This window comes from Hymenobacter sp. AT01-02 (assembly GCF_000961955.2).
In the GTDB taxonomy this organism is placed as follows: domain Bacteria; phylum Bacteroidota; class Bacteroidia; order Cytophagales; family Hymenobacteraceae; genus Hymenobacter; species Hymenobacter mucosus.
Genome location: NZ_JZIR02000055.1, coordinates 1 through 43,480 on the forward strand (window position 1 = coordinate 1; position 43,480 = coordinate 43,480).

Here is a 43,480-nt window from a genome sequence, read left to right on the forward strand (position 1 = left end):
TACTAGTAAGAAAGGCCTGCTTAGCTTTTGAGGTTTGAGTACTTATTACGCCGCCACCTCTGCCGCCGAGCCTGTGGAAGCTATTGGTTGCTTAGGCGCCACGTCAAACAGGAACTCGTTGAGGCGGGCACGTAAGTCAGCCGAAGCTAGGTTGCGGAATACTTCGCCGCCACGCACCAACGACACCTGCCCGGTTTCTTCACTCACTACCAGCACCACGGCATCCGTCACCTCGGTGAGGCCAATGGCGGCGCGGTGACGCAAACCCATGGAGGCGGGCACATCGGGGTTTTCACTCACGGGCAGAATGCAGCGCGCCGCTTGAATGCGCCCCTGCGTAATGATGACGGCGCCGTCGTGCAAGGGGCTGGTTTTGTTAAAGATGCTCATCAGCAGGCGTTTGCTGACGGTGGCATCAATCAGGTCGCCGGAATCGGCGAAGAACTTTAGGTCGGAAGCCAGACTGAAGGCAATAAGGGCACCCGTGTTTTTACCAGAGAGGCTCTTGGCAGCTTCTACGAAGGGCGTTATGTTCATTCGCTCACTACCCGTCTCGCGTCGCCAAGGAAACACCCGTACCCGGTCAAGGGCCGTGGCCTTCCCAATGGTGAGCAGAAACCGCCTGATTTCCTGCTGAAATAGAATGATGCCAGCCAGTACACCTACGCTCATAAACTGACCCAAAATATTGGTCAGTAGCTCCATTCCGGTGGCTTTCACTACCAGATACAGCAGGTAGATGGACATGAAGCCCAGGAAAATCTTCAGCGCTACGCTTCCCGTTAGCAGCTTATAGAGCTGATAGAACAGCACCGTGACCAGAAGCACGTCCACGACGTCTACCCAGCCGATGCGCAGAAAGCCGATGGCGAAGGAACCTAGCACAGAGCAGAGGGAAAGGTGTTAGATACGAGTTGAATGGTTTGCATGGCCTCAGCTACATCGTGTACGCGTAGCAACCGGGCGCCGTTGAGCAGGGCTATCGTATTGACACTGATGGTACCGGCTAGGGCTGCTTCCGGTCCCAAGCCCAGCGGCTTGTACACCATACTCTTGCGCGAAAGGCCAGCTAGTATTGGCAAACCCAGTACTTGCAGTTCCCGCATCCGGCGCAGCAGCTCGTGGCCCTGGCGTGGCGTTTTGGCAAATCCAAAACCAGGATCAAGCACCACGTCGGTTACGCCGTGGCGGCGTAGCTCGGCCAGCTTGTCGCGGAAGTAGCGCACCAACTCCAGTACTAGGTCTTCCTCGTAGTAGGTGTGCTGGGTCATGGTTTGGGGCGTGCCGCGCATGTGCATCAGAATGTAGGGCACTTGCAGGCGGCCAGCAGTAGCTAGCATGGCCTCGTCGAGCTGCCCCCCGCTGATATCGTTGAGGATGTCGGCCCCCGTTGCTACGGCTTCGGCGGCTACCTCAGCCCGGAAGGTGTCCACGGAAATAAATGCTTCGGGAAAGGCCTTGTGCACAGCGGCCACGGCAGGTAGTAGGCGCCGCATTTCCTCGGCGGGGGAAATGTCCTCGGCTCCCGGGCGGGATGAGTAGCCCCCCAGGTCGAGTACGGCTGCGCCGGCTTGCAACATCTGCTCGGCCCGGCGCAGCAGGTCATCTTCAGCCTTCACGCGGCTGTCGGCAAAGAACGAATCAGGCGTAAGATTCAGAATGCCCATCACCTGCGGCCGGCGCAGATCTAGCACGCGCCCACCGGGGCAACGCAGGGTCTGCCGCGGCGAAAAACACGTATCTTGCGGGGCCTGGAGCATGGTTCTGGGCAGTTAGGAGTTAGCCTACAAAGCGCCGCTGTAGCAGTTCGCCGACGAGGGTAACGCATGGCGGTTGCCACCACTGGCTGATGATTTCGCCTCGGCTGCGGTTCGCAGAATGGGTGGAGTGAAGTACAACAAAATAGGCTGAAAAACTTGGAGAATCAAACCCAGCACGAATACGACCAAGTAATTGGGCAATGTCGCCAGCTGTTTCTGGCCAAAACGCATGACTACGGCACCGCGTGGCGAATCCTGCGTCTACCATCCGTAACGGATCAGCTTTACATCAAGGCGCAGCGCATTCGCAGCATCCAGGAAAAAGGCACGCAGCTAGTGGCCGATGGGGTAGAGGAGGAGTTTGTCGCCATTATCAACTACTGCGTTATTGCCCTCATGCAACTGCGCCTACCCGCCGATGCCCCCTTCGACCTGGAACCCGCCGCGGTGGCTACTGCCTACGATGACCAGGTAGATGAAAACCGCCGCTTGCTGTTCGCCAAAAACCATGACTATGGCGAGGCGTGGCGCCAGATGCGCATTGAGAGCATTACCGATATTATTCTGATGAAGCTGCACCGTACCAAGCAAATTGAGGACCTTGGTGGCCTCACGCAGGTATCAGAAGGCGTGGAGGCCAACTACCGCGACATGCTCAACTATGCTGTGTTTGTGCTCATCAAAATGAAGTATGCTACTCCGGCCGCCTAGCCGATACGCATAGACTAGAAAATGCGTGGTAACTAGCGCACGGTGGCCGGCTTTTCTACGTAACAAGACCGTTGTGCACCAATAGATGCCTCGTGTGGTTAGAGCCTTCGTACGCTCCGGCTGATCATTACCTTTAGAACTTCTGCCAGCCCTGGGCCCAGACTCCAAGATTCTACGATTGCAACATGAAACAAATCACCCGTATTTGCTGGCTACTGCTGGGCATTGTGTTCATCTTCTCGGGCCTCGTAAAGCTAAACGACCCCATTGGCACGGCCCTCAAGCTGGAAGAGTATTTTGAGGTATTCAGCAAAGCTTTTGGCTCGTTCTTTCAGGTATTTATCCCCCACGCCCGCACGCTCAGCATCTTCCTCAGCTCCCTGGAAGTAGTACTGGGGGTAGCGGTGCTGCTACGCTGGATGCTGCGCCAAACCCTGTGGGTGCTGCTGGCACTGCTGGTGTTCTTTGGGTTCCTTACATTCTACTCCGCCGCTTTCAACAAGGTAACGGACTGCGGCTGCTTCGGCGACTTTATTAAGCTAACCCCCTGGACGTCCTTCGCCAAGGATATGTTCTTGCTACTGCTGTGGGCAGTAGTGTTTTTCAACTTGCGCTACCTGCGCCGCGTATTTGCTAAGGGTACCCTGGGCGTCATGTACATCACCATTGCCTCGGCCGTGGCCATTGGTATTGGGGTGCGGGCCTTGGGCCACTTGCCCTACTTCGATTTCTTGCCTTATAAGGAAGGCAATGACATCGGCCAGTTGATGAAGCCCCAAGAAGCCGCCCGCTACGAGTATGTAATGGAGCGCAACGGCGAAAGCAAAACCTTTACGGAATATCCCACCGACTCGACCTGGAAATACAAAAGCATGAATGTGCTTAACCCAGAAAAGTCGAAGCCTCTGATTACCGACTTTTCAGTGTTTGATGCGGATGGCAAAGACTACACAGGAGAGGTACTAAAGGGCAATAAGCTGGTGCTAGTAGTGCAGGACGTGCAAAGCGCCGACCGGGACCGGTACAAGGACATCAACAGCCTTTTGGAAGCGGCCAGCAAGTCGCGCAAGCGTATTGAATCCCTCGTGATTACGAGCAGCAGCCCCGGGGCTTTCGACGCTTACCGCCACGACGTGAACCTGGGGGCTCCCTTCTATTTCGCCGACGCTACCGTGCTTAAGTCGATGATTCGCTCTAACCCAGGCCTTATTCTGCTGCAAAACGGAGTAGTGAAAGGGAAGTACCACTACCACGACATCCCCGCAATAGGCGACCTGGAAGCAAAGCTGTAAGCAGTTGCGTCGATGATAGACTTGTGAGTTGCCAAGTAGTACTGATAATTTGCAGGTGCGCACTCAGCAACTCGTAACTGGCAATTCGTAGCATGATTGGATTTATTCTGAGCCGTTTGGGGCAAGGGGTGTTGGTACTGGTGGGCGTGGCCCTTACGGTATTCTTCCTGTTTAATGTGCTGCCCGGCGACCCAGTAGCCCTACTAGCGGGCCAGCGCTCCGATGCCGAAACGCGGGCCGCCATTGCCGCCGACCTCGGCCTAGACCAGCCGCTACCCCTGCAACTGGTAGGCTACCTGAACGACGTATCGCCCCTGGGGCTACATGCCCGCGACTCGGCGGGCGTTGCCAAGTACGGGGGCGTAGCGTTGGTGCCGTTTGGTCAGCGGGCCTTAGTACTGAAAGTGCCTTACCTACGCCGCTCCTTCCAAACCAACAAGGACGTGCTTAGCACATTGCTGGACCACTTCACAGGCACGCTATGGCTAGCCGTAGCGGCTATGATGCTGGCCGCAGTTGTGGGCATCAGCTTGGGTGTGGTGGCGGCTCTTAAGCCGCATTCGTGGCTAGACCGGCTGCTAGTGTCTACCTCCGTGCTAGGAATTTCGGTGCCCTCTTTTGTAGCGGCCATTCTCATTGCCATATCCTTTGGCTTCTACTGGAGCCACTGGACTGGGCTCAACCTCACGGGCCAACTCTACGAAACCGACCCCTTTACGGGACGGCACCTAGTGCTGCGCAACTTGGTGCTACCTGCGTTTGCCCTCGGAATTCGGCCCCTGGCGGTTATCGTGCAGCTCACGCGTTCGTCCATGCTCGATGTGCTTAGCCAGGACTACATCCGTACGGCCCGCGCCAAGGGGCTGTCCAGCTACCGCGTAATTATAGGGCATGCCTTGAAGAATGCGCTGAATCCGGTAATTACTGCGGTGTCGGGCTGGCTGGCTTCGCTCATGGCCGGCGCGTTCTTTATCGAGTACATTTTCAACTGGAAGGGGTTGGGAACCGTCACGCTGCGGGCCGTCGAAAACCTTGATTTCCCAGTAGTAATGGGTGCTACTATTTTCATAGCGGCCATCTTTGTGCTCGTCAATATTGTGGTAGATGTACTCTACGCCCTGCTTGACCCCCGCGTGAAGCTGGGTTAATCCGCACTTACTAGGTGGTTCATCCCCGTTGAAGACTACTTGGTTTCTGTTCTACCAACCGGGCATGTTAGGCCCGTGCTTGGTCTAGTCCCATTGCTTGCACACCACACCTCCTTTCCTTATTTGCTATGCGTCTTTATCTCATTGGCATGCCCGCAGCAGGCAAAACCACACTGGGCCGGGCCCTGGCTACAGCCTACAGGGTGCCTTTTCGGGACCTAGACGAGGAGATAGTGCAACGGGAGCAGCGCAGTGTGTCGGAGATTTTTGCCCAAGATGGGGAAGACTACTTCCGTCAGCGTGAGGGCGACGTACTACGCGACCTTGTAGAAACAATGCCCGAGATGGTACTGGCTACCGGTGGGGGTACTCCGTGCTATCACCACAATCTGGAGGTGCTGCTTGAAACGGGCCTGACGCTCTACCTGGCCGTGCCGGTGTCTGTGCTAGTACAGCGGGTGTTAGCCGCGGCAGCTAGTCGTCCTTTGTTGTCGGCTTTGCCTACTGCACAAGCGCTAGAAAGCCGTTTGCACGAAACCTTACGGGCACGCCAACAGTTCTACGACCGCGCACCCTTGCGCTGTGCTGCTCCCGTTTGTTCGGTAGAGGCAGTGCGGCAGTTAGTCGAGCGTTACACTACTGCTGTCTAGTACAGACGAGCTATTGGCTCGTCGTTTGGTCAGTGCTGCTTATTTTTGCGACTTCATCATTCCTGTATCGGCATGAAATCAACTTCCGAAGCTTCAGCGCCCGAAGTAAAGACCACTCCAGTGAAAACCCCGGATGCTATCCGCCCTAAGCACAAAGGGTCGGCCCAGCTGTTCGAAAATCCATTGTTGGAGCGTCTTTCGCATACGCACATTGCGCTGCCCGTATCTATTTTCCTGATTACGGCAGTTATCAGCCTGTACTATGGGCTCACGCGAGGCTTTATTTCTGGCATCTCGGCCTTTGGCTTGTTCCTGTTGGGCTGGTTTATGTTCACCTTTGCGGAGTATCTAGTGCACCGGTACGTGTATCACATTCCTGCTACCACCCCTGGGCGGGCTAAGTTTCAGTACACCATGCACGGCGTGCACCACGAGTATCCTAAAGACGAAACTCGCTTGGCGATGCCGCCCATCATCACGGTGTTCGTAGCGTCGTTGCTGTTCTTCATCTTCCGCTTCACCTTCGGTAGCTACGCCTTTGGCATTCTAGCGGGCTTCGTGTTTGGCTATGCGCTGTACTTATTTGTGCACTACGCCATTCACGTGTACGCTCCCCCGAAGAACTTCCTAAAAGTGTGGTGGACGCACCACGCCCAGCACCACTACCGCCAAGATGAAATTGCTTTCGGTGTATCCAGCACTCTGTGGGACCACATAATTGGCACCATGCCTACCAAGCAACCAAGAAACTAAGCGGTATATTCTCTAATAACAAAAACGCTTCCTCAAGGAGAGGAAGCCGTTTTTGTTTGGCTGATTACCGACCGCAACAAGAAACCTAAAGGCCGCTTCCTGCACAGGACAGGAAGCGGCCTTCGAATAGGTAACCCATGTAGACTTAGCGGCGGCGGAGACGGTTCACGATAAACCACAATAGCAGCACAATCAGAAATACACCAATAAGCCCGGTCCAAGCACCAGCTTTGAAGATGGTTCCGATAGCGTCGCAGCTGCTAAGAGAGAACGTAAGCAGCACCATAAAGGCTGCAATGAAGGGAAAACGCAGGGTATTCATAACGAGGAGAGGAGAGTGAGAAAAGTGCCTCGCAGTAGTGGAAGCAACTTCTAATGCATACTAGCCTATTCTTAAAAAGGTTAGTGTCGATTCTCCTGGAAACGCCAGAAATCTTGTCTTGCCTCAGCACTGTGCATAGGCAAAATTGCTTCCTCTGATGCGTAAGCCGACTAAAAGTCGAGACCATAGCATAGGAGCCTTCCTAAGCCTACTTGGCCATTAGCCTCGGCATGTGGCTTGCACAAGAGCGCGCTTAGTGGTAAGCAGCGCACTAGAACGACTGTGGCCGCGCTTAAGCTTACTACGCTATAGTAACAAACAGAAACCGCAGCCTTATGAGGCTGCGGTTTCTGTTTGGCTTAAGCAAGGTGTGCTAAATGCGGTTTAAGAACTTTCCTGGTTCAAACAGGTCACAATACCCTAAAAAGAAAGCCCGGTAGCAGACTGAGTAAGTCTATCACCGGGCTTTACTGTTGGCGCTCCCTCCTGGGCTCGAACCAGGGACCCTCTGATTAACAGTCAGATGCTCTAACCGGCTGAGCTAAGGAAGCGGTTATGGCGGCGTCTATTTTGCCGTTGCTGGTGCAATATTAGAGCAAAGTATTCGAACGTCCAAACATGTCTTTTGAAAAAAATGAGGAAAAATAATTAGTTAGTGATTGTCAGTAGGTTGCCGGACAGCGACGTTCTATACTGACGTAGTGGACGAATGGCTGGACCACTTATTAACTGACCCTGCAGGGTAAACTGAGACTTGCAGCACGGGTCGTAGAGATATACTTGGGGCTCAATTTTTACGCGGGCGCATGTGTCGAGGGGCTGGTACGGGCAATTTCGCTCGAAGGCGAGGTAGTTGCCGCCACTTTGCCGCACAACAATCAGCCCACGCACCCCACCCGGATAATAAATAGCGCCATTATCGAAGCGCAAGTTGCTATTCTGCTGGTTGGAGAGGTCGAGTACCGTGTTAAAAGCCGTCAGCGGTATCTGCGGCTCGGCAGCGTTGTTAGTAGAGTCGCAGGCGGCTAGCCCCAGGCCAGCCATTGCAACCCCTAGCACATGAACGACGGGAGATGGTAGCGTTGGCATACGTAAGTGATGAAGGGTGCAAGTAAAAGCCCTAGCTTGTGGAGGCCAGGGCTTTTACGCTGTAGTAAGCTAACCAGAAAGGAGGTAGGCTAGGTTCAACCTGTAGCGAAGGCCGTTTCGTTGAACCCAGAAAGACTATTGTACTCCCTCAAACTGCCGTAGGAAACGCGTATCGTTTTCCGTGAACAGGCGCAGGTCCTTGATTTGATACTTGAGCATAGTGATGCGCTCAATACCCATACCCCAGGCGTAGCCCGAATACCGTTCGGCATCAATACCAGATTGCTGGAGTACGGCGGGGTCTACCATGCCGCAACCACCAATTTCAACCCACCCGCTGCCTTTGCAGATATTACACCCCTTGCCTTTGCAGATCAGACAGGTAATATCAATTTCGGCGCTGGGCTCGGTGAAGGGGAAGAAGGAAGGACGGAACCGAATCTGAATGTCCTCGCCGAACATCTCCTGTACAAAGTAGTACACCGTTTGCTTCAAATCGGCGAAGCTTACGTTTTCGTCAATGTAGATACCTTCCACTTGGTGAAACATCATGTGGGCCCGCGCTGAAATGGCCTCGTTGCGGTACACACGGCCGGGCATGATGCTGCGGATGGGTAGGGGCTGGCTTTCCATTACGCGTACTTGCACCGTACTGGTATGCGTGCGCAGCAAGTGGTTGGGGGCCGAGGAAACGGGTACCGCAGTAACTGGGTCCAACTCGGAGGTGGGCTGCTGGCTCCCAGCCTGTGGCGCACTTTTCACAAAGAAGGTATCCTGCATATCGCGCGCCGGATGATTCTCGGGAAAGTTGAGGGCGGTGAAGTTGTGCCAGTCATCCTCAATTTCGGGACCCTCAGCTACGTTGAAGCCAATGCGCGAGAAAATGCGCACCATTTCTTCCCGTACCAAGCTCAGGGGGTGGCGCGTGCCCAGCGCGTTGGGCACGGCCGGTAGGGTATAGTCGAAGGTAGGATTAGCCGGTGCATTAGCAGCAGCGGCTTCTACTTCCTGCTGCCGGGCCTCAAACTTGGTTAAGGCCGATTGCTTAAGCTGGTTGAGTTCCTGACCGACGGCCCGGCGCTGGTCCTGGGGTACGGTTTTGAGCTGATCGAACAGATCGGCCAACTGGCCTTTGCGGCCGGTAAAGGCGATGCGGAACTGGTCGAGTTGTTCCGGAGTAGTAACGTCGTACGCTTCGATTTCGGCCCGCAGCCGTGCGATGGTGTCCTGCATAATACTGCAAAGGTAGGGGGTTAGCGGTAGTTGGTCGCAGATAGCAAGCAGTTCATATATAAGTAGACTGAAGCAGAGTGTGCTGAAGTGAATTTTGGTACGGTTGCTGCCTAGCTACCATACAACCAGCAGCCAAGGCTAAACGTGGGGCGCCACCCGTTAGCCGGCCGGTGTGGGGCCCGCCGGGCGGGATGTTCTTCTGCTTCAACCTTCCTTCCAATGAAACGTTTTCTGCTTTCGGCTACTGTAGTAGTGGCCTTTTTCAGCTCTGCCCAAGTGCAAGCCCAAACCAAAAAGCTGCCCGCAAAAGCTGCCAACTCCAGTGTAGCTCCCAGTTCACGGCCCCCTGAGGCCGCGTGGCCGGCCGCTGATGAGTGGAGCACCCCCGTTACGGAAAGTAGTTGGGAAACGGCCGCTACCCCAGTAGCCGAAGCTGATTCCGACGACCCCATGATGCACTCCCCGGGAGTGCAGGTGGCGCCGGGCACCAGCTCTTCGCCCTACCGGGGTACTAGCACCGACTACCATGGGCGCCCAGTGGCTAAGGTGAAGTCAAAGCGCCCCCGCTCCGTGGCTGTAGAGTCAGACGACCCTATGATGCACTCGTCGGGGGTGATGCTGGCACCCGGATGAACACGGCCCCCTACCACGGCGTGAGCACCGACTATAACGGCCGCCCGCTACGCAAAGCCCCAGCCAGCAACTCTTCGGTTGCTACAGTGGCCGCGTCGGGTAGTGCTGAGGTGGCCGCAACTCAGTGGTAACCTAGCTTACATCAAGCTAATTTGCTTGCAGGGCCCGGTTGGCATAGCCACAACCGGGCCGTTGTCGTATGCCGCTGATAGGTAAGGTTCTACTCTTGTTCTTTCTTTCTGCCGCGTATGAAACTGACTGTACTTCCGCTGTTAATGGTGTGGTTGAGCCTAATGGAAATCAGCGCGCAAGCGCAACAAACCAGAAAAACAACCCGCAAGGCCCGCTCCGGGGCGTACGCACGCTACGACCGTAGCAACCGCCGGGATGAGGAGAACCTAAAGCTGGCGCCAGGCTTGCGGCTAAACATGCCCAGCCCTCCTACCACCGACTACATGGGCCGGCCCCTTAAAAAGAAAACTCCTAAACCGGCCTCCGCCACTACTACCCTGTCGGCGGGTACTGCACCCGCTAAACCAGCACCAGCCGTTAGGAAAAAGCGTCGGTAGCGCTACTCTTTCTTCCAGATGTAGAAGTAGCCGCCCCTTCGCGGCCGGTTGATTGAGGTTTTGGACAAAAAGAACAGATACTTTTTAGCGCGGAAAAGGAAGGCTTTTGGCGTGAGTAAAATTTACATAACCCTCATACGTTTATCTAGTAGCACCCTTGTTTAACCGATCAGAATGGAATCTTTGCTGGCCTTCTTGCTCGGTTAGGAACTTCTAAGAAATGGGCGCGTTAGGGGAAATTCCAAGAGATGCACTTTTGGGCCTGCGTGGGGTGGCGTACCTTGCGGCTTCTTTACTTCAAACTGCTATTCCGATGACTCGTTTTTTCTTTCCTGTGCTCTTAGTAGGTGGGGTGTTGCTGGCCGCACCGTCCCAGGCACAATCCAAAAAGTCCAACGACGGCTGGGGCTCTTCTGATGGTTGGGGCACGCCTGCTCCGGCCAAGAAAGCTGCACCCGCCAAGAAAACCACTACTAAAGCTGCTCCAAAAGCCGCAGTGGTAGAAGAAACTGAGCCAGCTCCTGCTCCTGCCGCTGCTACTGACGCGGCCGCTGCTGGTGGATGGGGAGGCGCCTCCGGTGCTGCTTCAGCGGCTCCTGCCGCCGAAATGCAGCCCATCGGAGCTAGCTTGGCTCCCGGCTTCACGGCTGCTCCTTCACGCCGCGTAACCACTGACTACCGTGGTCGGCCGCTGGCTCCCTACGTGCGTCGCTCGGTGCGCGCGGCTGATCCAGTTCCGCCAGCACCTGCTCCGGCTCCCATTGCCGTACCTGCTCCTGAGCCAGAACCAGCACCAGTAGCCACCACCCCGGCTGCTCCTAAAGCTGCTTCAGCTACGGCTGGTGCCAAGAATGCTGGTGCTGCCGCTACCAAGAAAACGGCTGCTCCCGTTAAGAAAGCGGCTGCTCCTGCCAAGAAGAAGGCAGACGACGGTTGGGGTGGTGGCTGGTAATAACCAGCATCCCCGGCTCTACTAACACAAACGCGAACGACAAGCTGTCGTTCGGGCGTTTGTGTTAGTAGAGCCGGGGCAGTGAGCAGGCCATTCGGCCTAGGTTAGACTTCTGCTTCTACCAGTTCAGGAGTTGATACTTCCTCGTTTGCTGCTTGGGCTCGGTAGTATAGGGTGCTGCAGTTGTCGGGGCGTAGGAACTCCTGGGCGGCAGCTTGCACCTGGGCGGGCGTTACAGCCTGCACCTTCTCGCTTTCCTGATTGACAAGGTTGGCGTCGCCCATAAGTTTGCTGTAAGCCAAATTCATGGCGCGGTTTAGCAATTCTATTTCGCTAAACACAATGCTCGCCTCGGCTTGATTTTTCACTTTTTCTAGCTCCTCTACGGAAACTAGTTCGTTGCGAAGCCCTGCAATTACTTCTTCCACGGCGGCATCTGCTTCTTCCAGCGTTACGCCAGCATTCAGCTTGCCACTCACTACCACCAAGCCGGGCTCCAACGACCCCATTACGGAGGCCGAGATAGAGTTGAAGAGCGGCCGCTCTTTCACCAGCTGCTGATAGATACGGCTAGATTTGCCCCGACCCAGTACGTCGCTGAGCAGGTCTACAGGATAGTAAGCCGCGCTTTCACGGCCAGGCATGTGGTATACCTTATAAAGCGCCGACAACGGAACGTTGGCCGTTACTTCTAGGAAGCGGGCTTCCGTTTGGCGAGGCTCCTGGGGTAAGTTACGCTCATAGCGAGTACCACCGGGAATGGGGCCAAACCACTTTTCGGCCAAACGTTGGGCCTCGGCCTTCGTTACGGCACCAGCCACTACCACAATAGCATTGGCCGGAGAATAATGCTTGCCAAAGAAGTTGCGCACTTGCTGCATGGTAGCATCCTCAATATGGCTTACTTCCTTGCCAATAGTAGCCCAGCTGTAAGGGTGCTGCTGATAAGCCAAGGGGCGAAGTTTCAGCCACACGTCGCCGTAGGGCTGGTTGAGGTAGTTCTGCTTGAACTCTTCTACCACCACTTTGCGCTGCACCTCCAGGCCGTTTTCTGAGAAAGCCAAGCTTAGCATCCGATCAGATTCCAGCCAGAAACCGGTTTCCAGGTTGGCAGCGGGTAGAGTGAGGTAGTAGTTGGTAATGTCGGGGGAGGTGAAGGCATTGTTCTCGCCGCCTACCATCTGCAACGGCTCGTCGTAACTGGGAATGTTAACGGAGCCGGAAAACATCAGGTGCTCAAACAAATGGGCAAAGCCCGTGTGCTGCGGGTCTTCATCGCGCGAGCCCACGTTATAAAGCACGTTGAGCACCGCCATGGGCGTGGTGTGGTCTTCGTGCACTATGCAGCGTAGGCCGTTAGCAAGGGTGAATTCTTCGAAATGAATCATAGGGGCAGGGAAAATCTACCAGAGCCAGTGGGATACTATCAAACTCGCAGCCGCAAGTAGAAGTTTCGGGTGGAGCTGCTAGGGCAAGTACGGAAGAAGCGCGACGGCGACCAAGCCACAAGGAGCAGCCTAGCCCCTGTATTCATTAGAGAGGGGTAGGCAGGAAGCAGGAACGGATAGCAACGCCAGCTAATTACCCCGAAGGCAGTAGTACCTAAAGTGCGGCCGCAGAACGAGGCAGTTAGGTAGGCTTACGAAGCTTTGATGCCTGTTTTATGCAGGTACTTAGTGCCCTCACCTCCTTGTAAGAGCGTAAGTAGTTGCCGCCTTGAGTAGCCAGTGCCATCTACTCCGCCGGGTTTAGGAGCGGCATACTACCAGAGGCAGGGAGTAGAGGACTAAGGGAGTAGAATGCAGGACGGGTAATGTGCCTGCGTATAGTGCAAAATACACAGAGTAATTTTCCTTCCCTTGTAAAGCCGTACTTTTGGCCCTACCCTCCAACTCTACCGCCTGCCGCCCATGCGCTTCGACCGGAAAGATTACTCCAATGAAACTCTCCTTTTCCTCTATCAGCACCTACTGAAACCGCGTCTGATTGAGGAGAAAATGCTGATTCTGCTGCGGCAAGGAAAGGTAAGCAAATGGTTTTCGGGTATTGGGCAGGAGGCTATTTCGGTGGGGAGCACGCTGGCCCTGGAGCCCGACGAGTACATCTTGCCGCTGCACCGCAACCTGGGCGTGTTCACTGGACGCAACATTCCGCTAGACCGCCTCTTTGCGCAGTGGCAGGGCAAAACCACGGGCTTCACCAAGGGCCGCGACCGGTCTTTCCACTTTGGCACCAACGAGCACCACATTGTGGGCATGATTAGCCACCTCGGACCCCAGCTAGCCGTAGCCGATGGCATTGCCCTAGCCGACAAGCTGGACGAGCGGCCTAAAGTAACCGTAACCTACAGCGGGGATGGCGGCGCCTCCGAAGGTGACTTTCACGAGGCGCTAAACGTAGCAGCGGTGTGGCAGCTACCCGTCATCTTTATTATTGAGAACAATGGCTACGGCCTGAGTACTCCTTCCAACGAGCAGTTTCGCTTCAAGCAATTCATTGACAAAGGTCCCGCCTACGGCATAGAAGCCGTGCAAGTAGACGGCAACAATGTGCTGGAAGTGTACGATACGGTGCGCCGTCTAGCCGAGGATTTACGCCAGAACCCCCGCCCCGTGCTGCTGGAGGCCCTGACCTTTCGGATGCGCGGCCACGAGGAAGCCAGCGGAACCAAGTACGTACCCCAGGAACTGTTTGACCAGTGGGCACAAAAGGACCCAGTGGAAACCTACGAGCGGTGGCTTTTGCAGGAAGGAGCCCTCGACGAGCCAGCTCGTCAGCGCTTCCGCGAAACCATCAAGCGTGAAATCGATGAGGCCCTGCGCATAGCCGATGCCGTACCCATGCCGACGGCCAGCGCCGCCCAGGAGCTAGCCGATATGTACCAACCCTTTGAGGCACCCAGCCAAGCACCCGCTGCCGACGCTGCTACTACTGAGAAGCGGTACGTTGATGCCATTTCCGATGGCCTACGTCAGAGCATGGAAAAGTACCCTGAGCTGGTGCTCATGGGCCAGGATATTGCCGAATACGGCGGGGTATTTAAAGTGACGGAAGGCTTTGTATCTCAGTTTGGGAAGGGTCGGGTGCGCAACACGCCTTTGTGCGAGTCGGCCATTGTGGGGGCTGGGCTGGGGCTTAGCATAAAGGGCAAAAAAGCCATGGTGGAAATGCAGTTTGCTGATTTCGTGACCTGTGGCTTTAATCAGATTGTCAACAACTTGGCCAAGAGCCACTACCGTTGGGGGCAGAACGCCGACGTAGTAGTACGCATGCCTACGGGCGCTGGCACCGCGGCCGGCCCGTTTCATTCCCAGAGCAACGAGGCCTGGTTTACGCACACCCCAGGGTTGAAAGTCGTATTCCCAAGTAACCCAGTAGATGCGAAGGGCTTGCTTTGTGCCGCCTTTGAGGACCCTAATCCGGTTATCTTCTTTGAGCATAAGCTCCTGTACCGCAGCATCACCGCCCCCGTGCCTGATGCCTACTATACCACGCCCATTGGGAAGGCGGCCCTCATGCGGGAAGGCGATGAGATGAGCATTGTTACCTACGGGGCTGGAGTGCACTGGGCTTCTCACCTCGCCGATGAACTAAACCTCTCGGCCGATATTTTGGACCTGCGCACTCTCTTGCCCTGGGATGAAGACGCTGTGCGCCGCACCGTAACTAAAACGGGGCGCCTCATTATTCTGCACGAAGACACGCTGGTAGGAGGCCTGGGTGGTGAAATTGCGGCCTGGGTTGCCGAGCATTGCTTTCAGCACCTCGATGCCCCCGTGCAACGGGTGGCCTCGCTGGATACAGCCGTACCCTTCGCTCCTCCGCTGGAAAAGGTATTCCTCCCCCAGCAGCGCCTCCGCGAAACTGTGGAGAAGCTTCGCAACTATTAGCGCCACCTGTGTTTCCGAGCGGCTTCCTGACCCCGTAGTGGAAAAGCAAATGCGCTTTATGTATCATTAATAGCACAAGGAAAAGCGGGCGTACTGAACCGTTGCCAATTGTGTACTTTGCCCATTGTATTCTTCTGTTGATCAGAAGCTCACCTTGATTTTTATGAATGCATCCGGAGCATTTCGCCGCCTGAGCCTGCTATTGCTGGCGGCGTTGCTGCTACTCAGTGCGCCGGCCTGTCACCGCTACCGGTTGCCTAGTCCCAAGGGGCCGCCCCAGCCGAAAGTGAAAAAAGCGGCGCCAACTTCTGACAACCAATCGGCCGACGGGCGTGATATGTCGGTGGATAAAGGCGAGGTGAAAACCCAAAAGAACAGCTACGACAAAAATGGCCTCTTGAAAAAGCCCAAATACGAGCGGCGGCGGTTGAAGCGGAAAGTAGGCCAGCGCAAATTCTTAGGCATCACGTTACCATTCTAACGTATACCTACGCAGAAGTCCTAAGGCTCCTGTTATCCCTTCTCTTTCATTGTGTTAGTAACCTGATATGCGCTACATATTACTGTCAGTAGCCCTGCTGTGGGGGCTGTGTTCACATGATGCCCACGCCCAACTAGAAGGCAAGACATCGGGTAAGCAGCGGCGCGAAAACCGCCGTGCCTTGCGCGATGCTGACCGCTACCCTGCTGAGTACAAAGAATCGCACTTGGCCGTAACGAAAGCGGAGCTAAAAGACGGAAATGGAGGCCGGCAAGCCGTAGTAAAACCCGCCGACGGCCGCGCCGATTACCAGTTCGACCGGACTGGTGAGCCCCGTGCTAGCGAACCATCCCGTGCAAATCTTCGTCTTCGCAGAAAGGAAAAACAACCCACCCCGTAACTTAACCCTTTCCAATATGACTCCCTGGCAACCACTTACCCAAGCTGAGCAACTCACCGAAATCGTTCGGGAGTCGCACGAGCAGCCAGTAATCATCTTCAAGCACAGCACTACCTGCTCCATCAGTGCGGCCGCTAAGGCCAAGGTAGAGCGCCAATGGGACGGTGCTGGCTTAGAAGGCACTAAAGTGTACTACCTCGATTTGCTGCGCTTCCGACCCATTTCTCAGGAAATAGCGGAAAAGTTTGGCGTCCGGCACGAGTCGCCTCAACTGCTTCTCATTCAAGATGGAGAGTGCCGCTATGATGCATCGCACATGGGCATCCGCCTCAGCGACGTGAAAAGCCTCGTTAGTTAAGCGCAAGACCAACGTCTTTCTAAAAAAGGAACGTGCCGAGCGTAGCTTTTATGTAGCTGCCCGGCACGTTCCTTTTTCCTTTTTACTAGTGTCCGGCTACACGTAGTCGAACTGAACCTCCTGCTGAATTTCAGGGTTCAAGCTAAGAGCTACTGGGCAGGTACGGGCGGCATTTTCCAAGATGGTGCGTTCTTTTTCGGAAAGAGAGGCTGGCATCTGGAAGCGCACGTCAATTTGCCGAATACGGCGTGGTTCGGCAGCCATATGCTTCGTTACATCGTACTGAACGCCAGTGAGGTCTAGCTCATGTCGGTCAGCTACAATCCCCATAATCGTCATCATGCACGCACCCAGGGCCGCGCTAACAAGGTCAGTGGGTGAGAAAGCTTCCCCTCGGCCGTGGTTGTCCACGGGGGCGTCGGTAAGGATGGTGTTGCCGGAGGCCACGTGGGTGGCTTCGGTGCGGAGGTGGCCGGCGTAGCGGGCGGTGGCAGTGCTCATCAGATAGAAAAATTAGGCAATACGATGCTGGTAAATTTACGTACTTTCGACAGTGTTGGCGGTTCCCAAGGCTGGGAGCGGCTACCGTTCCACCGTTTCTTTTCCTTGCGACCTGTGCGTATACAGTTAGTCTTGGGCGGCAGCGCGCTGCTGGCCCTCTTGGGAGCCAGCCCGGCCGTGCAGGCTCAACAAATGAGCAGTGCAGCTGCGGCGCCGAGCAATGAAGACGCCTCCTACCGCAAAGAGTTTACCTACGGCATCAACTTCAACACCCGCGGGGGGCTAATCGGGGGTATTTCGGTTCGCTCTACCCGCATGCTTAACCAAGACTGGGCCCGCTTTTGGAGCATTGAAGGAGTGGAGGTAAAGCACCCCAAGGAGCAGAAAGTCTCCAACAGCGTAGGGGGGCAGTATGTGCTCGGAAAAACCAATTACATGTATGTGCTGCGCCCTAGCGTGGGTGTGCAGCGAGTTATCTTCCGGAAAGCTCCCGATACGGGCGTGCAAGTAAACGCGCTGATAGGAGGTGGGCCATCCATTGCCCTGCTTATGCCTTACTATATTGCCTACGACTACACGGAGCGCAATTCGCAGGGGCAGCCCGTTGGCTCTATCACCGATGTTCGCAACGAGCAGTTCGACCCGCAGATACATTCCACGCAGCGCATCCTCGACCGTGCCCCGCTCTTTACTGGTGTTGGGGAAACCAAGCCACATGTTGGCGTACACGTACGGGGGGCGCTGGGCTTTGAGTACGGGCGCTACCGAGATGCTGTGGCTGGGGTAGAAACGGGCTTCCTCTTTGAAGCATACACGAAGCGCTTGCCCATTTTGCGCGCCAACCAGGTAGACGATAACAAACTGAATCGCTCATTCTACCCTTCCGTGTACCTAACTCTTTATTTAGGACACCGGAGCTAGGTTGAGGTCATTGGGAGAGATATCCTCGCATCACTCATTTTGCGCCCGCTTTCTGTTAGTTGTCAGAAAGTGGGCGCGGTGCTTTCCGGCGGACTTACCACCCGATGGGAACATTTTCGGCGCTACGGTGTCTCATTAACCGGTAGTCAATCCCCAATTACCAGCTACCTTTGTATTATGGATGACTTGTTGCTGACTCTGCCTATTATTCAGCCGGAAGCGGCGGCTCCGGCCAAGCCGCGCAAGCCCGATTGGCTGCGGGTGAAGCTGCCCGTGGGTCCAGCCTATGCCAACGTCCGCCGCTTGGTGGATGAGCATAAGCTGAACACGATCTGCGAGAGTGGCAACTGCCCGAATATGGGCGAATGCTGGGGCGCTGGCACCGCTACGTTCATGATTCTGGGCAACGTGTGCACCCGTTCCTGCTCTTTCTGTGCCGTGGCTACTGGCCGTCCCACCGAGTACGATACCGACGAGCCTCGCCGGGTAGCGGAAGCTATTCAACTCATGGGCGTGAAGCACGCAGTTATTACCTCCGTAAACCGCGACGAACTAAAAGACCGTGGCGCAAGCATCTGGTATGAAACGGTGGTGCAAACCAAACTGCTCAGCCCTACTACTACCATTGAAACCCTAATTCCGGACGTGAAGGCCAACTGGGCCGCGTTGGATACCATGATTGCGGGTGGCCAAGAGGTGGTATCGCACAACGTGGAAACGGTAGGTAGCCTTTACCGCCTTGTGCGCCCTCAAGCCAAGTACGACCGTAGTCTGGAGCAAATTCGGCGAACCAAAGAAGCTGGTAAGCGCACGAAATCGGGTATCATGCTTGGCCTGGGCGAAACCAAAGAGGAAATGTACCGGGCCATGGACGACCTAGTAGCTAATGGCCTCGATATTCTCACGCTGGGCCAGTACCTGCAACCAACGAAGCGGCACTTGGAAGTAGCCGAGTTTATTCACCCCGACCTATTTGCCCACTACCGTGAGGAAGGTTTGGCCCGGGGCCTGAAATACGTGGAAAGCGGCCCGCTGGTACGCAGTAGCTACCACGCCGAGCGTCACGTGAACGTCCCAATCTAAGGAGCCTTTATCCAACTTATACCACAAAAGGCCCAGCACCGCTCCGGTTGCTGGGCCTTTTGTGGTATAAGCTGGTACGCTAGTGATGGCGGCGCCTTTACAGTCCAATCCGTTTCAGGTAGGCATCGTTGTTCACGTACATGATGTAGGTTTTCTGGGTGCCCGCGGCCCGTTGTAGGTTGTAGTGCGCCGCCGCTAATAGCCGTTGGCTTTGCCGGCCCATGCGGTGGCTCCAGAACACTACAACGGTGTAGTCGGCGGAAGACTCCATGGCGCTAACCCGACTACCACCTACCGTGCGCAGGAAAGGAGCCAACTGCGCAAAGGACAGGAGGCTGTCGGGTAGCGTTTGTGAAACCGGAGGGAAGACATCGAGTGATTTGCGGTGATTCCACTCCAGGTTCGGGAAGCCATTGGCATTGCAGCTCACGTAATAAGACACGAGTTGGCCGGCTCGGTTGTAGTACAGCAACTGTAGGGGCTGGCCATGGTGAGTAGCCTCGCGCTGGCGTGCTGGGGGCTGTTTCTTAAGAAAGGTGAGGTAGCTAGTATCCAGTGCAAAGCTTTTGCCGGGAGCAGTGCCTACGCCATACGCCTGGGCGTACTGCCTCACTTGGGGGAAATCAATGGTCTGGGTTTGGCGCATTCCGTACAGTCCTTCGCCAACTGTAGCACAACCAACCATACTTAGGCTGCTCAGCAACAGAAGGAAGGTAGGGCGCATGTACTCCAAAAGATAGTTTGCTGCCATCGTCCGTCACCCATAAAAAAAGCCTCTTCCAAAGAAAGAGGCTTCTTACATACAAAAGGTTGTCTGCTTGGCTTATTGTTCTAGCGCCGGGCATTAGTGTCTTGAGGAGGATAGGTACCCAAGATGCTGTTCACAATGCGGTACACTTCCGGCTCGGAGATGGTTTGCTGATCTACCTGCGCCTGACCAAGACCACGCCACGCTAGCTCCTTACGGCGAGCATCAACGAAATCGATGATAACGGTGCCAGCTTTATAGTTCGTGATGTAGTTACGATTGTAAAGGCCACCGTAGCCATAGCCGTAGTAGGGGTAGCCAAAAGGACCATAGCCACCGTAGTTGGCTTGCTGCTTGTCCTCTACTTTGGCGGAATACGCCACGTACAGGTCGGGTGCTTTTTCCGAGAATGTGAGGCCCTTGGAGGCCATCTCACGCTCTACGGCCGTGCGGATTCGCTTGTCCAGAAACGATTGGTAGCCTTGGGCGGGGCCGCCTTCGGTGTCGGTTGGCTGTTGAGGATACCACGACCAGGTTTTGTACGCCCGGAAGTTAACAGAGTGGTCGAAGTCATTGGTAACGCCTACGCGCGAAGTGCCGGCGCAACCACTCAGACCCAAAAGAAGGCCAAAACTCATGGCGAGCATAGCTGCCGGGCGAGTCAGGAAACGGGTGATGCGGTTCATATGAAGCGAAAAAGACGATTGAGGAGAATAGAAGCTGGCCACGAGGCTACAGGCTTCTGAGATAGAAACACAACGGATATGGTCGTCGTTCCCGGATATAAGTACCTTACGAACAAATTTAAGTGCTAGTTTACAGGCTGCATTAGGGTCATAATCTTGAAATATCTCTATCTTCCCCGCTAACATTAGTCTCTCATTATTTCCTGCTAACATGATTAAACTAGTACTCGGTTTGGGCGGCCTCGCTCTATTAGCTTCCTGCACTGCTACCAGCGACGCCCGTGGCTCGCGCCCAGCCAAGGGCATTGTTGCACATAACACGGTGGTCGAATGCATGCTGTATGATGGCATGACGAAGGACTCCAAAAACTTCGGCACTATTTCCTCCGGCAACGAAGTGCAGGTGATGGATACCGTTGATGCTTACTTTGTGAAAGTACGGGCTACGGTGAACGGCAAAACGGAAAGTGGCTACATGTACCGTACGTGCTTCGCCCAGTAGTAAGCTGCCCGCCTTCCAACACGCATTGCTACCCTTCGTACATACTTAGCTTTTACAAAAAAGGCCCGTGCAATGCGCACGGGCCTTTTTTGTAAAAGCTACTAGAGTAGCTTCAGCTCTTGCTAGTAAGAAGGACCCTTGTCGGTTTCTACTAGTTTCTCTTCCGCATCGGTGTACTGTTCAATAGGCGTGCAAGAGCACACTAGGTTACGGTCACCGTAGGCGGAGTCGATACGCGATACGGCCGGCCAGAACTTGGCGGCGCGCACGTACTCCGTGGGGAATACGGCCTCTTCGCGGGTGTATGGGCGCGTCCACTCGCCTACAAGCACGGTAGCTGCTGTGTGAGGGGCATGCTTGAGCACGTTTTCCTTGGCATCGGCGCGGCCTTCCTCCACGGCGGCAATTTCCTTGCGGATGCACACCATGGCCTCAATAAAGCGGTCCAGCTCTTCCTTGCTTTCCGACTCGGTAGGCTCTACCATTAGGGTGCCTGCTACTGGGAATGACACTGTGGGCGCGTGGAAACCGTAGTCCATCAGGCGCTTGGCAATGTCCTCTACCTCAATGCCAGCTTTCTTGAACTGGCGGCAGTCCAGAATCATTTCGTGGGCGCAACGGCCATTGGCGCCGGTGTACAGCACTGGGTAGTGCTCTTCCAGGCACGCCTTAATGTAGTTGGCATTCAGGATGGCCGTGCGGGTAGCCTGCGTAAGGCCTTCTCCACCCATCATCGAAATGTAGGCGTAGCTGATGGGCAGAATGCTGGCCGAACCCCAAGGCGCAGACGTAACGGCCCCGTAAGTGCGGCCATCGGCGTCAATGAGTACGTGTCCAGGCAGGTAAGGAGCCAAATCGGCTACTACCCCAATGGGGCCTACACCAGGACCACCACCGCCGTGCGGAATGCAGAAGGTCTTATGCAGGTTCAGGTGGCATACGTCGGCCCCGATGGTAGCGGGCGAGGTCAGGCCCACTTGGGCGTTCATGTTGGCGCCGTCCATGTACACGCGGCCCCCATGCTGGTGAATGGTTTGGCAGATGTCGATGATGGTTTCTTCATACACACCGTGGGTGCTGGGGTAGGTCACCATCAGGCAGCTGAGCTTGTCGGCGTACTGAGCGGCTTTAGCCTTCAGGTCCTCCACGTCAATGTTACCTTCTTCCGTGCTCTTGACCACCACTACCTGCATACCCGCCATAACTGCCGACGCCGGGTTAGTGCCGTGGGCTGATGCCGGGATGAGAGCCACATTGCGGTGCTGGTCGCCGCGGGCATCGTGGTAGCCTTTGATGGCTAGCAGGCCAGCGTACTCGCCCTGGGCGCCCGAGTTGGGTTGCAGGCTAACGGCCGCAAAGCCCGTTACTTCACACAGCCACGCTTCCAGGTCGCGGAAGATTTCGGTGTAGCCTTGGGCTTGCTCCCGGGGTGCGAAGGGGTGTAAGCCGCCAATTTCCGGCCACGTCACCGGAATCATTTCGGCGGTAGCGTTTAGCTTCATGGTACACGAACCCAGCGGAATCATCGAGTGAGCCAAGCTCAGGTCTTTGTTCTCCAGCTGCTTCATGTAGCGCAGCATCTCCGTTTCTGAGTGGTGCGTGTTGAAGATGGGGTGAGTCAGGTACTCGCTTGTGCGAATCAGGCGCTCATCCCAGTTTACTGCTACCTCGGCGGGGAAGGCAAGTTGTGGGGCGTCCTTACCAAGTACCTTGGCAAACACCGCCACGATGTCCTGCACGTCTTTCAGCTCCGTGTTCTGGTTCAGCGAAATGCCTACTTGGGTTTCCCCGAAATAGCGGAAATTGATGCTTGCCGCCTCGGCTTCCTGACGAACGGCTTGCTGCAACTCGGTGCTTTCCAACTGAATGTCCAGCGTGTCGAAGTAGAACGCGTTGGTTTGCTCCAAGCCTAATCCCGTGAGCGCACCAGCCAGGGTTTGGGCTAGAGCGTGCACGTTGGAAGCAAACTGACGGAGGCGCTGCGGGCCGTGGTACACAGCGTACATACCCGCCAGCACCGACAGCAGTACCTGCGCCGTGCAAATATTGGAGGTAGCCTTCTCGCGGCGGATGTGCTGCTCGCGGGTTTGCAGGGCCATGCGGTAAGCCTTGTTGCCGGCGGCATCAATGCTCTGACCAATAATACGGCCGGGAATTACGCGCTTGAACGCGTCCTTGGTAGCCAGGAAGCCAGCGTGAGGGCCACCATAGCCCATGGGCACACCAAAACGCTGGGAGTTACCTACCACGGCATCGGCACCCATTTCGCCGGGAGGCGTAAGCAGCGTCAGGGCCAGAAGGTCGGCAGCCACCGTTACGAACAGGCCGTTGTCGTGAGCTTTCGTGATGAACTCGGTGTAGTCGTACACGGCGCCGTCGGCGGCTGGGTATTGCAGGATGGCTCCGAAGAGGGAGGCATCCGTGAGGTCCACCGTGCGGTGGTCGCCTACTACCAGCTCAATGCCAAGAGGGGTAGCGCGGGTGCGCAGTACGTCGATAGTTTGGGGTAGCACCTGCTCCGACACGAAGTAGCGGGTGGCTTGTTTCTTCTTCGACAGCGAGTGGAACATGTGCAGCGTTTCGGCGGCGGCGGTGCCTTCGTCGAGTAGGCTGGCATTGGCAATTTCAAGGCCCGTCAAGTCAATCACCATCGTCTGGTAGTTGATGAGTGCCTCTAGGCGGCCCTGAGCAATTTCGGCTTGGTAGGGCGTGTAGGCCGTGTACCAGCCGGGGTTTTCGAGAATGTTGCGCTGAATAACGGGCGGCAACTGGGTATCGTGGTAGCCCAGTCCGATGTAGTTTTTGAACAGCTTATTCTGGCCGGCAATCTTTTTGAATTTCGCCAAAAAAGCCCGCTCCGTGAGGGCAGCGGGCAGGTTCAGCGGCTTCTTCAGGCGGATGGCGGTCGGCACGGTTTCGTCGATGAGTTGGTCAATCGACTCCACACCAATAGTGCGTAGCATTTCAGCAACCGCTGCCTCGTCTGGGCCATTATGGCGGTCCACAAACAGGTCGGCGGGCTTGGGTTGAAGCAACATAAAAGCAGGGGTGAGGATGGCAATAAAGCAAGGCCCTAGGCAGGAGCCCATACAAAGGTAGCGCGAAAAGCCTTCACGCTTCCGTGCTAAAACCAGCAAAAGTTTGGGCTTGTTCCAGCAGCTTCATCTTCCCGCAGCTACCCGCCTCCAACTAGCGCCAACCCCACGGTGCTGGATGGCGCTTGCTTTTCAACCGTTGAGCTTGCAAAAGGCTACGCATTTTCTGGGTAATGGCGGCTGAGCTACGACTAGCGAAGGAGAGGACATATACTAACTCAACAATTTTCCGCAGATTAAACCCCGATTCCACCCACTATTACCCCTCTATGCGTTCTATAACCCTTGGCCTAATTCGAGAAGGCAAAACTCCACCCGATAAACGCGTCCCGCTGACTCCAAAAAAATGTGCTGAGGCAGAAGCCCGCTTTTCCGGCCTCAAGATTATAGTGCAGGAAAGCGCGGTGCGCTGCTTCGCCGACCAGGAGTACCGCGACCTGGGCATTGCCGTGCAGCCTACGGTAGCGGAGTGCGACCTTTTGCTGGGCGTGAAGGAGGTGCCGCCTGCCCAGCTCATACCCAACAAAACTTACATGTTTTTTTCGCATACGATCAAGAAGCAGCCTGCCAACCGGGAATTGCTGCGGCAGGTGTTGCAGAAAAATATTACCCTCATCGACTACGAACTGCTGACTACTGGTGAAGGAGGGGAGCGGATAGTTGCTTTTGGCCGGTGGGCCGGCATTGTGGGGGCGTACAACGCCCTACTGACCTACGGCCGCAAGCATGCGCTCTACGACCTGAAGCCGGCGCACCAGTGCGTAGATATGGAGGATATGCAGGAAGAGTTCTTCAAGGTGAAGCGCATGCCGCCCATTAAAATGGTGGTTACCGGCTCGGGAAGGGTAGCGCAGGGAGCCGTGGAGGTGCTAGACCGGATGGGTATTCGGCGGGTGAGCGTGTACGACTACCTGTACCATGACTTTGGAGTACCCGTGTATACCCAGTTGCGCTCCTCCGATTACAACCGCCGGCGCGACGGCCGGGTGTGGGATACGCCTGATTTCCACCGCAATCCTCACGAGTACGAATCGACGTTCCAGAATTTCCTGCCGGTTACGGACCTGCTCATTGCCTGTGCCTACTGGCACCCGGCGGCTCCCCGTTTATTTGAGGAAGCAGACACCCAGCGCCCCGACTTCCGCATCAACACCATTGCCGACGTAACCTGCGACGTGAACGGGTCCATCCCGACCACCAAGCGGGCGAGCAGCATTCCTGAGCCTGCCTTCGACTACAACTGCCAGACTGGGGAACTAGAGCCGCCCTATTCGCGCCCGTCCAACATTACCGTTATGGCCGTTGACAACCTACCCTGTGAGTTGCCGCGAAATGCTAGCCGCGACTTTGGCCGGCAGCTTATAGATAATGTGCTACCGCATATAATGCTTGAAGCCGGCCCTGATGATGTGATAGAGCGCGCTACTATTGCCCGCAATGGAGCCCTCACGGCACGCTACCAGTATCTGGCTGATTATGTAGCCTAGCGGATAGCGCTTGCCCTATCAACTAAAAGGCCCTTGCTATCTAGCAAGCTTTTAGTTGATATTTATTCGTGAGTGCACTAAACTCAGATGCGTAGCACAGGATAACGGGCTTGCACCAGCATGTATACGCCGTAGGCCATAAGCCCGAGGGCTACTACGGCCAACACGCCGGGACCCATAGTAGCCAGCAGGTCAAATGCTTCGTCGGTAGTGCCAACAGCTTGAGCGCTCGACTGGCGACCTGCCTGCACAAAGAAGTAACCAATAATACCCATTACAATGCCCCGGGCCGTGTAGCCTACCTGACCAGTGCGGTACACAATATTTTGCTGGTTAGCAGGCAGGCCACTGGCATTCACATGCTTATGAAACTTGCCGGAGTACGCCCGGTAAATCTGGTAGAGGCCCGTTCCGATGATGGCAAGGCCCACAGCCATGATAATCCATTCGCCAGCGGGCCAGCTTAAAATGGTGGCGGTAAGCGTTTGCTGGCCGTTCGAGCTAGAATCGGCTGAGCCTTTCCAGGCAAGCTGAGCGGCGTACCAAGCAAGGCTGGCGTATAGCAAGCCACTAGCAGCGTAGCCAATGCGCCGGCCCAGGCCTTTGGCATCGGAGCCTTTATTCTCGGTGTCGAGCGTGGCTTGCGTGAAGCGCCACACAATGTAGCCCAGCAAGCCAAAAGCAATGAGGCCCAAGAGCACAGGTCCGCCAGGCAAATCTTGCAGCGTTTGTACGGCTTGTTTCTTGTCGGCGGTTTGGCCGCCGCGCTGGCCGGTGGCCGCTAGGAGAGCCAATAGCCCAATAAGCAGGTATACCACGCCCTTGGCAGCAAAGCCAAAGCGAGCCAGTGTTCTGATACCCGAGGAGGGTGAAGACGGGACGGCGGAGAGTAATGTATCGGAGGCAGACATAGAGCAGGATGGTTAGGGAGACAGTTTTTACCCCATACGCAAAACCAAGCTCTAATAGTTGTTCTGCCTCGGCTGGAAAGCATGCTACTCCACTCCGGCACTGCCCGCTTGCACATACTCTCGCTGCACAACAGCAACGCAACTAACCGCACACCACGTAACACTACCTCGTTTAGATCCTTATGCCGCTACTTGCTTTATAGCCGCTGAGTCTAATTAGCTGGTCCGTTAGGCAACGTAGGCCCCCCCAACAACCAACTGTCGTGGGAGCTCAGGAGTAGGTTTGGTTGGTACACCTCTGCGCCCAGGTCTAGGAGGTACCGGTTGGCCGGTAAGTCCAGCGTTAGGATAGGCTTGTTCTGCGCAAGAGGATTGGCCAGCAGTTGCTCCAAGTTGCCGTTGGGTGTCACGTAGGGAACAAAGAAATCGTCGGCCAGATCGGCGAGCAGCAGATTCCGAATAGCCACCGTTTCCTTAGTTACAATGGCTACGTTGGTTTCGAAGGGAGACAGAAAAAGTAGCTGGCCGGTAGTAAGCTCCCGCTCATACTCAAACGCCAAGCCCGATTGAATACCTCTGCCTAGCGCGTACGCAATAGGATGGTTGCCATCTTGGCGTAAGTAGCGCAGCACGGTTTGCTCTAGCTTCGAGTGAAACCCGGAAAGCACGCAGTGCCTATTCATGCGCTGTTCCATGGCCCATAAGTATGTGGCGCGCTCAATAGCAGCGGGGTACTCGCGCGAGCAAAAAAAGGCTGTTTTGGGTAACTCTAGTACTGCCTGGTTCCCAAGGGTCCGTAGCTCATCAACTGAGATAGGCATAGTAAGCGGGCAAGGATTCTATTTTAGGTAGCATGAACCAACAAAAACAGGTTCCGCGTAGCTCCTAAAATGCGTCTGGAAGGCAAAAAAAGGCCCCGCACAGAATAAGTGCGAGGCCTCTCTACTTAGGTTCTCTTAGAAAGTGCGGTGGAACCAGGCTTTGATGTCGTCAATAGTTTCGCCGGTCTTGTGCTGAAGACGGCCGAACCACTCATCCTGCTGACCTTCTTCGTAGGTCAGGTCATCGTCGGTTAGGTTGCCCCATTTCTGCTTGGCTTGGCCTTTCACTTCGTTCCAGTTGCCGCGGGCACGCAGTTCGGTAGAGTCGTTGATGTTATTGTTGTTGGCATCCATACTAGTAGGGTGTTTAGGTGGGAGGACGCCAGAGTATACGGTTGAGCTAAGGGTAAGGTTAGTGATGAGTAAATAAGATAAACAGCGCCAAGCTGTGGACATTGCTCACCAGCACGAACCCCGTTACTACGAGTACTTATGCCCGAGCCAAAGCCAGAATTTTCTTTCTGCTGGTTGTATAAGGAATTACTTTTGAGGTAAATAGAAGGGTAGGCATGGCGCCCTTAGTTAGTATAGCGCTAGTAGCCTGTTGGGGAGTAAGAGGGAGTGAAGCGTTTGCTGATGCAGCTATAACCAGGCTCCCAACGCGAAGCCCAGGTGAGTAGATGGCCAATGGAAAAAGCGCCGCAGTAGCTTCCGTCAGTACCAGCGAATCATCTAGCAAGCTGCGAAGCGGTTCGTCATCGGTCCAGATGCAACTGCTGTCGGGTGCGACCGGTGCTGAAGGAGTGTAGAAGCTAGGGCTTCCGCTGGCCGCCGTGTATTCGTTCCATTGCTCATGCCGCGGCTTTTGGGCAAAGCCGGTCAGGTGCATACTAAGGAGTACTAGTAGACTGCATGAAAGACGGTATAGCATCATAAAGTAGGAAAGGAAGGATAAACAATGTTACTACTAGCTATACAAGCATCAGAAAGAAAACTTGAATAATTCAGACTTTTTAAATCCTATGTAAATATGCATAACTAGCTGTTCGTTAGACTGTAATGAGGCTTTGCATTAGGCTTAAGGAGTATAAGCGAATATGTAGTTTATTCTCTATTATTGAGTGCCTGTTCACTTTATCGCAATGGATGATTTACGTACTACTCTAAGCACCTTTACCCCCGACGACCGAAAGGAATTTGGTCGGTTTATTCAGCGGCAGCGGCGTAAGCAAAAAGGGCGGATGGACTCCCACCTCTACGAGCTATTGCTGCATCAGAAAGAATATACAACGGAGGAGCTACTGGCGCGTCTATACCCCGAGGAGCCCAATGCCGTGGCGTACTACGCCTTGCGCAAGCGCCTCATGCGTCATCTAACGGATTACCTACTCCTCCGCCAGCGGCAGCAAGATCCTACGGCGGCTTCCTCGGTGCGAGGACTTCTCACCTTAGCCCAATACCTATTCGAGGCAGGTATCCCTCGCTTGGCGTGGTCTACCTTACGCAAGGCCGAAAAGCTAGCTTGCCAGAACGAGCAGTACGAGCTCCTGAATACGGTATATAACCTGCAAATAACCCAGGCTGGCAGCAAATACGCCGACGACCTGAACGATATTATTCGGCGCCGCCATCTCAATAAGAAAGCAGCCGATGAGGAAGAACGTGCCAACATCGCCGATAGCCTAATTCGTCAGCGCCTGCGGGCGGCGCGCGTGAAAGGGCGAGCAGGCGAGTCGTTTGACGGCATATTGCAGGAAGTTCTGCGCGAGTATGATTTGCAGGAAGCCTTTGCCCGACGGCCGGCTCTGCTCTACCGGCTCATGTCCATTGCCCGCTCGGCTATGCTAGTGCGCCGCGACTTCTTATCGTTTGCTCCCTTTGTGATGCGGTGCTATCATCTAATGGAAAAGCGCCATGGTTTTCTGCCTGCTCATCGCGAAGCACAAACTGGGCTCCTGTATATGATAGCGCACGCCCTGTACCGTACCCGTCGCTTCCGCGAATCGGTGGAGTACGTGGAGCGGTTGCGAATACTCCTGGAAGATGGCCCGCGCACTTTGGCAGCTGCCATGCGGCCCCGCTACACCTTTTTGCTGGCGGCAAATTACGCCTTCCTGCGCCGGAACGCCGAGAGTATTCGGTTGCTGGAGGAAGTATTGCGCACACCTCTTTCCCCCCGCGACCAGCTCACGGCCCGCCTAGGTTGGGCTTTCACTATTTCGCCGAAGGCCAGTTTCAGAAAGCTAACCAGGCCGTTATTGCCATTGGCCGCTCCGACCACTGGTGCGAGCAGGAAATGGGCGTAGAATGGGTTGTAAACCGCAACATGGGCGAGATGCTGATTCAACTGGAGTTGGGCAACCCTGATCTGGCTCTAAACCGCTTGCGGGCAATTGAGCGGCTGATGCGCGAGCGGTTCGGGGCCGATGGTGGCGGGTATGCTACGGTGCTGTGCTATTTAGGCCTGGTAAAGGAAATTCTGGATGACCCAACCGTGGTGCAGAACGCCGACTTTGTGCAGCGCGCTACCAGCTTGCCTTCCTTCGTCTCTTTGGAACAAGAAGACTTGCAGGCACTCAGTTTCTATGGCTGGCTGCACGCGCGCATTGAAGGACGCCCCTACTACGAGGTGCTGGTGCAGCTAGCCGGTGCCACCGAAATAGTGCCCGAACTCAGCTTGTGAAGCCCCACGCTCTGGTTAGAAACTATGGGGGTTAGTACCCCCTTATGCCAGCCAAGGCCAGCTATGAGTGAGGAGGCACAGGGCAAAAAACAACAATGCCCGCCACTGAAACCAGGGCGGGCATTGCGACTATACCACGGTGCCGTCCGGCGTCGGCGTGGTGTTAGTTTTTCTCTGCAGCGTTGATTTCGGCCTTAGCGTCGCCAGCAGCTTCTTCGGTAGCAGCAGCAGCGTTGGAGGCAGCGGCTTTGGTCTCAGCAGCAGCTTCGTCAGCGGCAGCTTCAGTTTTATCGGCTACTTTCTCAGCCGAGTTTTCAATGGCCTCGCCAGCGTTGTTCACTTCAGCTTCAGCAGCGTCGCCGGTGTGCTCAGCAGCAGCTTCGGCGTTGGTAGCAGCAGCATCTGCATTTTCTTTGCCCTCTTGCGTGCAAGAAGCAACAGAGAACGTAACGGCAGCAGCAACAAGCAGGGACTTGAAAATGGATTTCATGGGAAAAATACTAAGATGGGTGAGGGAATAGTAGCGTAAGCGCGACACTACCTGTCGCACGGTGATTAATAATGCGGTGATTAGAAAGTAACCCATCTTTGCAAAAGATTTTCTGCTGAGCTGTTCTTCACAACGGGGAGGGTAGTTCAGCCGTAGCTCGGGCTTAGAAGCGGGCCGGCTACTAGGCCCCGGCCACAATGCAAATTCAAACGTGAGGTATTCAGTGCAGCGTTCTTTTTCCCGCCGAGTACAGGGCACTTTGGTAGTTGCATGCGTGGTGTTGAGCAGCTTACGAGCACACGCGCAGGCAAACGATGGATTCCAACGCCGCGACGGCTCGATGTACGTATTGCGCAACGGACAAGCGCGGCCTATGCTGCGCGATGTGCATTTGCCCAATGGACGCACCGTCACGCGCGACGGCTTTGTGGTGGAGCGCGATGGCCGGCGTACGGAACTAGCGGAGGGCCGAGGCTGTACCTTGCTGGGACAGCCGGTGGCCGTAATTACGCGTTCTAATGGCCGCCTGAGCTTGGCCGCCCCTATGGCATCGGCTCCAGTAGCGGTGCCTGCGGAGCCAGCCCTCCTGCAAGCGCAACGCTGGAGGAATGGGAAAGAGCGCGGCCACGGTAAAGGCAAAAAAGCCGGTAAGCACAAAAAGAATAAGCACGGTGATGATGACGACGAAGACTAGCCGCTACGTAACCGTAGAAGCGAATTAGTTTTTCAGTTCTTCGCCTTCCCGGTTAATGTAGAAGCCGCGCCCATTCTGCCGTACCCAGGCCCGCTCCTGCGGATCGAAGTCGGTGGCTTGCGAATAGCGGCCAAAGGGAGCGGTGCCTGCAGTAGTATCGGCTAAGTACTCTTCAGAAACGAAGGTAAAGGCGCCCTTGGTTTTCACTCGTGCTAGGCCCTTGTCAAAGGAATAAGCTTCCTGAAAGGTGGGTGGTGGTGTGGTCGGTGCATCGGGGCCCGTGATGTAAAACCACCCCCGGTAATCGAGTACAGCAGCATGCTTGTTGGCAAAGTCGCGGGCGCTGTAGAAATACGCTCCAAATTCCTCACCATCCATATTCAGAAAGGTGTAGAACTTGCCAATGCGGGCCCGCGCGTAGCCATCAGAGTAAGGAAACAGCGCGTCGTAAGCGGGTGCTACCACCTCCTGGCCTTCATCATCAATGAAGCCAAAAACCTTGTTTTGTTCTACTACAGCACGGCCGCCCTGAAACTCCCCAATGCTGGCGTAGCGAGCTGGTACCAGAGTGTCGCCGCTGGCGGTAAGTAGGCCCTGAAGGCCGCCTTGACGGAAGGGCACGGGAGCAGGGGTGTCGCTACAGCGCACTACCGCTACTGCTAGCAGCAGAGCAGCGCCGGCTGCTGCATAGGCAACATTGCGGGGCTGGTGACGGAGCTGGGTGACGTGCGGCGTGGCCCAAGCAGCAAATCGTTGAAGAACGGTGCGGCCCTTACTGACGCCAGCCAGCACCTGCTTGCGCGCCTCTTGCGACCAACCAGCCGAAGATGGGTAAGAAGTAGTAGCTGATGGTGAAGGGCCAGCGGGGGCCGGCGCAGGGCTACCTAAGGAGGTGGGGGGCTGCGCCGGCGGGGTCCCGTGTACTGGTGCAGGGCTGGGCGCAGGCCCTATAAGGGGAGCCGCGGCAAACCGTTGTAGCAAATTTTCAAGCTGCTGAATTTTGGTACCGAGCTCCTGATTGCGGTTTTCCAGCTCCGCCCGATACGCCTGAATAGAGGATTCTAGCGCGGCCTTCTCTTGCTTCTCCTGGGCTAGTTGCTCTTGCAGCGTAGAGGACGTGTTGGGCGATATGGGAGCTGCCGCTAGCTGGTGCTGCAACTGACTAATGCGCTGCTCTCGTTCTTCTTCCCGGGCCTCCATGGCACGTAGCTGTTGGCTTAGGTCGACCTGCAGGGTAGCGCGCAGTTCTTCCAGCCGCGCTTTTTCTTGGCTGCGAGCCACCACATCTACCTCGTACCCGGAGTCGGCCCGGTCCAGTTCATCTACATCTTCGGCACCTAGCCACCGCCAGAGTCGGCCGGCTTTGCTGCGTAGCAAGTCGGTTGCACTGGGAGCATAGACGGTAGCTGGCGCCACGGCCGGGGCGAGCGGCTGGTCGTCAACTGGTAGCCCTACCTCGGCGGCTAAGTGCCGTACATCGGCCGCTGTTAGGTCAATTTCTGGGGAGGCCAACTGGGCTAGGCGGCGCGTAAAACGGGCGGGGTTGGGCAGCAAGTGAAAAAGCGAGGCCGTAGGCACAGAACTCATGCGCTCCTCTACCTCCGGCCCAAAGCGTACAGGCTCGGCAAACAGCACCAGCCCGCTAATGAATTGCAGGTTAGCTGCATCGGCTGGCAAGCGCGGAGCAAGCCACGCCGCTACTGCTTCGCGCTGCTCCCGAAATTGCTGAAAAGGGTTGTCGGCTTCTGCATTGCCAGCCAGCGGTACGTCATCAAGCTGCCAGCTACCGTAGCGCAAGTCAGGAATGTGTAGTAGCCCTCCGTGAGGTACAAACAGTAGCAGGGTAATGCTACGCAGCCGTACGACTACGGCATCGGCAGTGGTGCCAGGAGAAAGAGGAAAGTTTCCTAGTAGCAGGGTGTCGGACGCGCTAGAATCAACCGCTAAGGCGGCTGCTACCGCGTCAAACTGGTGTTGGCGGATAGGGTCAGCAAAAGGATCGGCTTGGTAGGTGTGCAGCATAGGAGTGGCAACGGCCCCGCAAGTTTTCGGCCAGTGATGCGTAAGCAGGATGCAGAAACACCCAGCGCAACAAGCCCAACTTTTCCGGAGCCGGGTAAGTATAGCCCTTTACGCTCTTTCAACCATTTGTTTTTGCTTTTCTACTATATGGATTCTACTGCCTCCACCCCCCAGACCCCAGCCACGCCTACCATACCGCTAGATGTAACGGATCAGCAAAACTCTGCGCTGCTCGAAGACACGCTGAACTTGCTGAACGCTGGAGCCCCCGATAAAGCCAACGACCAGGGCCTGGTTGAAATAGACCGTTGGACGGAAGTACTCCGTGCGTCAGAACGCCCAGGGCTGGCCAAGATAATCCAGGAGTTGACTAGCCTGCGGGAGCAACTGACGGCTTCTGATACGCAAGTGCATGACATTGCCGAAACCCTTGCTACACTGGGCGCTGAGACGTCTAAAGTAGCGGATGAAACTTCCGATGGCTATAGCGGCCCACTGGCCCAGCTCGGAAAGCTGCTCATCAAACTGGGGTCTACCTTATCACGCTAAACATGTGGTAGCATACCCTCTAAAACCCCGCCTGGTACCAGGCGGGGTTTTGTGTGTTCTGGCAGTGCGTAGAAAACATATTGGCCGGCCATAGGTAATGTGTTGCTGTTCGGTGGGCGTAGTTGACCTACCCACCCGCGGCCAGCATTTCCTACCTTTGCCCCTCTTTTTTTAGTTGCTATGTCTGAGTTCCAGCCTTTGCCCGCCCTCACCCTCTACGATCCTTTTGATGGCATGCGCTTTAGCTACCAACACTGTTTTCTGTGTGGTATGCCAACCAGGCCGCCCCAAGATACCGTGCCGGTGTTTGCCGACTGGCTAATGACACGCTACCACTTGCACGAGCGGCAAGTGAAGCTGTTGGATATGAGCATTGTGCAGTATCAAGACCTGCGCATCGCCTGCTGTGAGCACTGCCGCACGCATCATGTAGAACCCCTAGAAGCACACGTAGCCGCCGCTGCCGACCGTGGCATCACTGGCCTGCGTGGGTTAGACGACCAAACTATGTTCTTGTGGTTGGGGAAGATGTTCTATGGCATTCTGGTTACGGAGCTACTGACCGAACTCGACCCATTGGCCCGGCCGCAATACCCTCTGGCTGAAAACGCGCAATTGTTCCGGCGCTTTCAGGCTTTCTTCCAACCGTTTCAGGCGCTGCGCGTGCCCATGGAATACGAGGACTTCGTACCTGGGTCGTTGTTCATCCTTGAGGCTGAGGCCCAGGAGGATACCATTCCGTTTGAGTATGACGATGATTTAGGTACGCTTACGTTTAGCATCAAGCTAGATAACACTGTGATAATAGCCTGCTTAGCCGACAATGGTATTATTCGGCAGGCTATGCGCAGAGTGTATCAGGATGCTTACCGCCCCCTGCACCCAGTGCAGATTGCGGAGTTTAAGGCGCGGGTGTACTACGCCGCGTACTTGCTGAATGTGGTGCCCAACTATTTCCCCCGCCTGGTAAAACCCGGCGACCAGGAACTAGTGATGGATGCACTAATTGATGATGTTACCGGCGACATTTTCAATCCATGGGAAAACAACACCTACGGACAGTCGTTGCTGGAAATGTGGAAACGGTGGCAAATTCCGCTGGAAGAAATCTTACGTAATCCAGCTGAGCCACTTACGTTTCTGTATGATGCCGACGGGCAGCCCCGTGTACTGCACAACTACCCAGAAAATTCCTGAGGAAAAGAAAGGAATTACCGGCCTAGCTAGCTTGCCAAGAAAGCTCAGGGGTAGTTTCGGAAGGGTATTTGGTAAGCTTGATACCTGACCAGCGGCCTTCAAAGCCACTTTTCTTTTTGCATTCCCGCTCGCTCACGAGTACGTCCACGCAGTGGCGGTGGCGGCGGTTCATGGTATCATGAATGATGTATACGCCATCTAGGGCGTCGGAAATACCGCGTACTTGCACCTTCTCACCGTAGTGAAATGGGCCGCCCCACTTGCTGAGCAAGTCGCGGGAGACGGCAAGCCAACGGGTTTTGCTGGAGTGCCGCTTAGGAATCCGGGAACCGTCGGCGGTTTCCATTGGATCTGCATCTGTCTGGCCAACTTCGGGCCAGTAGGTAGTAGCCGTAACGGTGTACGACAAGGACGAGGGAGCCTTTAGAACAGGCTGCACCGGCACCGCTACGGGAACCGGACGAGGGGGCAGACTAACTGTCAGGAGCGGTGGCGTAGCACGGGGATAGAGACAGCACGGGGAGGGAAGAAGAATGTCAGTAGGAATAACGCAATGGACATGACGCTTGGGTTCGTGGACTCTCACTTTCGCCCGGAGAGCTTGGACGGCCGGCCCGACTCGGCTGCTGGGAAAAGCATGTCTGCCAGATAAGCAGAAATAGGCTTCGGTATCTATGGTAAGCGGCAATTCAGCCGAAAACAGTCAGGTTAAGTGCTAAATAGCGTGGTAAAATAGATAATTAGAATAATAGATTGTACTTATAAAATGATGTGCTTTTGAAGGGCTCAAAGGTAAGACTAATTTTTTTATTGAGTCGGCAGCCATCCAAGAGGGCTGTACTAGGCCGCTATAAGGGTAAACGTGGATATTAAGCAGGTTAAAGAGCCGCAAGTACGTAGGTCACCAAGGATAGGTTACAGGGTATTAGCATCCCCAACCGTGCTTTCAACCCGGCCGTAGAGAAAAAAGTGCGGACCATAATAGTCTGCCTTTTTGACTTGTTTTTGTTCTTTTACTAACCCCTCGCCACCATATGGCCTCCGTTTTTTCCTCCTTTGTATCCCGTACCTCTTGGGGTGCTACGGTAGTGGTAAGTGCTTTTTTAGGCGCTTGCTCTGCTCCCGATAAGCCTGCTGATTCAACTGCGTCTAATGGAAGTACTACCTCCGATTCTACTGGTGCTGCTGCTCCTACTGCCCCAGCCAACTCGCCGTTGCAGGTAGTTGCTCAGTTTCGAGAGCCGCAAATTGTTGGGGTAGCAGTGTTACCCGACGGGCGCGTATTCGGGGATTTTCCACGCTGGGATAATAATCCCGTCAATCCCGTAGCCGAAATCAAGCCTGATGGCTCGGTGAAAGGATATCCTGATGCCAACTGGTGCATCTGGAACGAGACGGTTCGCAACGAGCCCCAGAAACATTGGATCTGCCCGCAAAGCGTATATGCCGATAAAACGGGGATGCTATGGGTACTTGACCCGGCTTCACCGGGCCTAAAAGCCACAGTGCCTGGCGGGCCCAAATTGGTAAAGATTGACCCCAAGACCAATAAGGTAGTGCAGAACATCGGCTTCCCTGAAAGCGTGGCCCCCCGGAAGTCTTACTTGAATGATGTGCGTATTGACACGCAAAATAATTACGCGTACATCACTGAATCGGGGGTAGGTAGCCTAGTTGTGGTTGATTTGAAGTCTGGCAAGGCGCGCAAGCTGTTAAATATGCACACTTCCATGCTTGCTGATACTACGCTGAATGTTAAAGCCGATGGTCACGAGCTAATTGACCCCAGTGGCAACAAAGCTAAGTTCAACGCCGATGGTATTGCCCTAAGCCAAGACATGCAATACTTGTATTGGAAGCCACTAACTAGTTACAAACTGTACCGCATAAAGACGGAGGCACTACGTAACCCGGCTCTATCGGACGCCCAGTTGGCTCAGCAGATTGAGGATTTGGGCAAGGTCCCCGCCTGTGACGGCATGGAGATAGATGCGGCCAACAATCTGTACATGACCACCTTTGAGGATCATTCGATTAAGCGCCGGACCCCTGACGGCAAAATAGAGACAGTAGTGCAGGACCCCCGCTTGGAGTGGCCGGATACATTTGCCTTCTCATCTGATGGAGGCACCTTGTACGTAACCAATTCTGCCATCCATAAAACGCCAACCTGGAATAAAGGAATCGGTAAGCAGGATCAACCCTACCACATCTTTAAAATGGCCTTAGCCAAATAGAAAGGCCCAAATCTTATAAAAAGCCGTTCCTCTTATGAGGGGCGGCTTTTCTTTTTATTTAATAGATTGTCCACCCTTAAGTATGGTTTCAAGCTAGATGGAATTATAGAACTGATACTTAGGTTTATTTGAACATGCGAATATCAGTTTTCGCTTTCTAATCAGCCTATTTACATTTGCCCTGACACCACCAGCTCCCACCGCATGGACGCTTACTCTTACATCGCCAATGCACACGGCGAATACATTGACCAGCTCTACCAATCCTACAAGACTGATCCGCAGTCGGTAGATGTAAGCTGGCAGAAGTTCTTCGAAGGCTTCGACTTCGCGCAGCAGTATCCCGAAGGGGGTATCCCTCAGGCCGATGGCGCTGGCGTATTGACTACGCCCGCCAGCACGAATGGTGCTCCCCAGGTACGCGCCGTAGATACGGTATCGGCTGACAAGGAAACGCAGGTTCGCAACCTGATTCACGCCTACCGGAGCCGCGGCCACCTAGTGGCGCGCACCAACCCCGTGCGTGAGCGCAAAGACCGCAAGGCTCGGCTGAACCTGGCTGATTTTGGCTTGAGTGATGCAGACCTCGATACTCGTTTCAAGAATGGTGAAGTAATCGGTCTTGGCACCGATGCCACTTTGCGCGATATTGTTGCGGCCCTGCAAAAGATCTACACGCGCACCATCGGGTTCGAGTACATGTACATCCGCGACCCGCAGGTGCTCGACTGGTTCCGCGAGAAAGTAGAGAAGGATTCGTTGAGCTTCAACCCCGGTATAGAATACAAGAAGCGGATTCTCGGTAAGCTCAACGAGGCCGTTGTGTTCGAAAACTTCCTGCACACCAAATTCCTCGGCCAGAAGCGCTTCTCACTGGAAGGCGGCGAAACCACTATTCCCGCGCTTGATGCTATCATCAATAAGGGTGCTGAGCTGGGGGTAGAGGAAGTAATGATTGGAATGGCTCACCGCGGCCGTCTAAACGTGCTAGCCAACATCATGGGCAAGACGTACGAGCAGATCTTCTCGGAATTCGAGGGTACTGCCGTGCCAGACCTGACCATGGGCGACGGCGACGTGAAGTACCACATGGGCTACAGCAGCCAAGTGGATGCCAGCGGGCGGAGCGTAAACTTAAAGCTGGCTCCCAACCCTTCCCACTTAGAAGCGGTGAACCCAGTAGTAGAAGGTTTTGTGCGCGCCAAGCTAGACCATGGCTACGGCAACGACTATAATAAGGTGCTTCCCATTCTGATTCACGGCGATGCTGCTGTGGCAGGCCAGGGCATCGGCTACGAGGTAACGCAGATGTCGCAGCTGGAAGGCTACAAGACTGGCGGCACCGTGCACTTCGTGATTAACAACCAGGTAGGCTTTACCACTGACTTCGAAGACGCCCGTTCTTCTATCTACAGCACCGACCTGGCCAAGATTATTGATGCACCGGTAGTACACGTAAACGGTGACGACCCCGAAGCCGTGGTGTTTGCCGTACAACTGGCTACCGAGTACCGCCAGCAGTTCCACGCCGACATCTTTATTGATATGGTGTGCTACCGCCGTCACGGTCATAATGAATCGGACGAGCCGAAGTTCACCCAGCCTACTCTCTATAACATCATCAGCAAGCACCAAAACCCCCGGGAGGTGTACAACGCAATGCTGGTAGAGCGCGGTGACGTAGATAAAGAGCTGGCTAATCAGATGGACCGCGAATTCCGCGACCTGCTGCAAGCCCGCTTGGATATGGTGAAGCAGAAGCCACTTCCCTACAACTACCAAGCGCTAGAAAACGAGTGGCGCAGCCTGCGCCGCAGCAAGCCCGAGGATTTCGACCAGTCGCCCGTCACTGGCATCAGCGAGGAGATAGTGCACAAAGTAGGGCAAGCCCTGACCACTTTGCCCGAAGGCTTCAAGCCAATCAAGCAGATTGATAATCTGTTGAAGGAGCGCAAGAAGATGTTCTTCGAGACGCGCACCCTAAACTGGGCCGCCGGCGAGCTGCTGGCCTATGGTTCGTTGCTGGCCGAAAACCACATCGTACGCCTGAGCGGGCAGGATGTGCAGCGCGGTACATTCTCGCACCGCCACGCCGTACTGCATGATGCCGAAACGTCGGCTCCCTACAACTCGCTGAACTTCATGGAAGGCGAGCATGAGCAGTTGTGCATCTACAACTCGCTGCTGAGTGAGTATGGTGTGCTGGGCTTCGAGTTCGGGTACGCCATGGCAAACCCCACAGCTCTTGTCATCTGGGAAGCCCAGTTTGGTGACTTCGCCAACGGTGCCCAGACCATGATTGACCAGTTCATCGTGTCGTCGGAGAGCAAGTGGCAGCGCATGAACGGCCTGGTGATGCTACTACCTCACGGCTATGAAGGCCAAGGTCCGGAGCACTCCAACGCCCGCCCCGAACGTTTCCTACAGCTAGCGGCTGAAAACAACATCATCGTGGCAAACATGACCACGCCGGCTAACTTCTTCCACGCCCTGCGCCGTCAGCTGACTTGGGAGTTTCGTAAGCCTCTGGTTGTAATGTCGCCCAAGTCGATGCTGCGTCACCCGCTATGCGTGTCGCCGGTAGAGGAGTTCACGTCGGGCAACTTCCGGGAAGTGCTGGGCGACGTGTACGTGGAGGACAAGCAAGTAAAACGAGTGTTGCTGTGCTCGGGCAAAGTGTACTTCGACCTGTTGGAAGAACAGCAGAAGTCGGAGCGCAAGGACGTTGCCATTGTTCGCCTAGAGCAGTTGCACCCTTTCCCCAAGAAGCAACTGGACGCCGAGCTAGCGAAGTATCCGAAGGCCAAAGTGTACTGGGTACAAGAGGAGCCCGAGAACATGGGCTACTGGAACTACCTGTTGCGCTTCATGCGTCGCGAGTTGGAAGATGTGATTTCGCGTAAGCCATCGGCCTCGCCCGCAACTGGCTACAATAAGGTGCACGTGAAGGAGCAGAAAGAGCTAGTTGCTCGCGCCTTTGACAAGCCTCGCGAAGCCGTTGCCGACGAAACCATTAAGGAGACGGCCGCCACAGCGCAAAAAGCTGACTAACCAGTATGTCCCCTACTATGTGGCCAAAACCTGCGTAGTAGGGGATACCGCTGAGTTTACGTATCAATAGTCGTTCAGGAGTGTGAGCTGCCTAGCTTGCGCTACCACCCACCGAAACCCTTCAACACTCCCACCATGGGTCTGGAAATCAAAATCCCCGCCGTCGGCGAGTCTATCACCGAAGTTACCATTGCCAAATGGCTTAAAGCCGACGGTGACACCGTGAAGCGCGACGAAGTAATTGCCGAGTTAGAATCTGATAAAGCAACCTTTGAGCTACCGGCTGAAGCTGACGGTGTGCTGAAAATTCGCGTTGCCGAAGGCGAAACCATTGGTATCGGTACTGCTATTGCCGAAATCGATGGTGCTGGTGCTCCCGCTGCTGCTGTACCAGCCGCACCGGCTGCTAGCGCCCCCGCTACCCCGAGCGCCGACCCTGTATCGCAGGGCGAGCAAAATCCCCAAGCCAGCAACCAGAGCGGGTATGGTGGCTCGCAAGCTGGCTCGGCTGATACCCCAACTGCGGCTGCTTCTGCTAGTGCGGGCGGTGGCGCCACGGTAGAAATGAAAATTCCAGCCGTAGGCGAGTCTATCACAGAAGTGACGGTAGCTAAGTGGTTGAAAGAAGACGGCGCCCAAGTGCAGCGCGACGAAATCATTGCTGAGTTGGAGTCCGATAAGGCTACGTTTGAGTTGCCTGCCGAAGGTACTGGCACGCTCCGTCATGCCGCGGCAGAAGGCGAAACTATTGGCATCGGAGCTACCATTGCTCGTATTGAAGGGGGTAGTGGTGCTGCGGCTCCCGCGGCCCCTGCTGCTTCGGCCACAACTCCAGCTGCTCCGGCTCCTGCCGCTTCGGCAGCAGGTAGTGCTACCAGCTACGCTACCGGTACTCCCTCGCCCGCCGCTGGTAAAATTCTGGGCGAAAAAGGCATCAACCCTGCCGATGTGCAAGGTTCGGGTCGGGATGGCCGCATTACCAAAGAAGATGCTCAGAATGCCCAGGCTCGTCCGGCTGCTCCAGCTCCGGCCGCCGCTCCCGCTAAGGCTCCGGCCGCCCCAGCAGCTGCTCCCGCTGCCAGCGGCAACCGCAATGTGCGTCGCGAGCGGATGAGCAACCTGCGCAAGACGGTATCGCGCCGCTTGGTGGCAGTGAAAAATGAGACGGCCATGCTCACTACCTTCAACGAGGTGAACATGCAGCCCATCATGGACCTGCGCAACAAGTTCAAAGACAAGTTTAAGGAGAAGCACAGCGTAGGCCTCGGCTTCATGTCGTTCTTCACCAAGCCGTATGCGTGGCCCTGAAAGAGTGGCCGGCCGTGAATGCTCAAATTGATGGCACCGACATCGTGTACAATGACTTCTGCGACATCAGCATTGCCGTATCGGCTCCGAAAGGACTGGTAGTGCCGGTAATTCGCAACGCGGAGGAGTTGTCGTTCGATGGTATCGAGAAGGAGATTCAGCGCTTAGCTGGTCTTGCCCGCGACAACAAGCTCACGATTGAGCAGATGACCGGTGGTACGTTCACTATTACCAACGGTGGCGTATTCGGCTCCATGATGAGCACTCCCATCATCAACGCCCCACAATCGGCTATTCTGGGCATGCACAACATTGTGCAGCGCCCCATTGCTGAAAACGGCAGGTAGTGATTCGCCCCATGATGTACTTGGCCCTGAGCTACGACCACCGCATCATCGACGGCCGCGAGTCGGTATCGTTCTTGGTGCGCGTGAAAGAGTTACTCGAAGATCCAACTCGTCTGTTGCTCGGCGTATAATTATTGGGTAGTACACCCACAAGCACAATTTGCCGCTCTTCTGCTTGCTACTCGCAAGAGAGGAGCGGCAAATTGTGCTTGTGGCCTGGTACGCCTAGATAGCGGTGAGCCGCTTAAAACAGCTTGAAGTCTGAAGGGTAGAAAAATAAAGAGGCCCTTGGCAGTATGCCAAGGGCCTCTTTAGGAGTAGGGTGGATGGGAGAGAGCGGGAATAGGGAAGGGAGGGATGATATTAGTCTACGGGTAGTTCGCGGGAGCGAGTGATGCTTAGGCGGGTAACGAGCTGCTTAGCCAGTTGTTTAGCTTGCTCGGCCTTGGAGCCGGCAAAGTGCTCTTCTACCGTTGAAGAAAACAGGTCGAGCCAGTGCTGAACATGCGGGCCGCTACGGGGAAGGGCCAGCTGCTCAGGCAGGGCATCGCCTTCGGTAGAGCCTTGACCCAGGAGGGTGGTGCTCCAATAGCGGTATTGAGTAGTCAGGTAATGGGGCCAATGAATACGTGCCGCCGCTCCAAAGCTGGCACCCAGCAGGGTGTCCTTGGTAGCCTTAGAGCATAGCGTATCTACCAAAGTCTTAATGTCGCCTTCGGTGCGAATGTCGGGTAGAGTAAGAGACGTTTTCATAGGGGATTAGTAAGATTGTGGGCTACCTGATACGTAGCGAATTTACGCAGGTTGCATGGACTTCGCTATATAAATATAAAACTTTTTTTATAAATTGTTGCATAGGTTTCATCAATCCAGCACCAGTTATAGTAGCGACAATGGATTGCGAGCCTGCCCCACTCGGTACTCGAAAATAGTAGCCAGATTACCAGCCTTATAAATAGCTTCATCGGCTTTGGCGCCGCTAAAATGGGCATCTACGGTTTCAACAAACAGTGTGAGCCAGTGCCGGAAATGCTGTCCTTCTACAGGTAGCGCCAAGTGCTTAGGAAACGGGCGGCCCCGATAACGACTAGTCCCGAACAGTAGGCTGCTCCAGAAGTCGTACATAGTAGCAAGGTGGCGAGGCCAGTTGTCTTGTACCACTGCTTGGAATATGGGGCCGATGAGTTGATCGGTTTGCACACGGCTATAAAAAGCGTCGACCAACTGGCGGATATCCGCCTCAGTTTGAATATCAGGCAAGGTTTCAGACATGAATGGAGAACAAAAAAGAGGTTGCTGACAGGAAATCAGCAGGAGAGGATAAACCAAATGCCCATAGCGTACAGTAGTTTCTGTGTGTGAGCAGCACACCTAGAACAGGGCTAGTACTTGGGTAGTTCTTATGTCTTCGATGGGTCGGCTGGTTGCTGCTTGCCACCGAGTATCACTAGCGCAACTGCTAGCACAATGAGTACTGCTCCGCCAAGCATGCCCCCGTTTAAGGATTCGCCCGCAAAGGCCCAGCCCAACAGCACGGCTACCACTGGATTTACAAAAGCGTAGGTGCCCGCAAGTGCTGGCTCAACTACCCGAAGCAGCCAGATGTAAGCGGTAAAGGCAACAATAGACCCAAACGTAACCAAGTAGGCGTATGCCCCCCACGACTTCGCCGTGACCTGCGCCAGGGCGAAACCGGTAGCCTCGCCGCGCAGCACGCCTACTATCAGCATAACTACCCCGCCACATAGCATCTGCATACCTCCAGATAGGAAAGGGGGGGGCTTGGTTGGCGAGCATGGAATAAAAAGCCAACAGCCCACACGAGTCCGCCGTTAGGCAATCTTATACCGTTGGAAAGAAACGGAAAAAATATTTGAAGCAGGATTCAGGTCTAGCTCAAATAAGT

At 55.2% G+C, this 43,480-nt stretch carries 43 protein-coding genes, 1 tRNA gene and 1 pseudogene; 25 read left to right on the top strand and 20 right to left on the bottom strand.

From position 1 onward, the window contains the following. Nucleotides 1-45 precede the first annotated feature (45 nt). The gene (cdaA, locus tag VI25_RS15950) at nt 46-885 is read right to left on the bottom strand and encodes a diadenylate cyclase CdaA (protein WP_045688808.1); all 840 of its coding nucleotides are present in this window, start codon (nt 883-885) and stop codon (nt 46-48) included. Further along, the gene (gene folP / locus VI25_RS15955; protein WP_045688807.1) at nt 879-1,760 is read right to left on the bottom strand and encodes a dihydropteroate synthase; all 882 of its coding nucleotides are present in this window, start codon (nt 1,758-1,760) and stop codon (nt 879-881) included. Before folP ends, cdaA begins: the two co-directional genes overlap by 7 nt. Before the next feature lie 156 nt (nt 1,761-1,916). Here folP and VI25_RS15960 point away from each other — a divergent pair, with 156 nt between their 5' ends. The 5 genes from VI25_RS15960 (at nt 1,917) to VI25_RS15980 (ending at nt 6,314) form a co-directional block, all read left to right on the top strand. Then, on the top strand, nt 1,917-2,471 hold the full coding sequence (locus VI25_RS15960; RefSeq protein WP_045688806.1) for a DUF1599 domain-containing protein: 555 nt from the start codon (nt 1,917-1,919) through the stop codon (nt 2,469-2,471). Between the two features lie 185 nt (nt 2,472-2,656). Continuing rightward, on the top strand, nt 2,657-3,763 hold the full coding sequence (locus VI25_RS15965; protein WP_045688805.1) for a BT_3928 family protein: 1,107 nt from the start codon (nt 2,657-2,659) through the stop codon (nt 3,761-3,763). 92 nt (nt 3,764-3,855) lie between these two features. Then, a complete protein-coding gene (locus VI25_RS15970; RefSeq protein WP_045688804.1) occupies nt 3,856-4,911 on the top strand; it encodes an ABC transporter permease in 1,056 nt (351 codons plus the stop codon). 128 nt (nt 4,912-5,039) lie between these two features. After that, complete coding sequence (locus tag VI25_RS15975; RefSeq protein WP_052695250.1) at nt 5,040-5,561, top strand: shikimate kinase; 522 nt, start codon at nt 5,040-5,042, stop codon at nt 5,559-5,561. A 72-nt stretch (nt 5,562-5,633) separates the two neighbouring features. Further along, nucleotides 5,634-6,314, top strand: a complete 681-nt coding sequence (locus tag VI25_RS15980; RefSeq protein ID WP_082455592.1) for a sterol desaturase family protein — start codon at nt 5,634-5,636, stop codon at nt 6,312-6,314. A gap of 145 nt (nt 6,315-6,459) precedes the next feature. Here VI25_RS15980 and VI25_RS25635 read toward each other — a convergent pair whose 3' ends face one another. From VI25_RS25635 to pheS, 4 genes are all read right to left on the bottom strand, one after another. Further along, complete coding sequence (locus VI25_RS25635) at nt 6,460-6,636, bottom strand: hypothetical protein (RefSeq protein ID WP_173664797.1); 177 nt, start codon at nt 6,634-6,636, stop codon at nt 6,460-6,462. A 474-nt stretch (nt 6,637-7,110) separates the two neighbouring features. Beyond that, nucleotides 7,111-7,187: transfer RNA gene (locus VI25_RS15985), tRNA-Asn, on the bottom strand. A 97-nt stretch (nt 7,188-7,284) separates the two neighbouring features. Beyond that, entirely contained in the window at nt 7,285-7,725 is a 441-nt protein-coding gene (locus VI25_RS15990; RefSeq protein WP_152981663.1) for a Rieske 2Fe-2S domain-containing protein, read from the bottom strand. Between the two features lie 135 nt (nt 7,726-7,860). Beyond that, complete coding sequence (gene pheS, locus VI25_RS15995; protein WP_045688802.1) at nt 7,861-8,958, bottom strand: phenylalanine--tRNA ligase subunit alpha; 1,098 nt, start codon at nt 8,956-8,958, stop codon at nt 7,861-7,863. A 219-nt stretch (nt 8,959-9,177) separates the two neighbouring features. Between pheS and VI25_RS16000 the strand changes: the two genes are divergently transcribed. From VI25_RS16000 to VI25_RS16010, 4 genes are all read left to right on the top strand, one after another. Then, nucleotides 9,178-9,591, top strand: a complete 414-nt coding sequence (locus VI25_RS16000) for a hypothetical protein (RefSeq protein WP_045688801.1) — start codon at nt 9,178-9,180, stop codon at nt 9,589-9,591. After that, complete coding sequence (locus tag VI25_RS27880) at nt 9,588-9,722, top strand: hypothetical protein (RefSeq protein WP_262489969.1); 135 nt, start codon at nt 9,588-9,590, stop codon at nt 9,720-9,722. Before VI25_RS16000 ends, VI25_RS27880 begins: the two co-directional genes overlap by 4 nt. Nucleotides 9,723-9,839: 117 nt before the next feature. Next, entirely contained in the window at nt 9,840-10,160 is a 321-nt protein-coding gene (locus VI25_RS16005; protein ID WP_045688800.1) for a hypothetical protein, read from the top strand. Nucleotides 10,161-10,473: 313 nt separating this feature from the next. Then, entirely contained in the window at nt 10,474-11,112 is a 639-nt protein-coding gene (locus tag VI25_RS16010; protein WP_052695249.1) for a hypothetical protein, read from the top strand. A gap of 104 nt (nt 11,113-11,216) precedes the next feature. On the opposite strand, the gene VI25_RS16015 is transcribed toward VI25_RS16010, so the two are convergent. Next, complete coding sequence (locus VI25_RS16015) at nt 11,217-12,500, bottom strand: M16 family metallopeptidase (RefSeq protein ID WP_045687300.1); 1,284 nt, start codon at nt 12,498-12,500, stop codon at nt 11,217-11,219. Nucleotides 12,501-13,022: 522 nt separating this feature from the next. Here VI25_RS16015 and VI25_RS16020 point away from each other — a divergent pair. The 4 genes from VI25_RS16020 to ytxJ all read left to right on the top strand — a co-directional run bounded on the left by VI25_RS16020 (nt 13,023) and on the right by ytxJ (nt 16,241). Further along, entirely contained in the window at nt 13,023-15,002 is a 1,980-nt protein-coding gene (locus VI25_RS16020; protein WP_055562659.1) for a thiamine pyrophosphate-dependent enzyme, read from the top strand. A 163-nt stretch (nt 15,003-15,165) separates the two neighbouring features. Beyond that, entirely contained in the window at nt 15,166-15,483 is a 318-nt protein-coding gene (locus VI25_RS16025) for a hypothetical protein (RefSeq protein WP_152981664.1), read from the top strand. A gap of 67 nt (nt 15,484-15,550) precedes the next feature. Further along, entirely contained in the window at nt 15,551-15,883 is a 333-nt protein-coding gene (locus VI25_RS16030; RefSeq protein ID WP_045687302.1) for a hypothetical protein, read from the top strand. A 16-nt stretch (nt 15,884-15,899) separates the two neighbouring features. Beyond that, nucleotides 15,900-16,241, top strand: a complete 342-nt coding sequence (ytxJ, locus tag VI25_RS16035; RefSeq protein ID WP_045687303.1) for a bacillithiol system redox-active protein YtxJ — start codon at nt 15,900-15,902, stop codon at nt 16,239-16,241. A gap of 96 nt (nt 16,242-16,337) precedes the next feature. Here the strand turns inward: ytxJ and VI25_RS16040 are convergent, their stop codons facing one another. Further along, the gene (locus VI25_RS16040; RefSeq protein WP_045687304.1) at nt 16,338-16,742 is read right to left on the bottom strand and encodes an OsmC family protein; all 405 of its coding nucleotides are present in this window, start codon (nt 16,740-16,742) and stop codon (nt 16,338-16,340) included. Between the two features lie 114 nt (nt 16,743-16,856). Between VI25_RS16040 and VI25_RS16045 the strand changes: the two genes are divergently transcribed. Together VI25_RS16045 and lipA are read left to right on the top strand one after the other, a co-directional pair. Next, nucleotides 16,857-17,663, top strand: coding sequence for a hypothetical protein (locus tag VI25_RS16045; protein WP_072144837.1), 807 nt, complete (start codon nt 16,857-16,859; stop codon nt 17,661-17,663). A gap of 189 nt (nt 17,664-17,852) precedes the next feature. Then, the gene (lipA, locus tag VI25_RS16050) at nt 17,853-18,746 is read left to right on the top strand and encodes a lipoyl synthase (protein WP_045687306.1); all 894 of its coding nucleotides are present in this window, start codon (nt 17,853-17,855) and stop codon (nt 18,744-18,746) included. Between the two features lie 97 nt (nt 18,747-18,843). On the opposite strand, the gene VI25_RS16055 is transcribed toward lipA, so the two are convergent. Beyond that, nucleotides 18,844-19,470 (bottom strand): hypothetical protein, encoded by a 627-nt coding sequence (locus tag VI25_RS16055; RefSeq protein ID WP_143437076.1) that lies wholly within the window; start codon nt 19,468-19,470, stop codon nt 18,844-18,846. Nucleotides 19,471-19,577: 107 nt separating this feature from the next. Next, nucleotides 19,578-20,180: a DUF4136 domain-containing protein gene (locus VI25_RS25230; protein WP_045690635.1), complete on the bottom strand. Its 603-nt coding sequence runs from the start codon at nt 20,178-20,180 to the stop codon at nt 19,578-19,580. Between the two features lie 211 nt (nt 20,181-20,391). Here VI25_RS25230 and VI25_RS25235 point away from each other — a divergent pair, with 211 nt between their 5' ends. Next, nucleotides 20,392-20,682, top strand: coding sequence for an SH3 domain-containing protein (locus tag VI25_RS25235; RefSeq protein ID WP_045690634.1), 291 nt, complete (start codon nt 20,392-20,394; stop codon nt 20,680-20,682). Nucleotides 20,683-20,804: 122 nt separating this feature from the next. Here the strand turns inward: VI25_RS25235 and gcvP are convergent, their stop codons facing one another. Then, nucleotides 20,805-23,720: an aminomethyl-transferring glycine dehydrogenase gene (gene gcvP, locus VI25_RS16070; protein ID WP_045689331.1), complete on the bottom strand. Its 2,916-nt coding sequence runs from the start codon at nt 23,718-23,720 to the stop codon at nt 20,805-20,807. A gap of 326 nt (nt 23,721-24,046) precedes the next feature. On the opposite strand from gcvP, the gene VI25_RS16075 reads away from it, so the two are divergent. Then, nucleotides 24,047-25,264 carry an NAD(P)-dependent oxidoreductase gene (locus tag VI25_RS16075; RefSeq protein ID WP_045689325.1) on the top strand — a complete coding sequence of 406 codons (1,218 nt, stop codon included), beginning with the start codon at nt 24,047-24,049 and terminating at the stop codon, nt 25,262-25,264. Nucleotides 25,265-25,347: 83 nt separating this feature from the next. On the opposite strand, the gene VI25_RS16080 is transcribed toward VI25_RS16075, so the two are convergent. The 3 genes from VI25_RS16080 to VI25_RS16090 all read right to left on the bottom strand — a co-directional run bounded on the left by VI25_RS16080 (nt 25,348) and on the right by VI25_RS16090 (nt 27,350). Then, a complete protein-coding gene (locus tag VI25_RS16080; protein WP_072144838.1) occupies nt 25,348-26,175 on the bottom strand; it encodes a DUF1206 domain-containing protein in 828 nt (275 codons plus the stop codon). Between the two features lie 212 nt (nt 26,176-26,387). Beyond that, nucleotides 26,388-26,996, bottom strand: coding sequence for a hypothetical protein (locus VI25_RS16085; protein WP_052695349.1), 609 nt, complete (start codon nt 26,994-26,996; stop codon nt 26,388-26,390). Nucleotides 26,997-27,131: 135 nt separating this feature from the next. Beyond that, a complete protein-coding gene (locus VI25_RS16090) occupies nt 27,132-27,350 on the bottom strand; it encodes a CsbD family protein (protein ID WP_045689324.1) in 219 nt (72 codons plus the stop codon). Nucleotides 27,351-28,138: 788 nt separating this feature from the next. On the opposite strand from VI25_RS16090, the gene VI25_RS16100 reads away from it, so the two are divergent. Together VI25_RS16100 and VI25_RS27060 are read left to right on the top strand one after the other, a co-directional pair. Next, nucleotides 28,139-29,302: a hypothetical protein gene (locus VI25_RS16100; RefSeq protein WP_236705080.1), complete on the top strand. Its 1,164-nt coding sequence runs from the start codon at nt 28,139-28,141 to the stop codon at nt 29,300-29,302. Next, nucleotides 29,293-29,679 carry a hypothetical protein gene (locus VI25_RS27060; protein ID WP_236705081.1) on the top strand — a complete coding sequence of 129 codons (387 nt, stop codon included), beginning with the start codon at nt 29,293-29,295 and terminating at the stop codon, nt 29,677-29,679. The genes VI25_RS16100 and VI25_RS27060 overlap by 10 nt, the downstream gene beginning before the upstream one ends. Nucleotides 29,680-29,842: 163 nt before the next feature. On the opposite strand, the gene VI25_RS16105 is transcribed toward VI25_RS27060, so the two are convergent. Then, the gene (locus tag VI25_RS16105; RefSeq protein WP_082455600.1) at nt 29,843-30,169 is read right to left on the bottom strand and encodes a hypothetical protein; all 327 of its coding nucleotides are present in this window, start codon (nt 30,167-30,169) and stop codon (nt 29,843-29,845) included. 223 nt (nt 30,170-30,392) lie between these two features. Between VI25_RS16105 and VI25_RS16110 the strand changes: the two genes are divergently transcribed. Continuing rightward, nucleotides 30,393-30,863, top strand: a complete 471-nt coding sequence (locus tag VI25_RS16110; protein ID WP_152981665.1) for a DUF6799 domain-containing protein — start codon at nt 30,393-30,395, stop codon at nt 30,861-30,863. Nucleotides 30,864-30,887: 24 nt separating this feature from the next. Here the strand turns inward: VI25_RS16110 and VI25_RS16115 are convergent, their stop codons facing one another. Beyond that, nucleotides 30,888-32,885, bottom strand: coding sequence for a WG repeat-containing protein (locus tag VI25_RS16115; protein WP_045689320.1), 1,998 nt, complete (start codon nt 32,883-32,885; stop codon nt 30,888-30,890). Between the two features lie 147 nt (nt 32,886-33,032). Here VI25_RS16115 and VI25_RS16120 point away from each other — a divergent pair, with 147 nt between their 5' ends. Further along, nucleotides 33,033-33,434 carry a hypothetical protein gene (locus VI25_RS16120; protein WP_045689319.1) on the top strand — a complete coding sequence of 134 codons (402 nt, stop codon included), beginning with the start codon at nt 33,033-33,035 and terminating at the stop codon, nt 33,432-33,434. A gap of 180 nt (nt 33,435-33,614) precedes the next feature. Further along, nucleotides 33,615-34,631, top strand: coding sequence for a hypothetical protein (locus tag VI25_RS16125; RefSeq protein WP_082455596.1), 1,017 nt, complete (start codon nt 33,615-33,617; stop codon nt 34,629-34,631). A gap of 22 nt (nt 34,632-34,653) precedes the next feature. Here VI25_RS16125 and VI25_RS16130 read toward each other — a convergent pair whose 3' ends face one another. Beyond that, the gene (locus tag VI25_RS16130) at nt 34,654-35,040 is read right to left on the bottom strand and encodes a hypothetical protein (RefSeq protein WP_161806961.1); all 387 of its coding nucleotides are present in this window, start codon (nt 35,038-35,040) and stop codon (nt 34,654-34,656) included. A gap of 625 nt (nt 35,041-35,665) precedes the next feature. Here VI25_RS16130 and VI25_RS16135 point away from each other — a divergent pair. The 3 genes and pseudogenes from VI25_RS16135 to odhB all read left to right on the top strand — a co-directional run bounded on the left by VI25_RS16135 (nt 35,666) and on the right by odhB (nt 41,705). Further along, nucleotides 35,666-36,868 (top strand): SMP-30/gluconolactonase/LRE family protein, encoded by a 1,203-nt coding sequence (locus VI25_RS16135; protein WP_052695346.1) that lies wholly within the window; start codon nt 35,666-35,668, stop codon nt 36,866-36,868. Between the two features lie 204 nt (nt 36,869-37,072). Further along, complete coding sequence (locus tag VI25_RS16140; protein ID WP_045689318.1) at nt 37,073-39,919, top strand: 2-oxoglutarate dehydrogenase E1 component; 2,847 nt, start codon at nt 37,073-37,075, stop codon at nt 39,917-39,919. A 135-nt stretch (nt 39,920-40,054) separates the two neighbouring features. Next, nucleotides 40,055-41,705, top strand: a pseudogene (gene odhB / locus VI25_RS16145) (2-oxoglutarate dehydrogenase complex dihydrolipoyllysine-residue succinyltransferase). A gap of 232 nt (nt 41,706-41,937) precedes the next feature. On the opposite strand, the gene VI25_RS16150 reads toward odhB, so the two are convergent. The 3 genes from VI25_RS16150 to VI25_RS16160 form a co-directional block, all read right to left on the bottom strand. Beyond that, nucleotides 41,938-42,327, bottom strand: coding sequence for a group III truncated hemoglobin (locus VI25_RS16150; RefSeq protein WP_052695653.1), 390 nt, complete (start codon nt 42,325-42,327; stop codon nt 41,938-41,940). A gap of 126 nt (nt 42,328-42,453) precedes the next feature. Next, a complete protein-coding gene (locus VI25_RS16155) occupies nt 42,454-42,846 on the bottom strand; it encodes a group III truncated hemoglobin (RefSeq protein WP_045690413.1) in 393 nt (130 codons plus the stop codon). Between the two features lie 128 nt (nt 42,847-42,974). Next, nucleotides 42,975-43,394, bottom strand: a complete 420-nt coding sequence (locus VI25_RS16160; protein ID WP_082455598.1) for an EamA family transporter — start codon at nt 43,392-43,394, stop codon at nt 42,975-42,977. Between the last annotated feature and the right edge of the window lie 86 nt (nt 43,395-43,480).

Excerpts from the sequence above, each read along its gene's own strand:
- VI25_RS16055 (WP_143437076.1), bottom strand. The coding sequence starts at position 19,470 with ATGCGCCCTACCTTCCTTCTGTTGCTGAGCAGCCTAAGTATGGTTGGT.
- VI25_RS16140 (WP_045689318.1), top strand. The coding sequence starts at position 37,073 with ATGGACGCTTACTCTTACATCGCCAATGCACACGGCGAATACATTGAC.
- VI25_RS16120 (WP_045689319.1), top strand. The coding sequence starts at position 33,033 with ATGGATTCTACTGCCTCCACCCCCCAGACCCCAGCCACGCCTACCATA.
- VI25_RS16000 (WP_045688801.1), top strand. The coding sequence starts at position 9,178 with ATGAAACGTTTTCTGCTTTCGGCTACTGTAGTAGTGGCCTTTTTCAGC.
- VI25_RS16100 (WP_236705080.1), top strand. The coding sequence starts at position 28,139 with ATGGATGATTTACGTACTACTCTAAGCACCTTTACCCCCGACGACCGA.
- VI25_RS16015 (WP_045687300.1), bottom strand. The coding sequence starts at position 12,500 with ATGATTCATTTCGAAGAATTCACCCTTGCTAACGGCCTACGCTGCATA.
- VI25_RS16090 (WP_045689324.1), bottom strand. The coding sequence starts at position 27,350 with ATGGATGCCAACAACAATAACATCAACGACTCTACCGAACTGCGTGCC.
- VI25_RS16020 (WP_055562659.1), top strand. The coding sequence starts at position 13,023 with ATGCGCTTCGACCGGAAAGATTACTCCAATGAAACTCTCCTTTTCCTC.
- VI25_RS27060 (WP_236705081.1), top strand. The coding sequence starts at position 29,293 with ATGGGCGTAGAATGGGTTGTAAACCGCAACATGGGCGAGATGCTGATT.
- VI25_RS16155 (WP_045690413.1), bottom strand. The coding sequence starts at position 42,846 with ATGTCTGAAACCTTGCCTGATATTCAAACTGAGGCGGATATCCGCCAG.
- VI25_RS15970 (WP_045688804.1), top strand. The coding sequence starts at position 3,856 with ATGATTGGATTTATTCTGAGCCGTTTGGGGCAAGGGGTGTTGGTACTG.
- VI25_RS16115 (WP_045689320.1), bottom strand. The coding sequence starts at position 32,885 with ATGCTGCACACCTACCAAGCCGATCCTTTTGCTGACCCTATCCGCCAA.
- VI25_RS16030 (WP_045687302.1), top strand. The coding sequence starts at position 15,551 with ATGCGCTACATATTACTGTCAGTAGCCCTGCTGTGGGGGCTGTGTTCA.
- VI25_RS15990 (WP_152981663.1), bottom strand. The coding sequence starts at position 7,725 with ATGCCAACGCTACCATCTCCCGTCGTTCATGTGCTAGGGGTTGCAATG.
- VI25_RS16125 (WP_082455596.1), top strand. The coding sequence starts at position 33,615 with ATGTCTGAGTTCCAGCCTTTGCCCGCCCTCACCCTCTACGATCCTTTT.
- VI25_RS16085 (WP_052695349.1), bottom strand. The coding sequence starts at position 26,996 with ATGCCTATCTCAGTTGATGAGCTACGGACCCTTGGGAACCAGGCAGTA.
- pheS (WP_045688802.1), bottom strand. The coding sequence starts at position 8,958 with ATGCAGGACACCATCGCACGGCTGCGGGCCGAAATCGAAGCGTACGAC.
- VI25_RS16040 (WP_045687304.1), bottom strand. The coding sequence starts at position 16,742 with ATGAGCACTGCCACCGCCCGCTACGCCGGCCACCTCCGCACCGAAGCC.
- ytxJ (WP_045687303.1), top strand. The coding sequence starts at position 15,900 with ATGACTCCCTGGCAACCACTTACCCAAGCTGAGCAACTCACCGAAATC.
- VI25_RS25635 (WP_173664797.1), bottom strand. The coding sequence starts at position 6,636 with ATGAATACCCTGCGTTTTCCCTTCATTGCAGCCTTTATGGTGCTGCTT.
- VI25_RS16075 (WP_045689325.1), top strand. The coding sequence starts at position 24,047 with ATGCGTTCTATAACCCTTGGCCTAATTCGAGAAGGCAAAACTCCACCC.
- VI25_RS16135 (WP_052695346.1), top strand. The coding sequence starts at position 35,666 with ATGGCCTCCGTTTTTTCCTCCTTTGTATCCCGTACCTCTTGGGGTGCT.
- VI25_RS16025 (WP_152981664.1), top strand. The coding sequence starts at position 15,166 with ATGAATGCATCCGGAGCATTTCGCCGCCTGAGCCTGCTATTGCTGGCG.
- folP (WP_045688807.1), bottom strand. The coding sequence starts at position 1,760 with ATGCTCCAGGCCCCGCAAGATACGTGTTTTTCGCCGCGGCAGACCCTG.
- VI25_RS27880 (WP_262489969.1), top strand. The coding sequence starts at position 9,588 with ATGAACACGGCCCCCTACCACGGCGTGAGCACCGACTATAACGGCCGC.
- VI25_RS25235 (WP_045690634.1), top strand. The coding sequence starts at position 20,392 with ATGATTAAACTAGTACTCGGTTTGGGCGGCCTCGCTCTATTAGCTTCC.
- VI25_RS16105 (WP_082455600.1), bottom strand. The coding sequence starts at position 30,169 with ATGAAATCCATTTTCAAGTCCCTGCTTGTTGCTGCTGCCGTTACGTTC.
- VI25_RS16005 (WP_045688800.1), top strand. The coding sequence starts at position 9,840 with ATGAAACTGACTGTACTTCCGCTGTTAATGGTGTGGTTGAGCCTAATG.
- VI25_RS16150 (WP_052695653.1), bottom strand. The coding sequence starts at position 42,327 with ATGAAAACGTCTCTTACTCTACCCGACATTCGCACCGAAGGCGACATT.
- VI25_RS15975 (WP_052695250.1), top strand. The coding sequence starts at position 5,040 with ATGCGTCTTTATCTCATTGGCATGCCCGCAGCAGGCAAAACCACACTG.
- gcvP (WP_045689331.1), bottom strand. The coding sequence starts at position 23,720 with ATGTTGCTTCAACCCAAGCCCGCCGACCTGTTTGTGGACCGCCATAAT.
- VI25_RS15980 (WP_082455592.1), top strand. The coding sequence starts at position 5,634 with ATGAAATCAACTTCCGAAGCTTCAGCGCCCGAAGTAAAGACCACTCCA.
- VI25_RS16080 (WP_072144838.1), bottom strand. The coding sequence starts at position 26,175 with ATGTCTGCCTCCGATACATTACTCTCCGCCGTCCCGTCTTCACCCTCC.
- VI25_RS15965 (WP_045688805.1), top strand. The coding sequence starts at position 2,657 with ATGAAACAAATCACCCGTATTTGCTGGCTACTGCTGGGCATTGTGTTC.
- VI25_RS16010 (WP_052695249.1), top strand. The coding sequence starts at position 10,474 with ATGACTCGTTTTTTCTTTCCTGTGCTCTTAGTAGGTGGGGTGTTGCTG.
- VI25_RS25230 (WP_045690635.1), bottom strand. The coding sequence starts at position 20,180 with ATGAACCGCATCACCCGTTTCCTGACTCGCCCGGCAGCTATGCTCGCC.